Origin of the sequence: Gottfriedia luciferensis, from assembly GCF_001712755.1 — a bacterium.
Taxonomy (GTDB): Bacteria; Bacillota; Bacilli; order Bacillales; family Bacillaceae_G; genus Gottfriedia; species Gottfriedia luciferensis_B.
Genome location: NZ_MDKC01000033.1, coordinates 173,014 through 230,684, shown reverse-complemented (window position 1 = coordinate 230,684; position 57,671 = coordinate 173,014). Strand labels below are relative to the sequence as shown.

General features: G+C 33.3%; 49 protein-coding genes, 1 pseudogene, 1 riboswitch and 2 other annotated features (1 of these 53 running past the window's edge). Of the genes and pseudogenes, 40 read left to right on the top strand and 10 right to left on the bottom strand.

What is annotated here, in order from left to right:
- The first annotated feature begins 193 nt into the window (after positions 1 to 193).
- The 18 genes from BED47_RS17575 to BED47_RS17490 all read left to right on the top strand — a co-directional run bounded on the left by BED47_RS17575 (position 194) and on the right by BED47_RS17490 (position 21,439).
- Positions 194 to 1,306: an ABC transporter substrate-binding protein gene (locus tag BED47_RS17575; protein WP_069034712.1), complete on the top strand. Its 1,113-nt coding sequence runs from the start codon at positions 194 to 196 to the stop codon at positions 1,304 to 1,306.
- On the top strand, positions 1,296 to 2,123 hold the full coding sequence (locus BED47_RS17570; RefSeq protein WP_069034711.1) for an alkaline phosphatase family protein: 828 nt from the start codon (positions 1,296 to 1,298) through the stop codon (positions 2,121 to 2,123). Before BED47_RS17575 ends, BED47_RS17570 begins: the two co-directional genes overlap by 11 nt.
- Positions 2,124 to 2,220: 97 nt before the next feature.
- Entirely contained in the window at positions 2,221 to 3,075 is an 855-nt protein-coding gene (locus tag BED47_RS17565; protein ID WP_084006978.1) for an ABC transporter permease, read from the top strand.
- The gene (locus tag BED47_RS17560; protein WP_069034709.1) at positions 3,072 to 3,941 is read left to right on the top strand and encodes an ABC transporter permease; all 870 of its coding nucleotides are present in this window, start codon (positions 3,072 to 3,074) and stop codon (positions 3,939 to 3,941) included. The genes BED47_RS17565 and BED47_RS17560 overlap by 4 nt, the downstream gene beginning before the upstream one ends.
- Positions 3,938 to 4,951, top strand: coding sequence for an ABC transporter ATP-binding protein (locus tag BED47_RS17555; protein ID WP_069034708.1), 1,014 nt, complete (start codon positions 3,938 to 3,940; stop codon positions 4,949 to 4,951). The genes BED47_RS17560 and BED47_RS17555 overlap by 4 nt, the downstream gene beginning before the upstream one ends.
- A 26-nt stretch (positions 4,952 to 4,977) precedes the next feature.
- Positions 4,978 to 5,763 (top strand): DeoR/GlpR family DNA-binding transcription regulator, encoded by a 786-nt coding sequence (locus tag BED47_RS17550; protein WP_069034707.1) that lies wholly within the window; start codon positions 4,978 to 4,980, stop codon positions 5,761 to 5,763.
- A 162-nt stretch (positions 5,764 to 5,925) separates the two neighbouring features.
- Positions 5,926 to 6,798: a Cof-type HAD-IIB family hydrolase gene (locus BED47_RS17545; protein ID WP_069034706.1), complete on the top strand. Its 873-nt coding sequence runs from the start codon at positions 5,926 to 5,928 to the stop codon at positions 6,796 to 6,798.
- A gap of 182 nt (positions 6,799 to 6,980) precedes the next feature.
- Positions 6,981 to 7,496, top strand: a complete 516-nt coding sequence (locus BED47_RS17540; protein ID WP_069034705.1) for a DUF84 family protein — start codon at positions 6,981 to 6,983, stop codon at positions 7,494 to 7,496.
- 69 nt (positions 7,497 to 7,565) lie between these two features.
- Positions 7,566 to 7,883, top strand: a complete 318-nt coding sequence (locus tag BED47_RS17535) for a thioredoxin family protein (RefSeq protein ID WP_069034704.1) — start codon at positions 7,566 to 7,568, stop codon at positions 7,881 to 7,883.
- A 17-nt stretch (positions 7,884 to 7,900) separates the two neighbouring features.
- The gene (locus BED47_RS17530; RefSeq protein WP_286143805.1) at positions 7,901 to 8,698 is read left to right on the top strand and encodes a DUF1444 family protein; all 798 of its coding nucleotides are present in this window, start codon (positions 7,901 to 7,903) and stop codon (positions 8,696 to 8,698) included.
- 14 nt (positions 8,699 to 8,712) lie between these two features.
- Positions 8,713 to 9,318, top strand: coding sequence for a YtpR family tRNA-binding protein (gene ytpR, locus BED47_RS17525; RefSeq protein WP_069034703.1), 606 nt, complete (start codon positions 8,713 to 8,715; stop codon positions 9,316 to 9,318).
- Positions 9,319 to 9,538: 220 nt separating this feature from the next.
- The gene (locus BED47_RS17520) at positions 9,539 to 12,808 is read left to right on the top strand and encodes a DNA translocase FtsK (protein ID WP_069034702.1); all 3,270 of its coding nucleotides are present in this window, start codon (positions 9,539 to 9,541) and stop codon (positions 12,806 to 12,808) included.
- A gap of 98 nt (positions 12,809 to 12,906) precedes the next feature.
- Entirely contained in the window at positions 12,907 to 14,022 is a 1,116-nt protein-coding gene (locus tag BED47_RS17515; protein ID WP_069034701.1) for a nicotinate phosphoribosyltransferase, read from the top strand.
- Between the two features lie 302 nt (positions 14,023 to 14,324).
- Positions 14,325 to 15,617, top strand: a complete 1,293-nt coding sequence (murC, locus tag BED47_RS17510) for a UDP-N-acetylmuramate--L-alanine ligase (RefSeq protein ID WP_056473375.1) — start codon at positions 14,325 to 14,327, stop codon at positions 15,615 to 15,617.
- Between the two features lie 150 nt (positions 15,618 to 15,767).
- The gene (gene solA / locus BED47_RS17505) at positions 15,768 to 16,907 is read left to right on the top strand and encodes an N-methyl-L-tryptophan oxidase (RefSeq protein ID WP_084006971.1); all 1,140 of its coding nucleotides are present in this window, start codon (positions 15,768 to 15,770) and stop codon (positions 16,905 to 16,907) included.
- Positions 16,908 to 17,157: 250 nt separating this feature from the next.
- Positions 17,158 to 18,525 carry an MFS transporter gene (locus BED47_RS17500; protein WP_254664612.1) on the top strand — a complete coding sequence of 456 codons (1,368 nt, stop codon included), beginning with the start codon at positions 17,158 to 17,160 and terminating at the stop codon, positions 18,523 to 18,525.
- Positions 18,526 to 18,561: 36 nt separating this feature from the next.
- A complete protein-coding gene (gene hutH / locus BED47_RS17495; RefSeq protein WP_139116369.1) occupies positions 18,562 to 20,103 on the top strand; it encodes a histidine ammonia-lyase in 1,542 nt (513 codons plus the stop codon).
- A 124-nt stretch (positions 20,104 to 20,227) separates the two neighbouring features.
- Positions 20,228 to 21,439, top strand: coding sequence for a helix-turn-helix domain-containing protein (locus BED47_RS17490; protein ID WP_069034699.1), 1,212 nt, complete (start codon positions 20,228 to 20,230; stop codon positions 21,437 to 21,439).
- A gap of 56 nt (positions 21,440 to 21,495) precedes the next feature.
- Here the strand turns inward: BED47_RS17490 and BED47_RS17485 are convergent, their stop codons facing one another.
- Positions 21,496 to 22,269: an SDR family NAD(P)-dependent oxidoreductase gene (locus tag BED47_RS17485; protein WP_069034698.1), complete on the bottom strand. Its 774-nt coding sequence runs from the start codon at positions 22,267 to 22,269 to the stop codon at positions 21,496 to 21,498.
- Between the two features lie 130 nt (positions 22,270 to 22,399).
- Between BED47_RS17485 and BED47_RS17480 the strand changes: the two genes are divergently transcribed.
- On the top strand, positions 22,400 to 22,774 hold the full coding sequence (locus BED47_RS17480; RefSeq protein ID WP_069034697.1) for a MerR family transcriptional regulator: 375 nt from the start codon (positions 22,400 to 22,402) through the stop codon (positions 22,772 to 22,774).
- A gap of 48 nt (positions 22,775 to 22,822) precedes the next feature.
- Here BED47_RS17480 and BED47_RS24445 read toward each other — a convergent pair whose 3' ends face one another.
- From BED47_RS24445 to BED47_RS17465, 3 genes are all read right to left on the bottom strand, one after another.
- A complete protein-coding gene (locus BED47_RS24445; RefSeq protein WP_069034696.1) occupies positions 22,823 to 23,314 on the bottom strand; it encodes a WGxxGxxG family protein in 492 nt (163 codons plus the stop codon).
- Positions 23,315 to 23,386: 72 nt separating this feature from the next.
- On the bottom strand, positions 23,387 to 24,157 hold the full coding sequence (locus BED47_RS17470; RefSeq protein ID WP_069034695.1) for a cytochrome c oxidase assembly protein: 771 nt from the start codon (positions 24,155 to 24,157) through the stop codon (positions 23,387 to 23,389).
- On the bottom strand, positions 24,147 to 24,611 hold the full coding sequence (locus BED47_RS17465; protein WP_069034694.1) for a DUF2243 domain-containing protein: 465 nt from the start codon (positions 24,609 to 24,611) through the stop codon (positions 24,147 to 24,149). Before BED47_RS17465 ends, BED47_RS17470 begins: the two co-directional genes overlap by 11 nt.
- Positions 24,612 to 24,755: 144 nt before the next feature.
- On the opposite strand from BED47_RS17465, the gene BED47_RS17460 reads away from it, so the two are divergent.
- Positions 24,756 to 25,991 carry an MFS transporter gene (locus tag BED47_RS17460; RefSeq protein ID WP_069034693.1) on the top strand — a complete coding sequence of 412 codons (1,236 nt, stop codon included), beginning with the start codon at positions 24,756 to 24,758 and terminating at the stop codon, positions 25,989 to 25,991.
- A 254-nt stretch (positions 25,992 to 26,245) separates the two neighbouring features.
- On the opposite strand, the gene BED47_RS17455 is transcribed toward BED47_RS17460, so the two are convergent.
- A complete protein-coding gene (locus BED47_RS17455; protein WP_175403517.1) occupies positions 26,246 to 27,100 on the bottom strand; it encodes an MBL fold metallo-hydrolase in 855 nt (284 codons plus the stop codon).
- 156 nt (positions 27,101 to 27,256) lie between these two features.
- On the opposite strand from BED47_RS17455, the gene BED47_RS17450 reads away from it, so the two are divergent.
- From BED47_RS17450 to ligD (BED47_RS17440), 3 genes are read left to right on the top strand one after another with little or no spacing between them, the layout of a single operon-like run.
- A complete protein-coding gene (locus tag BED47_RS17450) occupies positions 27,257 to 28,093 on the top strand; it encodes a non-homologous end joining protein Ku (RefSeq protein WP_069034692.1) in 837 nt (278 codons plus the stop codon).
- A 13-nt stretch (positions 28,094 to 28,106) separates the two neighbouring features.
- The gene (gene ligD, locus BED47_RS17445) at positions 28,107 to 29,051 is read left to right on the top strand and encodes a non-homologous end-joining DNA ligase (protein WP_069034691.1); all 945 of its coding nucleotides are present in this window, start codon (positions 28,107 to 28,109) and stop codon (positions 29,049 to 29,051) included.
- Between the two features lie 12 nt (positions 29,052 to 29,063).
- The gene (ligD, locus tag BED47_RS17440; protein ID WP_069034690.1) at positions 29,064 to 30,308 is read left to right on the top strand and encodes a DNA ligase D; all 1,245 of its coding nucleotides are present in this window, start codon (positions 29,064 to 29,066) and stop codon (positions 30,306 to 30,308) included.
- Positions 30,309 to 30,347: 39 nt separating this feature from the next.
- Here ligD (BED47_RS17440) and BED47_RS17435 read toward each other — a convergent pair whose 3' ends face one another.
- Entirely contained in the window at positions 30,348 to 32,003 is a 1,656-nt protein-coding gene (locus BED47_RS17435; RefSeq protein ID WP_069034784.1) for a ribonuclease J, read from the bottom strand.
- A gap of 172 nt (positions 32,004 to 32,175) precedes the next feature.
- Entirely contained in the window at positions 32,176 to 32,382 is a 207-nt protein-coding gene (locus tag BED47_RS17430; RefSeq protein WP_069034689.1) for a hypothetical protein, read from the bottom strand.
- A 156-nt stretch (positions 32,383 to 32,538) separates the two neighbouring features.
- On the opposite strand from BED47_RS17430, the gene BED47_RS17425 reads away from it, so the two are divergent.
- From BED47_RS17425 to BED47_RS24440, 9 genes are all read left to right on the top strand, one after another.
- A complete protein-coding gene (locus tag BED47_RS17425; RefSeq protein WP_069034688.1) occupies positions 32,539 to 32,727 on the top strand; it encodes a hypothetical protein in 189 nt (62 codons plus the stop codon).
- 170 nt (positions 32,728 to 32,897) lie between these two features.
- A complete protein-coding gene (locus BED47_RS17420) occupies positions 32,898 to 37,193 on the top strand; it encodes a S8 family serine peptidase (protein WP_175403516.1) in 4,296 nt (1,431 codons plus the stop codon).
- Between the two features lie 171 nt (positions 37,194 to 37,364).
- Positions 37,365 to 37,997: a DUF6944 family repetitive protein gene (locus tag BED47_RS17415; RefSeq protein WP_069034686.1), complete on the top strand. Its 633-nt coding sequence runs from the start codon at positions 37,365 to 37,367 to the stop codon at positions 37,995 to 37,997.
- A gap of 277 nt (positions 37,998 to 38,274) precedes the next feature.
- Complete coding sequence (locus BED47_RS17410) at positions 38,275 to 38,994, top strand: sigma-70 family RNA polymerase sigma factor (protein WP_069034685.1); 720 nt, start codon at positions 38,275 to 38,277, stop codon at positions 38,992 to 38,994.
- A gap of 30 nt (positions 38,995 to 39,024) precedes the next feature.
- Positions 39,025 to 39,609, top strand: coding sequence for an ATP-dependent Clp endopeptidase proteolytic subunit ClpP (clpP, locus tag BED47_RS17405; protein ID WP_069034684.1), 585 nt, complete (start codon positions 39,025 to 39,027; stop codon positions 39,607 to 39,609).
- A 247-nt stretch (positions 39,610 to 39,856) separates the two neighbouring features.
- Positions 39,857 to 40,348: a quercetin 2,3-dioxygenase gene (locus BED47_RS17400; RefSeq protein ID WP_069034683.1), complete on the top strand. Its 492-nt coding sequence runs from the start codon at positions 39,857 to 39,859 to the stop codon at positions 40,346 to 40,348.
- A gap of 141 nt (positions 40,349 to 40,489) precedes the next feature.
- Positions 40,490 to 41,041 (top strand): NADPH-dependent FMN reductase, encoded by a 552-nt coding sequence (locus tag BED47_RS17395; RefSeq protein WP_069034682.1) that lies wholly within the window; start codon positions 40,490 to 40,492, stop codon positions 41,039 to 41,041.
- Positions 41,042 to 41,337: 296 nt separating this feature from the next.
- Entirely contained in the window at positions 41,338 to 42,057 is a 720-nt protein-coding gene (locus tag BED47_RS17390) for a nucleotidyltransferase domain-containing protein (protein ID WP_069034681.1), read from the top strand.
- A 554-nt stretch (positions 42,058 to 42,611) separates the two neighbouring features.
- Positions 42,612 to 46,154: a S8 family serine peptidase gene (locus BED47_RS24440; RefSeq protein ID WP_069034679.1), complete on the top strand. Its 3,543-nt coding sequence runs from the start codon at positions 42,612 to 42,614 to the stop codon at positions 46,152 to 46,154.
- A 73-nt stretch (positions 46,155 to 46,227) separates the two neighbouring features.
- Here BED47_RS24440 and BED47_RS17375 read toward each other — a convergent pair whose 3' ends face one another.
- On the bottom strand, positions 46,228 to 47,349 hold the full coding sequence (locus tag BED47_RS17375; RefSeq protein ID WP_069034678.1) for a GerAB/ArcD/ProY family transporter: 1,122 nt from the start codon (positions 47,347 to 47,349) through the stop codon (positions 46,228 to 46,230).
- A 176-nt stretch (positions 47,350 to 47,525) separates the two neighbouring features.
- Here BED47_RS17375 and BED47_RS17370 point away from each other — a divergent pair, with 176 nt between their 5' ends.
- The 4 genes and pseudogenes from BED47_RS17370 to BED47_RS17355 all read left to right on the top strand — a co-directional run.
- Entirely contained in the window at positions 47,526 to 47,981 is a 456-nt protein-coding gene (locus BED47_RS17370; RefSeq protein WP_069034677.1) for a GNAT family N-acetyltransferase, read from the top strand.
- A 172-nt stretch (positions 47,982 to 48,153) separates the two neighbouring features.
- Complete coding sequence (locus BED47_RS17365; RefSeq protein ID WP_175403515.1) at positions 48,154 to 49,137, top strand: ketoacyl-ACP synthase III; 984 nt, start codon at positions 48,154 to 48,156, stop codon at positions 49,135 to 49,137.
- A 619-nt stretch (positions 49,138 to 49,756) separates the two neighbouring features.
- The gene (locus tag BED47_RS17360) at positions 49,757 to 50,719 is read left to right on the top strand and encodes an NAD(P)H-dependent glycerol-3-phosphate dehydrogenase (RefSeq protein ID WP_069034676.1); all 963 of its coding nucleotides are present in this window, start codon (positions 49,757 to 49,759) and stop codon (positions 50,717 to 50,719) included.
- A 166-nt stretch (positions 50,720 to 50,885) separates the two neighbouring features.
- A riboswitch (purine riboswitch) is annotated at positions 50,886 to 50,989 on the top strand.
- A gap of 272 nt (positions 50,990 to 51,261) precedes the next feature.
- Positions 51,262 to 52,020 (top strand): annotated as a pseudogene (locus BED47_RS17355) (5'-methylthioadenosine/S-adenosylhomocysteine nucleosidase); the annotation flags it as partial.
- A gap of 107 nt (positions 52,021 to 52,127) precedes the next feature.
- On the opposite strand, the gene BED47_RS17350 reads toward BED47_RS17355, so the two are convergent.
- A complete protein-coding gene (locus tag BED47_RS17350) occupies positions 52,128 to 52,706 on the bottom strand; it encodes a metalloregulator ArsR/SmtB family transcription factor (RefSeq protein ID WP_069034675.1) in 579 nt (192 codons plus the stop codon).
- Positions 52,707 to 53,116: 410 nt separating this feature from the next.
- On the opposite strand from BED47_RS17350, the gene BED47_RS17345 reads away from it, so the two are divergent.
- The 3 genes from BED47_RS17345 to BED47_RS17335 all read left to right on the top strand — a co-directional run bounded on the left by BED47_RS17345 (position 53,117) and on the right by BED47_RS17335 (position 56,243).
- Positions 53,117 to 54,394 carry an MDR family MFS transporter gene (locus BED47_RS17345; protein WP_069034674.1) on the top strand — a complete coding sequence of 426 codons (1,278 nt, stop codon included), beginning with the start codon at positions 53,117 to 53,119 and terminating at the stop codon, positions 54,392 to 54,394.
- A gap of 121 nt (positions 54,395 to 54,515) precedes the next feature.
- Positions 54,516 to 55,217 (top strand): hypothetical protein, encoded by a 702-nt coding sequence (locus BED47_RS17340; protein WP_069034673.1) that lies wholly within the window; start codon positions 54,516 to 54,518, stop codon positions 55,215 to 55,217.
- A 504-nt stretch (positions 55,218 to 55,721) separates the two neighbouring features.
- On the top strand, positions 55,722 to 56,243 hold the full coding sequence (locus tag BED47_RS17335) for a GNAT family N-acetyltransferase (protein WP_069034672.1): 522 nt from the start codon (positions 55,722 to 55,724) through the stop codon (positions 56,241 to 56,243).
- A 139-nt stretch (positions 56,244 to 56,382) separates the two neighbouring features.
- Here the strand turns inward: BED47_RS17335 and BED47_RS17330 are convergent, their stop codons facing one another.
- Positions 56,383 to 56,868 carry a GNAT family N-acetyltransferase gene (locus BED47_RS17330; RefSeq protein ID WP_069034671.1) on the bottom strand — a complete coding sequence of 162 codons (486 nt, stop codon included), beginning with the start codon at positions 56,866 to 56,868 and terminating at the stop codon, positions 56,383 to 56,385.
- Positions 56,869 to 57,058: 190 nt separating this feature from the next.
- Positions 57,059 to 57,290: a binding site (T-box leader), on the top strand.
- Positions 57,291 to 57,336: 46 nt separating this feature from the next.
- Positions 57,337 to 57,563 (top strand) — a binding site (T-box leader).
- 59 nt (positions 57,564 to 57,622) lie between these two features.
- Between BED47_RS17330 and BED47_RS17325 the strand changes: the two genes are divergently transcribed.
- Positions 57,623 to 57,671, top strand: the 5' portion of a protein-coding gene (locus tag BED47_RS17325) for an amino acid permease (protein WP_069034670.1). It continues 1,277 nt past the right edge of the window; 49 of the gene's 1,326 nt are visible here — the first part of the coding sequence; it begins with the start codon at positions 57,623 to 57,625; its stop codon lies off the right edge, out of view.

Below are 57,671 nucleotides of genomic sequence, written 5' to 3'. Positions count from 1 at the left end.
TTGCCTTCCCAAATCCCTACACTTCACATCTTTTCTTATCTATTACCTAGAACCTTAACTCTACTTTCAATTAATGTTATTAATAAATTCTTAACATACAGTTAATGTGGGTTTTACGATGTTGTTTTATGATAAAACCGTAATAACCAGTAACAAACATTAAACAAACCACATTAATGTGAGGAGATCTAAAATGAAAACTGAATTTAAAAAGAAAAGTTACAAGGCAGTGCAGGTTGTCGTTTTGGGTATGACAGTTCTAGGACTAACAGCATGCGGAAAAGCCGTAGAAACGAAAAGTGAATCTGTATTAAATCCAAATTCATTAACACTTGAAGAAATTCAAACAAAAGCAAAAAAAGAAGGTGAAATAAATAGTGTAGGTATGCCAGATTCATGGGCTAACTGGGTTGAAACTTGGAATGAAGTTAATAAAAATTATAATTTGAAACACACTGACACAGATTTGTCTAGTGCGGAAGAGATTGCAAAAATGGAATCTGAAAAAGAGAATGCTACTGCTGACATTGGGGATGTTGGAATGTCTTTTGGTCCAATCGCTGAACAAAAGAAGTTAACTATTCCATACAAAACATCTTACTGGAACGAGATTCCTGATTGGGCAAAGGATGACAATGGTGACTGGGTAGTCGGATACCAAGGAACTATTTCTTTTCTGACAAATAAAGAACTAGTAAAAACACCTCCTAAATCTTGGGACGATATTTTAAAGGGAAATTATAAAGTAACAGTTGGAGATGTTCAACGTGGTACACAAAACCAAATGGCCGTACTTGCTGCTGCTATTGCATACGGTGGAGATGAAAAAAATATCCAACCAGGGATCGCCTTTTTTAAAAAGCTTGCTAAGCAAGGGAGATTAAGCTTAACAGATGCTAAACCAGCAAATATCGAAAAAGGAGAGGTTGAAGTAGCACTTGTTTGGGACTTTAATGCGCTTGGTTATGCTGAAGCAATTAAGCGTAGTCAATTTGATGTATCTATCCCAAGTGATGGATCTGTTGTTAGTGGATACTCAACTATTATCAATAAATATGCTAAACATCCTTATGCTGCTATGGCTACAAGGGAATATATTCTAAGCGATGAAGGACAAATAAACTTAGCAAAAGGATTTGCTCGACCAATTCGTAATGTTGAACTTCCAAAGGATGTAGCTGAAAAGATGGTTCCAAAAGAGGAATACAAAAATGCAAAGCCAATTAGAGATTTTAAGGCTTGGGAAGAAACTGCAAAAACTTTACCTCAAAAATGGCAAGAAGAGGTGTTAGTAAATGTCAAATAAAGTTATAGCTATCGTTGTTGATGGAATGAGATATGACAAAGCATGCGAAGCGCTTGGATATGTTCAGCATTTAGTGGAATTAAATCAAGCAGCACTATACAAGATGAAATCGGAGCTTCCGAGTCTTTCTCGCCCATTATATGAGGTGTTATTAACTGGAACACCTTCATCTGTAAATGGAATTACATCTAATCAAGCAGTTCGTTTATCGAATGAAAAAAGTATCTTTCATCTTACAAAGGAAAATGGTTTAAGAAATGGAGCGGTTTCGTATTACTGGGTAAGCGAGCTATATAATCGAGCACCATTTAATTTTATTGAAGATCGAGAACAAGATGATCTTTCTAAAGCGATTCAATACGGAAAATTCTATTGGGATGATGACTATCCAGACAGTCACGTGTTTATGGATGCAGAAGCTTTACGTAGAAAATATGATCCACACTTTATATACATTCACCCTTTAGGTGTAGATGTTAAAGGAGAACTATTTGGTTCAGAATCGAAAGAATATCGTGAACAAATTTTAAAAGTAGGCAGTTTGTTAGCTCAACTACTTCCAATTTGGATGTCAGAAGGTTATCACATTTTAATTACTTCTGATCATGGGATGAGCGAAACTGGTAATCATGGAGGAATAACACCGGGGGAACGAGATGTACCACTGTTTATCATCAGTCCAAAAGTTGAGCCTGGTGTTTATAACGAAGTAATCCCTCAGTTGGCTTTTGCTCCACTTGTTTGTAAGCTCTTAAAAATAGAGCCATCAAATAAGATGATTTCATATCAGTTACCTGGATATAAAGAAATTAATTGACGTTTTAATGATATGAAGATTTTTATGGAAGGGGAATTGGTTTAGTGAAAATTTTACCAATTCTCTAATGTATAAAGAATTTAGGGAGCGAGAAGCTTTGCAAAAAATAAAAAATCATAAGATTTACTTACTAGCTCTTTTATTGCCATTTGTATTGTTTGTAATAGGATTTGAATTAGGGCCAATGATGGCAATGTTTAAGAATAGTTTTTACGCAGATGACGGAATCCATCTAACTATGAATCAATATATAACTATATTTAAAAGTAAGTTTTACTTACAAGCTATCAAAAATAGTATAGTTATTTCAATTATTTCGGCAGTGATTTCGATCCTAATAGCTGTTGTCACAGCTTATTCCTTTACAAAGTTTTCACGTAAAATACAAAATCGTCTATTAATGATTGCTAATGTGACTTCAAATTTTGAAGGAATCCCTCTTTCTTTCTCATATATTATTTTACTTGGAAACAATGGATTATTTACTTTGCTTTTTGCAAAACTCGGTTGGAATATATTTGCGGATTTTAATTTATATTCTTGGACCGGACTGATCCTTGTTTATATTTATTTTCAGATTCCATTAGCGATTTTGTTGATATACCCTTCTTTTCAAGGAATAAAGCAACAATGGAAGGAAGCTTCTGCATTATTAGGAGGATCAACAATATCATTTTGGCTAAGAATTGGAATTCCAGTACTATTACCAAGTATAGTAGGCACATTTAGTATTTTATTTGCTAACGCTATGGGTGCTTATGCAACAGCCTACGCATTAGTTGGTAGCAATTATAATTTATTGTCATTACAAATAGCCTCGTTAGTCTCAAGTGACGTTACATTAAAACCACAATTAGGTAGCGCACTAGGAGTCCTTTTAGCAACGACCATGATTGGAGCGATGTGGATTAATGAAAGAATGATGCGCCGCATTAGGAGGGATTTACGATGAAATTACAAACAACATTTTTTAAAGTAATAGTTGGATTACTTGTAATCTATTTATTAATTCCAATAGTCGGTACATTTTTATTTTCAATTGCAACTAAATGGGATCATTCAATCTTACCTGAGAGCTATACATTAAATTGGTATATTGAATTATTTCAAGATGGACGATTTTTTGAGGCCTTTCAACGAACATTATTTTTAATTATCATAACTGTCACTTTAAGTGTTTCAATCATGATTCCAACAATCTTTATTATAACTGTATATTTTAATAAATTTGAAGGAATTCTCCAAGCAATTGCGATGCTTCCGTATGGTATCCCACCTATTGTAGGAGCAGTTGGGCTAATTAAGCTTTATTCTAATGGACCATTTCAAATTGCTGGTACTCCATGGATACTAGTTGGAGCTTACTTTATAACCATTCTACCTTTTATGTATCAAGGTATTCGTAATAGTCTTAGAACAATAAATGCCATTCAACTTGTAGATGCAGCTGAATTACTTGGTGCAACTAAATTTCAAGCGTTTAGAACGGTTGTGCTTCCGAATATTATATCTGGAATATTAGTATCAAGTTTATTGTCCGTAGCTCTTTTATTTAGTGAGTTTGCATTTGCAAATTTACTAGTAGGTGGAAGATTTGAAACCCTTCAAATCTATCTTGCCGATAAACTAAATAGTAGTGGTCATTTAACAAGTGCCATAGTTATTACTTATTATTTGGTGATTTTACTTTTAACTGGAACAGTCTTAAAACTCACGTTTAAAACTAAAAAAAATCCTGCCGTGTTAAATAAGAGGCGGTCTATTTTTAAAAAACAAGGTTATATAAAAAATACTGCAATAGAAGGTGAAGTTAAATGAGCTATGTAAATATTGATCAAGTGACTAAAAAATATCAAAATCAAGTCGTCTTAAATAATATTTCATTAACATTAAATAAAGGAGAATTCGTAACGCTTTTAGGTCAAAGTGGATGCGGGAAAAGTACTTTATTACGTTCTATTGCAGGACTTGAAGACGTCGATATAGGAAATATATTAATAGATGGGAAGAACATAACTAATTTATCTCCGCGCCAACGCGAGGTAGGTATGGTATTTCAGTCATATGCACTTTTTCCAAATATGACAGTATTTGAAAATATTGCATATGGTCTAAAAATGAAAAAAGCAAAAAACATACATGTAAGAGTAAAAAAGATGATAGAAATAGTTGATTTAATAGGAAAAGAAGGATCTTACCCTCACCACTTATCAGGAGGGCAACAACAAAGAGTTGCTTTAGCTCGAGCGCTTGTCATGGAACCAAAAGTACTATTATTAGATGAACCGTTAAGTGCATTAGATGCAAAAATTCGAAAAAGCTTACAAAAGGAATTAAAAAGAATACAGCAAGAACTAAATATTACGACTATTTTTGTTACACATGACCAAGAAGAAGCAATGACAATGTCGGATCGAATTTTTGTTATGAATAATGGAAATGTAGTACAAGAAGGTACACCTACCGAGATCTATACAACACCAGTAAATAAATTCGTAGCAAAATTCATCGGAAATTATAATGTTTATAAGATGGAAGCTTTCCATAAACTTGTATGTAGTAATGAATTAATTGGAAATGATGTAGCAATTCGACCTGAAGTATTAAAATTAGTGGCTGTAGGAAATGACAGCATGGATTTACAACAAAACTGGGGAATAAAGGGGATTATTTCAGATGTTACTATGACTGGTAATGTCTTAAGGTACGAAGTTGAAACCGAAGAATCTGCATTTCTTGTAGACAACCTTAACCACCGAGGTGAAATGTTCCAGCAAGGAGAACATGTGAACATTATTGTACCTAAAAAAGAATGCGTTATCTTATAAATTTTTAAAGTTTCTGGAGGATTAAAATGTCTGTTTTACCTGAGGAAAGAAAAAACGAGATTTTAAAAGAACTTAATAAAAAAGGAAAAGTTAAAGTTATCGATTTAGTTGAACAATTTAATGTATCAGAAGAAACCATTCGTCGAGATTTAATGATATTAGAGGAAAAAGGTCTTTTAAAAAAGGTGTATGGTGGAGCAATTAAAACAGTATACCAAAATGAGGAACCTCCTTTTATGCAGCGTACGACTGTGAATCAGGAAGCAAAAGTAAAAATTGGTAAAAAGGCCATGGACCAAATTTCCAATGGAGATGTCATTGCGATTGATGTAGGCACAACAATGCTTGAATTTGCTCAGTGTATTGAAAATAAAAAAGACATTACTATATTGACTAATTCATTACCGGTATCTTCCCTGTTAACAGAATCATTAAATCAAAATAAGTTTACCGGACAAATATTATTACTAGGTGGAATAGTTGATCCAAAACAACAGTCAATGAGTGGGAGTATAACAGAACAATTACTAAGTCAATTTAATGTTGATAAGGCATTTATTTCAGCGGGTGGTGTCTCAGCTCAAAATGGAGTTAGCAACTATCATTTCCATGAAACTTTAGTTTCTCGAAAAATGGTGGAAGTGTCGAAGCAAGTGATTTTATTAACAGATTACTCGAAAATTGGTGTAGATACATTTTGTAAAGTTTGTTCTCTTGAAAAGGTTGATGCAATAGTATGTGACCATTCATTTCCAGAAGAATGGAAAGAGCATTCAATATTAAAAGAAATCGAATGGATTCAAGCAAATTAAAAAAGACGGACTATATTCATTGAATTCTTTTTTGTTAAGTAGACAATAACATAATGAATGAATCGTTATTGTCCTTCTTAAGCTTGCCATTTTGGTAATGACCGATTACTGAACACTATAAAACTAGATGAAAAGCATAATAAATTAAAGGGGATATAATCAATGAGTTTCATTGCAATAGATTTAGATGGAACACTATTAAATAATGAGAATGAAATTAGTGAAGAAAATATTAATGCAATTAAATTTGCAGGGGAAAATGGAATTGAAATCGTTATTTCAACTGGTCGAGCTCATTTTGATGCCAAAAAAATTTGTGAAAGATTCAGGATATCGCCATATGTGATCGGAACAAATGGGGCAACAATCCATTCAAAATACGGAGAATGTATCTCATCAATTACAATCTCAAAAACGAATGTTGAACAGATATTAAGGTGGCTTGATGAACGAAATTATTATTTTGAAGTTTTTACAGATAAAAGCATTTATGCTCTTAAAGAAAGAAGAGAAATTTTTCAAAATGAGATTAATAGCCTTAAAAGAGTTGAGTTAGATGAAGATATGAAAGAATTAGTTAATGTTGCGGAAAGACAATTCGATCAGTTTGGGTATGTATTAGTTGATCATTGTCAAGAAATCATACAACGAAATGAAGAAGTTAATAATATTTTAGTATGTACGTTTGATATGAAAAAATTAGAAGAGGCTAGAAATCAATTTAATAAGCGTATTGATTTGATGGTTGTTTCATCAGCGGAGCATAATATTGAGATTACGAATCGCTCTGCATCAAAAGGATTAGCATTAGAAAAGTTAGTTTTTTTAATGAGTGGCTCTTTAGAACAGTCCATGGCTATTGGCGACAGTAATAATGATATTTCGATGCTTGAAAAAGTTGGATATAGTGTTGCAATGGGGAATGCAAAAGAAGATATTAAATCAATTTGTACAACTTCTACTCTAAATAATGATGAAAATGGCGTTGCCCATGCTATTTATCGATATATTGATACTTTTGTAGCCAAAAGATAAAGATTGGAAGGGGTTTTATGTTTCTATGCTATCATAGCAGAAAAATGTTTGCCCAAAATGAGGTAATAATTGAATGATTCAATAGATTGTAAAGATGCTTTCATTTTGAAAGTGTCTTTTTTATTGTATATTAAAATTATATTTAACTAAAAAGCATAAGAGCGGTGAATGGAGTTAAGACAATGAAAATAATTATTGGTTCTTTAAATCCCACAAAAGTAGGAGCTGTTAAAAAAGTTTTTAATCAGTATAAAGTTGAGGGACTAAATGTTCCATCAAATGTTTCGAATCAACCTTTGACTGATCAAGAAACTATGCAAGGTGCTATAAATAGAGCATATAATGCTAGAATCGCAGGTGAGTCGGAAATCGGTATTGGATTAGAAGGTGGAGTCATTATAGAAAACGATCGGCTTTTTCTTTGTAACTGGGGAGCACTTGTGTATGAAAATGAGGTAATACTAGCAAGCGGAGCAAAAATTTTATTACCTAGCGAATTTATTAATGAGCTAAGAAATGGAACTGAGCTTTCAGTATTAATGGAACAATATACGAATGAAAAAGATATACGAAGTAAAGAAGGGGCAGTAGGGGTATTTACAAATGGTCGAATTACTAGGACAGAAATCTTTGAACATATTTGTGAATTACTATTTGGACAATATGAATTCAAGAAACGAAAAGAAGAAAACAATTGAGGTCGTCCTTTTTGCATATCGATAAAAATAAGATAAAATAAAAGAAAACGAATAAGCGAGGGAAAAAGAATGGAAAAAATTACATCAGTTGAACAATTCGAACAAGCGAAACAAGGAGAAAAAGTGGTTTTCCAATTTTCAGCAGATTGGTGTCCAGATTGCAGATTTTTAGATATGTTCTTCCAAGAAATAATTGATGAAAATAAAGATTTTACCTTTTATTATGTAGATCGTGACCAATTTATTGAGTTATGCCAAAATCTAGATATATTTGGCATACCAAGCTTTGTAGCGTTTAATAATGGTGAAGAAATTGGTCGTTATGTAAATAAGGATCGTAAAACAAAAGAACAAGTAGAAGAGTTTCTTGAAGGATTAAGAGGCTAATAAGGTAGGTAAAACAATTGGCTAAAAAAACAACACTAGACTTAAAAAAAATGATAGAAAATCGCCTTGGAAATGAAGATTGGCGTTTTATCTATGATCGTGAAAAAGAAGACCTTCGAATTGAAGGGATTGAAAGTAATAAAGGGATGAGTGTCTCTTTAAATAGTGCAGTAGCAAAGTTTGAGGCTGAAGGTGAAGAGGCATTTAACGAATTAATTTATTATATAAAAGAAGCACTTTCTGCAATGCACTCTGAAACTGTATTTCTTGAAGAACAAATTCGTCCAGTTATTCGAGCTACATCGTTTCCGACTGAAAAGGAAGAAGGAAATTTATTTGTAACTGATGAGCATACTGCAGAAACTAGAATTTACTATGCTATTGATTCAGAAAAAACGTATCAACTTATCGATGAAAGATTATTAGTAAAGTCAGGTTATACAAAAGAGCAACTTCATTCTATTGCTTTATTTAATTTAAGAAAAATGCCTGTTCAAGTAAAAGAAGATATTGTTGCAGAAAATACTTTTTATTTTGTACGTACAAATGATGGATACGATGCGAGTAGAGTACTAAACAGTACTTTTATAAAAGAAATTCAATCAAAAGTAAAAGGTGAATTATTAGTAGGAATTCCTCATGGAGATGTACTAATCCTTGCTGACATTCGAAATAACATAGGTTATGATATAATGGCGCAAATGAATATGAGTTTCTTTGCAAGTGGGAAAATACCAATTACATCATTGTCATTTGCTTACGAAAATGAGAAGCTAATGCCAGTATTTATTTTAGGGAAACAAAAGAAGCAATAGAGAGGAAGAAATAAGTGAATATTTTTTATAACAAAGAAGGAATCGGCGATACGCTATTAATTACATTAAAACAAATTCCATCAGAAGATCGTAAAGTTGAACGAAAAGGGAATATAGCACGCGTATATAGTGCAGTTACGAATGAAACAGTTGCTATTAATGTGTTTGATGCATCTACTTATGTAGATGTTCAAGAAAATGGTATCGTTACGATTACCGAACATATTGTTAATTCGGTTAATGAATTACTTGCAAAAGAAGGGTTTGAAGATACTTTAGTATTAGACCTTTCACCTAAATTCGTTATTGGATATGTAATCGAAAAAGAAAAACATCCAAATGCTGATAAATTAAATATTTGCAAAGTTGACGTTGGAACAGATACATTACAAATTGTTTGTGGTGCTCCGAATGTTGAACAAGGACAAAAGGTAGTTGTTGCAAAAGTTGGTGCAGTAATGCCATCAGGATTAGTCATTAAGGATGCTAATTTACGTGGAGTGGATTCATTTGGTATGATTTGCTCTGCACGTGAACTTGATTTACCTGATGCTCCACAAGAAAAAGGAATCTTAGTTCTTGAAGCTGATGCTGAAGTTGGAAAAGCTTTTTTTAACTAAATAATATATATTTTCGTATAAATACTAGGCCATGAATTGGTCTAGTATTTTTTCTGTTTTTCAATAAAAGAATTATTATTTTAATATTAATTTGATTAAATTATATATTTGATATCGAAATATGATTGAACTAGCGCAATTTGTAATAATAATGTGTTTTTTGTCATTATGTCACATGTTAAAATAAAAGGTATGAAAAGAAATAGAGAGAGTGAGAAAAATGAAAAAATGGTTAAAAAGCCTTTTTAAGGCGAATAGCCTTAATGAGATTGAAGAAGAGTTTGAAGAAGGGTTTGAAGAAAAGCCTGTTGAGGAGAAAGTATATCAATCACACTCTATCGAAAAAAAGAGAAACGCTTTACAAGAGCGTCCAAAATTTAGATTTCCAATTGAATTAGATGAAGAATTACCATCACCAAAGCCGATAAAGGAAACAAAAATTGAAGAACCAGTTATTAAACAAGAAAAAAATGCTGATATTTGGCAGAAGTCACCAAACAATTTAAATAAAGAATATAAACCTACATATAATCAGAGTACTAATTTTGTTAGAAATACTTTTCAAAATAATCATTTTGATAAAAGTAATTTATCTAGTCGACTTGAAAAAAATCAAGTCACAAAAAGTGAAGAAGAACCAGCAAAAGTAGAAAAAGAAGAAAAGGTCGATATTGTATTTCGTCCAAAAAGAAAAACACCATTTCGACCTAGTGAATATATTTCACCAATTTATGGTTATCAAAAGCCTCCAATAAAAGAAGAAAATGCTACTGATTCTATCCTTTCTTCAACAAATGAAGAAATGAGAGTTGAAGCTTCTCAAATTAATAATGTACTTGAAAAAGTTGAAACCAACTCTTTCGAAATTGGAAGTTTCGGCAATCAAAATCAAGAAATAATTGAAGGATTAAATCTAGTAGAAAATGAAAAACTTCAAACTGAAGCTATTCAAATTGAGAATGAAGAGCTACAAGCTAAATATTATCAAAATGTAGAAGATACGTTGAATGTTGAAGAAGTACAATTTGAAACTCATGAAATTGAAGTTAAAGAGAAGAATGAAGATTTAAAACCTAAAGCTCTTCAAGTAGAAGCTGAAGAGAAGAATGAAGTTGTACAGCTTGAGGCTCACCAAATTGAAGCAGAAACTGAGGAGAAAGATGAAGAAGAAAAGTTTGAAATCCATCAAATTGAAGCAGAAGCTAAAGTGATGGATGAAGAAGTACAGCTTGAAACCCTAAAAATTAAAGCGGAAGATGAAGTTGAGAGTGAAGAAGTACAACATGAAGTAAATATTTATAGATTAGATCTTGTCTCCATTAAAGAAGAAAAAGAAAACGATGACCATGCTCATATTAAACTAAATGTTGAAGATATCATTGAAAAAAATGAGTCGAATGAGCACAAAGCTGAGACTTTGGTTCAATTAGATGAAAACGAAGACAAAGGGATTGAACTCGTTCAAAATAATGAAGAGTATGAAGTAGAATCGGAATTAACAGTCGAGCTAGATGGTGTTATAGAAGAGATTAAAGAAGAAGTAGTACAGCATGAAAGTTCTACGGTAGAATCCAAAGTAGAAGAATCCGCTGAAATTAATCAAAATTCTGTTGCAAATTCTAATGAACAGACTGAAATTGAAGCCGATAAAGAGGAATCTGAACCTAAACCAATGGAGAAACGTCAGAAAAAACGTCATTTTCCTTTTAATGTAATGATGCTTAGAAGTGATGTAGAGGCATCAAGAAAAGCAAATATAATGAGACAACTTCGTGAATTACAAAATGAATCTGCTGCAACAGTAGAAAAGGTAAATGAAGAAGTTGAGATAAAACAAAATGAACAGTTGATCGAGAATGCTAGTTTATCTGAACAAAGTGAAATTTTATCTTCAGAAAAAGTTCAACCAAGTGAAATAATTGCCGAAGCAATCACATATGAAAATCCTCCTGAAGGAATTCAAGATCAGCCAGTTCTTGAAACTGTAGAAAGTATAACAGAAACGGATATAACGATAGAGACTAAAAATGAGATTGTTCAGACTGATGAGCCTCAAAGTTTAGATGAACAACCACCAGTACTTTATGAATTACCAGAATTAGATTTATTAGTTGAACCCCCAATTGAACAATTTAATGATGGGGATTGGGTTGAAGATCAAAAGCAACTACTACAAGAAACATTACATAATTTTAATGTAGGAGCTAGAGTAATTGCCGCAACCCAAGGTCCAACAGTAACTCGTTTCGAAGTACAGCCCGAGCCTGGCGTGAAAGTAAATAAGATAACGAACTTACAAGATGATATTAAATTAAGCTTAGCAGCTAGAGATATTCGAATTGAAGCTCCGATTCCTGGTCGAAGTGCAATAGGCATAGAAGTACCAAATAAAGAAAGTAAGCCTGTTTACTTAAGAGAATTAGTTAGCCAGGATAAATTTTTGCAAAGCGAGTCACCTTTAACTGTTGCTCTTGGACTGGATATAGGTGGAGATCCTGTCTATGCAGATATTTCAAAAATGCCACACGGGTTAATTGCTGGGGCAACAGGATCTGGTAAGAGTGTATGTATTAATTCGATTTTAGTTAGCATTTTATATAAAGCGAAACCTCATGAAGTGAAATTAATATTAATCGATCCTAAGATGGTTGAGCTTGCACCGTACAATCATATTCCACATCTTATTTCGCCGGTCATTACTGACGCTAGAGCCGCGACTGCTGCTTTAAAGTGGGCATGTGATGAGATGGATCGACGTTATGATTTATTTGCTCATGCTGGGGCAAGAGATATTAAGCGATTCAATGATTTAGCGAAGAAAAAAGGTGCTTATAATGACGAGTTACCATACTTAGTCATTATTATTGATGAATTAGCGGATTTAATGATGGTATCTCCTGGGGATGTAGAAACTTATATTTGTCGTATTGCTCAAAAAGCGAGAGCATGCGGAATCCATTTATTAGTTGCAACACAAAGACCTTCAGTTGATGTCATTACCGGTATTATTAAATCAAACATACCGACACGGATTGCGTTTACAGTCTCTTCACAAGTAGATTCTAGAACAATTATTGATATTGGCGGAGCTGAAAAGTTACTTGGACGAGGAGATATGTTATTCTTAGATAATGGAAAATCTCAAGCAATTCGATTACAAGGCGTTTATGTTTCGGATGATGAAATCGAACATGTTGTAGAGATTGTTAAAGACCAACAAAAACCGAATTACTTATTTAATCAAGAGGAACTTGTAGCAAAAGCGGATGCACAGGATGTTGATGATGAACTTTTTCAAGAAGCAGTGGAGTTTGTCATTGATCAAAAAGGTGCTTCTGTTTCAATGTTACAAAGACGTTTTCGAATTGGATACAACCGTGCAGCTAGATTAATTGACCTAATGTTTGATCACGGGATCGTATCGAATCAAAATGGAAGTAAACCTCGTGATGTACTGATTACATCATTAGAGGAGTTTCGTTCTGAGTGATAAATTAAAAATTCGATAAAAATTAAGTAACGAATGTTAAAGTTTTTTTAACCCATACTAGAAAAAAAAGAACGATACTTTTCAGCAGGTGAAGATTCATGGAAAAAGAATTAGATTTAAAATTACAAGGTAAAATAAGCCGATTAACGAACCAAACATTTAAATTTGATGAGAGAATCGGAGAGGGCTGGTTTTCAGCTGTATATTTTTTAAAAACTAGAGAAATTATTCGAAAAAAGAAGCCAGATACTGAAGTAACAATGCAATTTTTCCAAAGAGAAAGTGCAGTATTATGTGGCACGGATGAAGCAATTGCGATTTTACAAACTTTTGCAGATCATCCAGAAAATCTTATTGTTCATTCTTTAAAGGATGGAGATATGATTGAACCATTTGAAACGGTCTTAACAATTAAAGGTAAATATGCTGATTTTGGCTATTTAGAGGGAATTATTGACGGTATTTTAGCTAGACGTACTTCTGTTGCTACAAATGTATACAATGTAAAACATTCTGCAAAATCCGCAGGCATTAAAAAGCCTGTTATTTTCATGGGAGATCGTGATGATCATTTCACGACCCAAGCAGGTGACGGTTATGCTGCATTTATTGGTGGTGCAACTGCACAAGCAACCCATGCAATGAATGAGTGGTGGGGCAATGAAGGTATGGGTACAATGCCTCATGCACTAATTCAAATGTATAATGGTGATGTAGTAGAGGCTGCCCGTGCATACACAGAAGTTTATCCACAAGATGATTTAATTGTCTTAGTAGATTATAATAATGATGTTATAAATGACGCTTTAAAGGTTGCACGAGAATATGGTAGCAAATTAAAGGCTGTACGTGTAGATACATCAAAAACAATGATTGATCAGTATTTTATTTGTAATCCTGAATTATTAGGAAGTTTTGACCCTAGGGGTGTAAATCCTCCGTTAATTTTTGCTTTACGAAATGCACTAGATCAAGAAGGGTATCAGCATGTGCAAATTGTAGTAAGCGGTGGATTTACTGTAGAAAGAATCTTAGCTTTTGAGAAACAAGGTGTACCAGTAGATTTATATGGTGTAGGCGGAAGTTTATTAAAAGTTAATATAGGCTTTACAGGTGATAATGTCGAGTTAAATGGTATACAACAAGCGAAAGCTGGAAGAAAGCTTCGTGAAAATTCTCGATTAGAAAGAGTAGAAATGCGCCCTAGACTATAAAGGGACAAAAAAATCAATTTAAGATTGATAGTATTTTAAGATAAACAGATGACTTAAAGTATTTACTTTTCCATCTATTTCCTCATAGTGCGACTTAAAATAAATAGTCCTATGGGAGTTAAAGTGATATAATACTAATTGCGTAAAAATTTAAGTTAGTTATCATTAAAAAAATAACTAGACTCGGCAAAGTAACAATGCATCAAATTTATAAAATATTGATGCCATTTCTTTTATTCACACATATACTGTCTAAGAGATAGGCCGTTGTATTAGTGATCGATTTTGGAGGTTCTTTTAATATGACAGTTTACCATTTTGTAGGGATTAAAGGTACTGGAATGAGTGCTTTGGCACAAATTTTACATGATTCTGGTTTGACCGTACAGGGATCAGATTATGAAAAGCACTTTTTCACTGAAAATGAATTACGAAAAAAAAATATTACGATTTTACCATTTGATAAAGCAAATATTCAAGAAGGCCAATTCGTTATAGCAGGTAATGCATTTCCTGATACTCATGAAGAAATTGCAGCTGCTATTGAAAAAGGAATACCGATGGCACGCTATCATAAATTCCTAGGGGAATATATGAATAAATTTACTAGCGTAGCAATTACTGGAGCACATGGTAAAACCTCAACGACAGGTTTATTAGCCCATGTAGTTTCTGGTGCGCGTCCAACTTCTTTTTTAATTGGAGATGGTACTGGTAAAGGTGAAAAAGACAGCGAGTATTTCGTGTTTGAAGCTTGTGAATACCGTCGTCATTTCCTTTCATACTTTCCAGACTATTGCATCATGACTAATATTGATTTTGATCATCCGGATTATTATAAGAGTGTAGATGATGTATTCGATGCTTTCCAACAAATGGCTGATCAAGTAAAGAAAGGTATTATTGCATGTGGAGATGACGAACATCTTCAACGAATTTATGCAAAAGTGCCTGTAATGTATTATGGATTTAACGAGGACAATGATTTCCAAGCTCGTAATATCGAAAAACATACAAATGGTACAACATTTGATGTATTCGTCCGTAATACGTATTACGCTACTTTTGATATTACTGGATATGGTGATCATAGTATTTTAAATGCTTTAGCAGTAATTGCGCTTTGCCATTATGAAGAAATCGATGTTAATATTATTAAAGCTCGTTTATTAACATACGGTGGCGTTAAGCGTCGTTTCAGTGAAAAACGCTTCGGAGATCAAATGTTAATTGATGATTATGCTCATCATCCAACTGAGATCCAAGCGACGATTCAAGCAGCACGTCAAAAATATCCTGACCGTGAAATCGTAGCAGTGTTCCAACCGCATACATTTACACGCACAAGTAAATTTTTAGATGAATTTGCTGGTACATTAGAAAAAGCAGATAAAGTTTACTTATGTGATATTTTTGGTTCTGCACGAGAAGATAAAGGTACTTTAACAATTGAAGACCTTTCTTGTAAAATTGCAGGTGCTGAATTATTGACTGATGACAATATCAGCAATTTACAAAACCATAAAAATAGTGTATTAATTTTTATGGGTGCTGGTGATATTCAAAAATACCAAGCAGCATACGAAAAACTATAAAAACTATAAAACCCGTTTATGAATGATCATAAACGGGTTTTTTGTTATTTTGAAAAAGTTTGTTTTACAAAAAATGATAATATTAAGAAGGTAATTTGTAAAAACAAAAAGAATATGTCATACGAATGAACAGGGTAAGGAGTGAAATGATTGAATAATCACTATGATGTAATTATTGTTGGAGCCGGTTCTATGGGAATGGCAGCAGGATACTATTTATCAAAAGGAAATCAGAAAATTATATTAATAGATTCTTTTGATCCACCACATAGCCTTGGTAGCCATCATGGCGATACTAGAATCATTCGTCATGCATATGGAGAAAGTAGAGAATACGTGCCACTAGCATTGAGAGCACAAAAGTTATGGGAAGAACTAGAACAATTATCTGGAAAACATTTATTCTCGAGAACAGGCGTTTTATGTGCTGGTGCACCCGGATCGACTTTTACGAATGAAGTAATAAATAGTGCAAAAGAATTTTCGTTGCCGCTTGAAATAATGGATAGTAATGAGATCAATGCAAGGTGGCCCGGATTCCGTTTACCGAAAGGATTTATAGGTTGTTTAGAAACGACTTCTGGAATACTTTTTAGCGAAGAATGTGTTCGAGCGTATAAAGAACTATATATAGAGAAAGGAAATAGTCTTCATACAAACTCGCCGGTTATAGATATTGAAGTAGATACTCATAAGACAATGGTGCGTACAGAGAATGCTGTATACACAGCAGATAAACTTGTAGTATGTGCAGGTGCTTGGTCTGGTAAAATTCTTGAAAAGACTGGTATTGATATACCTGTAAAACCTACTCGTAAAACAGTTGCTTGGTTTGATTGTGATCATCAACTATATGATTCTAGTTTGCTACCAGCATTTACGATTGATCTAATTGATCGTCATTATTACGGCTTTCCAAGTATTCATAATAGCGGACTAAAAATTGGTCGACATGATGGGGGGCAAATTGTAGACCCGGATCAATTTAATCGAGAATTTGGAGAGTTCATTGAAGATGAAACGGATCTGAGAAATTTCTTAAGCGAATATATGCCACTTGCAAATGGTAGATTAGTAAAAGGGAAAACATGCTTATATACAATGACTCCAGACGAGCACTTCATTATTGACCAGCATCCAGAATACAATAATCTAATCATTGCCACAGGTTTCTCAGGCCATGGCTTTAAGTTTGCAAGCGTTGTAGGCGAGATAATTGCTGACCTAGTAACAAAACAGAAATCTGCTTTTGATTTGAGCATGTTTTCATTAAACCGTTTTATAAAGTAAGAGATAGCGAATACGCTATCTCTTATTTTATTGAAGAAAAATAAATCATCTCCTGACCAAATATTTCAGCAATATTGTGCTAATAATCCGAAACTTTATCCAGAGATAATTTGATAAGTAATATTTATAATTTATTAAAAATACTGAAAAATTTGAAAGCGCTTTAGGCATGTTAAGTAAGTAGTTATTTTATTACTTACTATTTTTTACAAATTATATTATCTGAAAAATCAAAAAAGGGGGTATTCTTTTGAAAGAAAAAAAATTTATGATGGACGATGCACCGCTTAATAAATTCCATATTCGTATTACGGCACTTACTTTGGGATCGAATTTTTCGGATGGCTATGCTTTAGGAATTATAGGTATGGCACTTTCGCTACTAGGTCCACAGATGAAATTAAATTCTGTTTGGGAAGGATTAATCGGTAGTTCTGCATTAATCGGGCTATTTTTCGGTAGTTTGTTTCTTGGCGGATTATCAGATCGCATTGGTAGGCAGAAAATCTATTTAGCAAACTTTGTTATAATTACAATCGCATCTGCTTTACAGTTTTTTGTTCACGATCCATATACACTTTTTGCATTAAGGATTTTAATCGGTGTTGCACTTGGAGGAGATTATGCCGTAGGATCTACTTTACTAGCTGAGTTTGCACCAAGAAAGTATAGAGGTATGTTATTATCTTCATTAAACGTTTTATGGACTGTTGGATATGTAGCTTCAAATCTAGTTGGTTATTATTTAGAAAAAACAGGCCCAGACGCATGGCGTTGGATGCTAGTGAGTGCAGCCATTCCTGGTCTAGTTGTCTTGCTTTTACGTTTTGGAACACCAGAGTCTCCACGTTGGTTATTAAAGATGGGCCGTGTTGAAGAAGCACGTGCTATTGTAAGAAAGTATATTGGCGAAAATGCTGTAATGGATGAATCAGTGGATGCTAATTCTAAACATGCATACAAGGTTACAGATTTATTCAATAAGCAGCTTTGGAAACGTACGACATTCGGATCACTTTTTTATATGTGTCAGGTCGTTCCATATTTCGCAATCTATACATTCCTACCAACTATTTTAACTAAATTGGGATTTGAAGAAACATTTGGTGTTGATATGGTTCTAAACTTGTTCCTTCTAGTAGGAGCGTTAGCTGGTGTATGGTGTACTGAAAAGTTAACTCGTAGAGGGTTTACAATTAATACATTTATTATTTTAACGATTTCATTATTCGCATTAACAGTCTTACCTCCAGGTCTACATACAATTGCTATTATTGTGTTTGCAATCTTTACATTTGTAATGTCAGCAGCTTCTAATTTAACATTAGTTTATCCTGCTGAACTATTTCCTACCGAGGTACGCGGAACCGGAGTTGGCTTGACAACAGCAGTTAGTCGAATTGGTTCAGCTGTTGGTACATTCCTATTACCGATAAGTGTTAGTTCAATGGGAATGGCACCTTCTATGATAGGAATGTCTATTATTCTATTCATTGGTACAATTGTTTCGATCGCCTGGGCTCCGGAAACAAAATCACTTTCATTAAATGAAGCTAGTAATCCATTACTTGAAGGCGATTTAGTTGAATCAAATAAACAATCAGTTTCAAGTCACTAAACTTAAGATATATAAAGTAAGAAGGTGTTTGATGACATGCATCCAAAAAATATTAAAGAGGTTATTCTTGGAGAACATGAGTTATCAATTAATGAAGTAATTGCTGTTGCAAGATATGGTGCAAAAGTATCATTTACAGAAAACTATTATCTTAGAATCAATAAATCTCGTAATCTAATTGAAAAGTTCCTTGAAGAAGAAAGAGCGGTTTATGGGGTAACTACAGGATTTGGAAGCAATGTAACCGAAGTGATTTCAAAGGAAGATGCTCATACTCTTCAACGAAATATTGTCCGTTCTCATGCTGTTACTGTAGGTGAACCACTTGAAAAAGAAGTGGTAAGAGCCATTCAATTAATGGTTTTAAATAATATAGGTCAAGGTTATTCAGGCGTTAGAATAGAAGTGTTAGAGCTAATTGCAGCCATACTTAATCATGATATATTGCCATTTGTTCCAGGCGATGGATCTGTTGCATATTTATCGCCTGAGGCTCATATGGCGCTAGTGTTAATGGGCGAGGGAAAAGCTTGGTATAAGGATGAGTTATTAAGCGGCCATGAGGCGTTGGAGCGGGCTGGTCTAAAACCAGTAACCTTCGAATGTAAAGAAGGTCTTGCACTATTAAGCGGTACTACATCAGCCACAGCATTTGCTGTACTCTCGATATATAATGCAATTCAGGCCGTTAAAACAGCGGATGTTACTGGTGCTATGTCACTAGAAGCATTGAAGGGAACGATAAAAGCTTTAGATCCTCGACTGCACTCGGTAAAAAAACATTTGGAACAAGCAAAGACAGCTCGAATCGTTTCAAAAATACTAGATGGAAGCGAGATTGCCAAACAATATAAAGACTATCGATTACAAGATGCACTTAGTCTTAGATGCATACCGCAAGTTCATGGGGCAGTAAAGAAGGTCTTAAAAAATGCATTGGAAAATATTCATAATGAAATGATGTCTTCAAGTGATAATCCGATTATTTGGCCGGAGGAAGAAGACGGTCTTGCATTAATGGGTGGGAATTTTGATGCTTCCTATGTGGGAATTGATGCAGACACGATTTGTATAGGTATGGCAAACTTAGCAAAAATAACAGAACGTCGTATTGATCGATTAGTAAATTATCATGTAAGTGAGCTTCCTAGTTTCTTAGTTGTCAATCCTGGTTTAAATAGCGGTTATATGATTCCTCAATATACCGCAGCTGGATTGCTTAATGAAATAAGGGTTCTGTCGCATCCGGCAACGATTGATAATACATCTACATGTGCAAATCAAGAGGATGTTGTTAGCTTTGCTTATTTCGCTGCTAGGAAAGCCTATCAGATTTCAAAAAAACTTGAACATATTTTAGCAATCGAACTAATGGTTGCCACTCAAGCACTAGAATTCCATGATACACTAAAACCGTCACCGGTAACGGCAAGTGTATATGAGTTAATTAGAAATCAAGTTCCAGCAGTTGAAGAAGATCGCTATTTTTATCATGATATTGAAACAATTCGTAATCAAATTCATGATGGAGAGATTGTTGAACTTGTTGAAGAGAAAATAGGGGTCATGGAATTATGAAATTTTTAAAGGAGCAGTTATACTCTAAGAGTACGACAGCTTCTTTTTTTATGGCTCAACCATTTGATACTTACCACCAAACGTTCAACTAAGAAAAATCATAAGCTAAAAAGGAGAAATTAAGATGAATCGAGATGCTACTCAATCAGCTTTTTCAAATTTGTTACTTTCTGGTACGCTCGTCCATATAGGAACTTTTGATGAGGTTCAAAAAAGATGTGGCATTAATACTTATCCAAATATTGTAATGGTCATTTCGATTGATCGCTATCCTGATTTAGCAGTAGAAAACCCAAAGCAGTGGAAACAAGAAATTGGCCATAAACTAATCAATCAAATTGATCAGACGATCGGAGTTTCTTATTTGTGGAACTGGGTAGAAGAAGGTGTGCTTGCTCTTCTAATTGAGCTAGATGATGAAGATAGTGAAATCGAGTTCAATAAAAAGATCTATAGAATGGCAGAAGAAATTCAAAATTCATTGGATAGGGTTCAGATTACAGTTTCAATTGGAATTGGTAAAAAATATAGTGATCCTTATTTGTTATACCACTCTTTTGAAGAGGCTAGAAAGTCAATGTCAGGTCGGTTTTTTCAAGGAAACAAACTGATATTTCATAGTGGTATTAAACCGGTGGAAGAAAATACACTAAGAGCATTATCAACTGAAGATCGCATTGAATTATTAGCACTTGTACGAATAGGTGATGAAGTAGGTGTAGTCGATCAATTAAAAAGTTTCCTTGAAAAGGTAGCAAATGCATGCCGATTAAATGAAGACGTATTTAAAACTGAAGTAGTCGATTTAATTATGTTAATTTCTAGGGTTGTAGTAGAGTCAGGCGTGAATGCAACACTCATCATGTCAAAAAATGCTCAAATGATCCAGGAATTATATCATATTATTCGCTATGATAAATTTGTAAAAAAGGTTTGCGAATATGCTTACTGGCTAACAATTCAAATAACCAATTCATTTAATAATCAGATGACTCCTGTTATTCGTAAAGCAACTAAGTATATACGAGAAAATCATCAAACTAGTATTACATTGGAAGAAATTGCTCAATATTGTTGCGTAAGTAAATATCATTTCAGTCACTTATTCAAAAAAGAAATTGGCACAAGTGTGATTGATTTTTTAAATAGAATAAGAATTGAAAAATCAATGTTTTATTTAGAAATGACTGATTTAACTATGCAAGAAATTGCTACACGAATTGGTTTTCAAGATTCGAATTACTTTAGTCGTATATTTAAAAAATATATAAAAAGTAGCCCTTCTGAATATAGGGCTACTAAATATCCACATTTAAATTTAGTGTTAGAAAATTAAAATTAGGATGCAGTGTTTAAGGTTAAGTAGAAGGTTCTAAAGACTCTTCTTTACCCTTAATCCTGCCTTTCTAATCTTGTTGCATAAGGATAAAGTGGATCTAATAATTGGAATTCATAAGTAATTCCATCGACTTTTCCTACCACTTTTTCACTGTCATAAAGCTCCAACATGAAACCGGCCATTTCTTTTGCAGTATGATATTTTGGTAGAACGCCTTCAAATTTAATGTTTTCTTCTAAATCATAGGATACTTTTGCGAATTCAGTTTCAGTTGCAGCTGGTGCTAATACTTTAGCTTGCATCTTTGCACCTTTTTCTTTTAATTCATGAGCCAGCCCTTCTGTAAAGGCACTTACATAGAATTTAGTCGCACAATATGTGATGGCATTACCAATAATTGTATACCCTCCACCAGATGAAACATTGATAACTTGTGTACCCTCGACTGTTGAATAATCGCGTACGTATAGTGAAGTTAAAATCGTTAAAGCTTCAATATTCAAGTTAAGCATAGTTTCAATCTTTTCTAAATTTTGCTCACCAACTGAAGCGAAATTACCAAAACCTGCATTATTAATCCAAGTTTCAATATCATATTCTTTCAGTCCTTCATATAAATTAAAAGCATTTTTAACAACAGATAAATCAGCCGTTTTTATGACCACATCAAGATCTGAATTCAATTTAGCGATATCTGATTTTAATTTTTCAAGTTCTTCCGTTCTACGAGCAACAATAATTAGGTTTTTTCCACGTGCGGCAAACGCAAGAGCTGATTCATAACCAATTCCTGAACTAGCACCTGTAATGACAGTATATTTTTTCATCTAAATTCCTCCCGATAATTTGGTTTATACTAAAATTAAATTAATTGTGTATCAGTTACGGATTTATTATACTGGTTAGAGTAAACTCTAAGTCAAACAGTTTTTATTTTTGACTCAAACTGGAGGTCTTATGTATTCAATTGGTGAAGTCGCTCAGATGTTAGGGATAAGCACACATACATTACGTTATTATGAAAAAGAACAGATCATTCTTCCTGATCGAAATGAAAATGGTGAAAGGCTTTATTCTGAATCACACATTCAGTGGTTAAGATTTGTCCTAAAGCTAAAAGAAACACAAATGCCAGTTAATAAGATTAAGGAGTATGCACATCTATATACAGAAGGTGAGCATACATCATTAGCTAGATTAGATCTTTTAGTCGAGCATAAGCAGTCTATTGAACATCAGCTAAAAACATTAGAAGAAACGAATAAAATGTTAGAGCAAAAAATCAGTTTTTATAAAGAAGTAATTCATAATAAAAACATCGTCAAACAATAAAACCTTATTGGATACCCCAATAAGGTTTTATTGTGTAAACAAAATCCTTTATTCAACTCGTTCCTTTTTTCTTAGACCCGCAAATCCTAATAATCCAAGTAGTCCAAGCCAGCCATAATTGAAATGATTATTATTTGCATTGTCAGTAGTATTTAATGTGTTAGTAACTGGTGTAGGCGTTACATTATTTACATTTCGTCGATAATAATTTCCGTCATTACTAACTGGATTATTTACCCCATTATTGTTAGTTAACATGTCATTTGTTGTATTTTTTATATTATTTTTTGTATTATAATATCCTTCTTTAACGGTATTCTTCGTATCATAATAGCCTTCTTTTACCGTATTTTTTGTATTATTTACAACATGGTTTGGATCATTAAAATTATTGTTAAAATCTCTTTTGATATGTTTACCGTTATGATCATAGCTTGGTTCTAATTGAGTAGCATCAGGTCCTGGTGAAGCAGCATGAACATTGGCTGAAATGATAAATGATAATGAAACTGTGCATAATGTAAGACAAATTTTATTCATCTTTAACCCTCCTTCTTTATGCAATAATATTTTGTGCATCTTTAGGAGGAATATATGTGGCAAAAAAGTCCATTAAATTGTTCTAGGCTTCTTAAGAGTTGCAGAATTATACCAGAAATAACAAAGCACGGTAATCAATAATAAATCAACAAAGTCCCCTCCATAATACATTAAGACCGCACCATTTTGAACATCATTAAAACTGAAACTGTCTAATGGATTTGAAAAAAGAAACTTCGATAAAATATCATGACCTGCTAATGCAAGTATCATAATTGATGAGCGAAACAAAAAACTGTATTTATGTGAGATCGGTTCAATGGCAATGATTGAAATTGTAAAGAAATACCCAGCAAAAAACAAATGGATATGTACTACAATTAACAAAAAGATATTCTCATGAATTAAGTTAAATACTGTGGAAGTATACAATACCCAAAGTCCTCCAATATTTATAAGGATTGTGGTAATAGGATGAGTTAAAAGTCGAACAGGAGCACATTTTAAAAGACGTGTCACACGCCTTGCATGCTGTGTTTTTAATGATGTTAATAATAATGTAATCGGTCTAGATAAAGCGATGAAAAATGGAGCGAGCATTCCTAGTAACAAATGCATAATCATATGAAAAACAAAAAGATGGTGACTAAGTTTTGCAATTGGTCCAACAACGGAAACTAATATACAAACAAAACCAGTTACCCATAATATAGAGCGTGATTTTGGCCATGGCTTTTTTTTTTGATTTATCGCAGCAACCAAATATCCGATAATTAAAAGTAAAATGAATAAAATAATGAATAGATCAAACGAATTGAAGTAATTTATAAAATTATCCCTCAAATTGACCACCTTTATTTCGAGTTTTAAAAATTAGAATGCAACCTATTAATGTCATAATAGAAGCAGTAATATTCCAAGTTACATCATAGGGCATAATATCGACGTTATATCTAATTTGATGAAGCTTCAACCATTTATGTTGAACAGTTCCATCATAAAGTTGAAACAAACCTGCTCCGAGTAAAACTCCGCCGATCCATCTTTTAATATAAAGTGATTTTTTTCTCCTTAAATTCGCAAACATAAATAAAGAGCCAATCGTTGCGAACCAACTAAAAGCATGAAAAAGACCATCAGAGATAAGCCCCAAACTTGTTGTAGACTTATCGTAAAAATGATGCCAATGAAGAAGTTGATGAAAAACTACTTCGTCAAAAAATGCCACCAATCCTAGGCCAAATAAAATTCCAGACCATAAATTTAAATAATTAGTTGAATTCTCTAAAGTAGTCATAAAGACTCATCCTTTCGAAAATGGTATATTCTTCATTTTGCCCCCAATTTGCTTAATTAGTAAAAATTACAATTCAACCAACAACGATACTTGGGAAATATAAGGATTGTGATTGTTTTTAGTTACACAAAACGCGGAGGTTATATGGATAAAAAACAAAAGCGGAGTTTATGGGCGCTATCTACAGTACCTCTTGTAATGACTTTAGGTAATTCAATGTTGATTCCCGTACTTCCAAAATTAGAACAACAATTAAATATATCTGGCCTTAAAGTTTCAATGATTATTACGGTTTATTCAGTTTTTGCAATCATTCTTATTCCTATAGCAGGTTATTTGTCTGATTTATATGGAAGGAAAAAAGTAATCATTCCAAGTTTAATTATTGCGGGAATTGGAGGAGCCTTAGCCGGCTTTGTTTGTTGGAAATTAGAAAATCCTTACGCGTGGTTAATTGTTGGGAGAATCATTCAGGGGATTGGTTCTGCTGGGGCAATGCCTGTTGTTATTCCGTGTGTGGGAGATATGTTTAAGGATGAAAATGAGGTTAGTAAAGGATTAGGCTTAGTTGAGACATCGAATACTTTTGGAAAAGTACTAAGTCCAATACTTGGCTCAGCATTAGCAGCGATTGTTTGGTATTTACCATTTTTATCAATACCGATCCTTTGTTTACTATCAATTATTTTAATTTTAGTTTTTGTAAAACCTCCAAAACAACCGATGAGATCAAAAAGAAAAGATAAAAGAAAGGAAAAGTTTAAACTGTTTATCAGATCAATTCGGAAAATATTTCGAAATAATGGCAAATGGCTTTATACCATATTCATATTAGGTGCCATTATCATGTTCATTTTATTTGGTATGCTTTTTTATTTATCAAAAATATTAGAAAAGCGTTATCACATAATTGGAATATGGAAAGGTTGTGTGTTAGCGATTCCGCTCGCTGCTTTATCCTACACATCTTATAAGACAGGTAAAAAGATTGGAAATCAAAAAGGTGCGATGAAAAAATGCATTGTTATCGGCTTTATCTTAATAAGTATTTCTTTTGTCATACCGATTATCAATAAAGATATTTATATGATTATCACGAGTTTATTGATAAGTGGAATTGGAATTGGAATGTCTTTACCAAGCTTAGATGCATTAATAACCGAGGGGATTGAGAAGGAACAAAGAGGGACTATTACTTCTCTTTATAGTTCTTTACGATTTGTGGGGGTAGCGGCAGGACCTCCTGTTTTTGCCTATTTGATGAGTAAACCAGACAATTATATGTTGTATCTTTCCATTATCTTAGCGATATTTGGACTTATTTTGTCCATCAAATATATCAAGCCTAACCAAAATACAGATACAGCTAAATCCAATTAAAACACATCTAAATAATAGAGGAATTTTGAAATGAATTTTAAAAATATTGTAACAATGGAGCGGTAAAGCCGGACAAACTAGCTCCTTGATGTGGAGATTTAAACTTAAATGAACCTCCTAAAGGTTTTCCTGACCCAGAATTTCCTGATATGCAAAATGAACATAGCTGGTTTATATGATTTAAATAATTAAATTTAAAAAACTCCTTACAAAAGTAGGGAGTTTTATTTTTACCTCTTTGCAACAATCTATTTTTAAACATATCGTCCATAATCAGGTTTGGCGATTGTGTTGAAGTTTTTAACTAAGTAATCTAATTGTTCATTTAAATCGTCTTCTAGGAATGGAAAGCCGTGACCTGTTATTGCTCTTTTAGGGTGTAGAGCCTGCAGTTTTTTTACGGAATTCAAAGCAGCGGTCCAATCTGTCGTTAAATATCTAGGAGGACCATTTATTTCTCTTTGTTGAGTTAGAACGCTGTAAATAGAGTCTTGTTTAACATTAACAAAGGCGTCTCCAGCAATTAGTAATTGATCATCTTCTCTAAAAAGTGAAATATGTCCAGGTGAATGACCCGGCGTGTGAATCCATTGCCAATTTTGCATTTCAGGTACAGAACCATCTGCTGGGAGCACATGAATATATTCTCCTAAATTAATTCCTTCGTTTGGAAACAATGGAGATAACTTTGCAATTAATCCACCTTCAACTGTTCCATCTGGTTCAGGGTAATTCTTTTCACCTGTTAAATATGGTAACTCTTTTTCATGCGCATAGACAGGGATATTGAATTCTTTTATTAAGTCAAAGATTGCCCCGATATGATCAAAATGTCCATGAGTAAGTATGATTGCTTTTAATTTGTGTTTTTCACCAAATCGTTTTTCAGCTAAATCCATAATATGATCAAAAGATTTTGGCATACCGGCATCAATTAATACCCACTCATTTGATAAATTAGGATTACCGAAAAAGCAAAAATTCACAATTTGATTTGTTTCATAGTATAAATCATTCGCTAATTCTAACCCATTTCCACTTGATATAGATGTGATAGGCATATAATGAAATTCCTTATTCATTTTTTGTAGGTCGTTTGATTTATTCATAAAATCCTCCATTTTAAGACATATATGTTGATTAACTTTTTTAGTCTTCTTTTATAGGTGTTTTTTATTCTGATGGAGATAACTAGAAAAGCATATTGAATTAAACCCTTTCATTTAACAAAAGCTAATCATAAAAATAAAAAAGGTAGTGAAGATATGCATACAGTTTGGAAAGGTACAATCAGCATGGGATTAGTTACGATCCCAGTAAAGTTGTTTTCAGCAGTTGAGGATAAGGATATAAAGTTTCGTCAATATCATAAGGATTGTAAAACACCGATTTCCTATAAAAAAGTTGCTAGTTGTGACGATGAAGTTACTCCTGAAGAAATTATTAAAGTCTTTGAAACACCAAATGGTAGAGTTGTGGAAATAACAGAAGAGGAAATGAATAAATTAAAAGAAGAATTTGAACTAAAAACTGTATCAATTATTGATTTCGTCAAACTTTCAGAAATTGATCCGGTGTATTTTGATCGAACATATTATATTGGTCCAGATTCTGGTGGTACAAAGGCTTATGCTTTACTTTCGGAAATATTGAAGAAAAGTAAGAAAATCGGTCTCGCTAAAATTACAATTCGTAGCAAACAGCATTTAGCTGCTATTCGGCCATATAAAAACGCGATTATTCTTGAAACATTACATTTTCCAGATGAGATTAGAGCAATTGAAAATCTTCCAGGTGGTGTTCCTGAAAAGGCTGGATTGGCGGAGCGTGAATTACAGGCTGGCATGATGCTAGTTGAACAATTAACAACAGAGTTTAATCCAGAAAACTATACCGATACATATCGTACAGCTTTAGAACAATTAATTTCGGAAAAAGTTAATAAAAATGATTATATCGCGACAGGGCAGGAGAAACCAGCAGAGCAAAAAAATGTTGTTGATTTAATGTCTGCATTACAAGCGAGTATTGATCGAACAAAAGGACAAGCAACACCTCCGAAAAAGCCTAAAACAAAAGCGCCTAAAAAAGCAACGAGTTAAATAGGAGGCAGTAATGGAGCTAAATCCAATTTTTCCTTTTGAGCCTATTTCTTCAGATATTGTACCAAATGGTCCTGAGTGGATTTCGCAAATAAAATGGGACGGTGTTAGAATTCTAACTTATTTTGATGGGAAAGAAGTTAAATTATTTAACCGCAAATTAAATGATCGTACAACTATTTTTCCAGAGCTAACGGATATAAAATCCTATTGTACTGCTCAATCAATCATTTTAGATGGAGAGGTCATCGCACTCGATCAAAATGGCAATCCATCGTTTCATGAGGTAATGCGAAGAGATGGAATTAGACGCATGGATCGGATTGATTCAGCTATAGGAGCTGTACCTATTTTTTATATGATTTTTGATATTCTTTTTTACAATGGAGAATGGGTTACGCAATTATCTCTTGAGCAGAGACAAAATATATTATTAGAAGCGATCCAACCTAATAAACAAATTCAGTTAGTTCCAAATAATACTGATGGGGTTGCCTTATTTGAAGTTGCGAAACAACATAATTTAGAAGGTATCGTATGTAAGAATTTAAATAGTAAATACTTGATCAATGGAAAGCACAATGCGTGGCAAAAAATAAAAAATTATAAGGACGTTATTGCAGTAATCGGTGGGGTAACGTATCGCTCTGGTATTGTTAATTCTATTTTAGTAGGACTATATGACGAAAATAGTGAACTCGTGTTTATTGGACATGTAGGAACAGGGAAATTAACGAAATCAGAATGGAAAGACCTTACTACAGTCATTAATACGATAAAAATAGAAAACAATCCATTCAGCAGCCAACCAAAAAGAATAAAGGAAATACAATGGATTCAACCATTGTTAACTGTTAAAGTTCAATTTATTGAATGGACTGAAGGTCATTCATTAAGGCAACCAAGTATCCAAGCTTTTATCGAAAAAGATCCTAAAGAATGCACTCTTACAGATTAGGGGAAGTAAGATATGAATCATTACTTTTTTCAAAAACGGAATAAAAACTATACAGGCTTTTTCTTTATTTTAGGTTTCAATTTAAAAGAGGAGAGCTTTTTAGTGGGCCTTAAAAAAGAAAATGATATTTTGCAAATGGGGTTCTTCTCAAATGGACTTAGCAGGGAAGAGAAGGGAATTTTGATTAAAGCAATCGAAGCAAATAAAAAAACCAAAAAGGGTAATATAAAATTTGTTGATCCTGGGATCTGTGTTGAACTTGAGTTTCAAAGTATAGAGAACAACCAAATAACAAATGCAAAATTTATATCATTTCAATTAAAGCATGCATGGAATGAATGTACTTTGGATGGTTTACTATTGGGTAATCTTAATTTGGAGGAAGAATTAACACTTACCAGTCCTGAAAAAGTAATATGGAAAGATCCATATATAAATAAAGAGAGCTTTGTTTCGTATTTAGCTCAAATATCCACATATATTCTTCCATTTTTAAAAAATCGTTTATTAACAACAATTCGTTTTCCGAATGGAATAGACGGTGAATCTTTTTTTCAAAAGAACCGTCCAGATTATGCTCCGAGTTTTATTAAAACTGAAGAGCATGAGGGGAATAATTTTATTATCTGTAATGATGTATCAACATTGCTATGGTTAGGAAATCAATTAGCTATCGAATACCATATCCCTTTTCAAACATATGAAGCAAACAATCCGATTGAAATAGTATTTGATTTGGATCCACCTAATGCAGATGCATTTCCTTTAGCTATAAAAGCCGCGTTGGAAATGAAATTAATCTTTGATTCTTTTCAAATAAAGAGCTACCCAAAAGTATCTGGAAGTAAAGGTATTCAAATCCATATTCCGATCAAAGAAGATTCTCTTACCTATGATGAAACAAGAGTCTTTACATCTTTTATTGCACATTATTTAATTGAAAAATTTCCAGATGATTTTACGATTGAACGTTTAAAGAAAAATCGAGGCAATCGTCTTTATATTGACTATATACAGCACGCAAAAGGAAAAACAATTATTTGCCCATACTCTACAAGAGGAAAGGAAAAACCAACCGTTGCAACCCCTCTTTTTTGGGATGAGGTAAATGATGAATTAAAAATTGAAACTTTTACAATTCCTTTCGTAATAAACCGGTTAGAAAATAGTTCATGTCCAATGCAAACCTATTTTGAACAAGAAAACAGTTCTTTAGTGGATTTAATTTTTAAAATTAAAGAAAATCATTCAAAGTAAAAACTCCCTAATTAGTTTGAATAGGGAGTTTTTTGTTTTTTATATTTCAATGATTATTGGTAAAATCATTGGTTTTCTCTTCGTTTTTGTAAATAAAAATTGTCCTAGAGACTTCTTAATATTTTGCTTCATAACTCCCCATTGGAGCTTGTTTTCATCAAGTAATTCATTTACTGAAGATATAACTAATTGGTTTACTTCCTTCAGTAAACTTTCAGAGTCACGCGCATAGACAAATCCTCTTGATATTGTATCAGGTCCAGAGATAATCTTCTTTTCCGTTTTGCTAATGGTGATGACGATTACAAGCATTCCATCTTCAGCAAGTTGTTTTCGATCTCTAAGGACAATGTTACCGACATCTCCTATGCCCATTCCATCTACATATATATTTCCTGCTGGAACTCTTCGGCTTTGAATCGCTTCTGATTGTAGAATATCGACAACATCACCGTTTTTAATAATAAAAATATTATTTCGTTTGACACCAACAGATTCAGCAAGAGAACGATGATGATGAAGCATTCTATACTCACCATGAATCGGAATAAAATATTTTGGCTTCATTAAAGTAAGCATGAGCTTTAGTTCCTCTTGATAAGCATGACCAGAAACATGCATCCCGGTCGAGCTTCCTGAACCATAAATAACATTTGCTCCGAGATTGTAAAAATTATCGATAATTTTAGAAACGCCGCGCTCATTACCAGGAATTGGTGAAGCAGCTAAAATCACAGTATCACCCGGATAAATGTCAACGCCTCTAAAGCTAGAACTAGCTAGACGAGCAAGGGCTGCAAGGGGTTCACCTTGACTACCTGTGCATAAAATTGTAATTGCTTCTGGTGCGAAATTATTAATTTCATCTTTATCAATCAACATACCTTCAGGAATTGATAAGTACCCTTGCTCCATCGCAACTTGAACTACATTCACCATGCTTCTACCTAGTAGGGCTAATTTCCGATTAGTGATAATTGAAGCATCAACAATTTGTTGCACACGATGTACATTCGAAGCAAAAGTTGAAATAATCACTCTTTGTTTTGCCTTCATAAAAGCATCTACAATATGCTCTCCAACTATCCGTTCCGATGGTGTTGAACCTGGCCGTTCAGCGTTCGTACTTTCTGATAAAAGTAATAAAACACCTTTACTACCTATTTCGGCCATTTTATGAATATCCGGATATTGATTGTTAACAGGAGTTAAATCAAATTTAAAATCTCCAGTATGTACTACCGTTCCTTCAGGCGTTTCAAATACGATGCCTAAGCAATCAGGAATACTATGATTTGTTTTAAAAAATGAAATCGAAAAATGTTCAAATTTAATAACTGCATCAGAATCTATTAAAATTAGTTCAGTTTCTCCTAATAATCCATGCTCTGTTAATTTAAGCTCAATTAATCCAAGCGTTAATCTCGTTGCATAGACTGGAATATTCAATTGTTTCAAAAGATACGGAATTCCACCAATATGGTCTTCATGGCCATGCGTAACAAATAAACCTTTAATCTTTTCTTGATTTTCTTTTAGATAAGTAATATCTGGAATGATCAAGTCAACGCCTAATAAACTCTCGTCCGGAAACTTCGAACCACAGTCTATTAGAATAATTTCTTTTAAGTATTGAATAGCATACATATTTTTTCCAATTTCATTAATTCCACCTAGGGCAAAAACCGATAGCATACTTTTTGTTGGACTCAAAATCCTATTCCTCCTAGTACATTGAAAAGTATAAACATTTTCCTTAAAGAAATTGCCATATATTTCTTAGTATGTACGTAGGAGTTAAATTCATTCAAGTGACTATTTTGGGTAAAAAAATGAGCCGGTGTATCAAACCGGACTCATTTTTCTATTACTCTTCAAAATAATTTTTAAATGGTTTTTTAGGTGTATGTGTTTCATTACGATAATAAGGATTATCTACAGTAGAATCTTTAGGATCCAAATTTGTTTTAATTACTAAAGACGGTCCTGTTGTACCATGCTCAGCAATAATCCGATCGTTTAATTCATTAAAATCAGGAAGTTTCTTATTCCCTGGTTGTAATGGTTCAGACATAAAACCACCTCCTCACAATAGGATGGTTTCTCTAAGGAAAATTATGTATTTGGATAAGAAAAAACAAAGGACTTAAATAAGTATCAAAGGATGTGTGTTTTTTGCAATGTTTAGACTGATAAAAGAGTTAGGTCAAATAAAAAGGTGGAATTATGAATGACAGTAATAGAGAAATTAGCAAGTTCTTTAGGTCGTAGAAATGGGGAGTCTAATATTCAATTAGCGATTAAAGTTGTGGATCAAAATGATGAAAATATTGTAAAAGGGCTAAATCGGACATGTAATACCGAACCTCAAAAACTAATTTTAATAAATATGTCTTACAGAAAAAAGCAAACAGATTAGTGTAGTATTGATCGTTTGCTTTTTTTATTTGAATTTCCGCCACTTTTTTATCTTTTTTTGTAGGAAATATTCGAATTATAAAAAAAATTGTGTTTGATAAAATTTATGAAAAATAAAATCCTGTCAAATCTCACTATAATGAAACTATCAAGAGAGAGAGGAAGATGGGGATGAAAAAGAAAATGAAGAAAAATGTTACGACCTTGGCAATATCAACAGGTCTTGTAACTAGCGTGTTTAATCCGATTTCAATTACACACAATGTTCATGCACAACAAGTATCAAAGGTGGAACAAGTTTTATCAGCACTAACACCAGCTCAACGCGAGGCGATTAAACAATTAAAAATTAGTGACAAAGAAGGACTTCAAGTTTCTCCAGATTTAGATTTAACAAGTGATGCGCCAACTTCTGTCATTGTTGAATTTAAGGACAAGCCTGCACAAACAGCAGTGATGGTAGCAGAAACTCAAGGAACAACTGTTTCTGAAGCGGAGGCACAAGCAAAAGTAGATGCTTCACACGAAACGTTTGATAAAGATTTAAAGGGGATTTTTAGTAAAGAGTTAAAAGAAAAGAAAAACCCATACAAAATAAAACGTTCATATAAGAAAGCATTTAATGGAGTTTCAATGACTCTCCCTGCTAATAAAGTAAAATCACTACTTAAATCGAATGCTGTTCAAGCAGTATGGAGTGATTTACAAGTTCAGCTAGATGATCCATCAACTAAAGTACAAGATTCTGGGGAGCAAGGTCCAACTCATAACATGGTAACATTCCCTGGAATAGAAAAACTTCATCAAGAAGGATATACAGGAAAAGGTGTAAAAATTGGTATTCTTGATACTGGGATTGATTACAATCACCCAGATTTAAAAGGCGCTTTTAAAGGCGGTTATGATTTCGTTGATAATGATAATGATCCAATGGAGACAACATATGCAGATTGGAAAAAGTCCGGAATGCCTGAAACGAATGGCGAGACTTATTACACTGAGCATGGAACACATGTAGCTGGAATTATTGCTGGTCAAGGTAAAAACAACGCAGATTACGCAGTAACAGGAGTTGCTCCTGACGCTGATATTTATGCTTACCGTGTTTTAGGGGCATATGGATCTGGTTCAACTTCAGCGATTTTAGCTGGTATTGATAGAGCTGTTACAGATGGTATGGACATCATCAGTATGTCACTTGGAGCAAACTACAACGATCCATTATTTCCTACAGCGATTGCAGTAAATAATGCCGTACTTTCTGGGGTAACAGCAGTAGTTGCAGCGGGAAATTCTGGAAACAAGATGTACTCACTAGGTGCACCTGGTAATGCTCCTTTGGCAATAACAGTTGGAGCAAGTGATACTTCAGCAACGATTCCAAATTATACAGCGACAGCAAAATCAACAACTGGAGATTTGCCAGCTAATCTGAAATTGGCTGCTCAAGGTCTTTCTGATAATATAGCAGATTTCCAAGGAAAAACATATCAAATAGTTAATGTTGGTACTGGGGCGGAAACTGCCTATTATAAAAGAGATGCAAATGGAAATTATACAATACCAGTCGATGTTACTGGAAAGATTGTACTTGCTCAACGAGGTACTCTAGGTATAGAAGAAATTGTTAAAAGAGCTAAATCACATGGAGCTAAGGCTGTAGTTTTAATTAATACTTCTGGAGATACATTGCAAGATGTTTTCTTAGGTAACGTATATGGGTATATACCAACCTTTTTAATAAATAGCGCACAAGGTATGAATATTAGTATAAAAATACCTTTAAATGAAGCCAATAAAGGTAAGACATTGGATTTTACATTTGGTGATATGAGCCAAACTGTAACGACAGGTAATAAATTAGCAGATTTTAGCTCTAGAGGTCCATCACGTGTGCTATATGATATTAAACCAGAAGTAACAGCACCAGGTGTTTCTGTATTCTCAACTGTACCTTCATATATGCATAAAGATGATAATGGAAATCCATTACCTGATTATAAATATGCTTATGAACGCTTATCTGGTACATCGATGGCAACACCTAACGTTTCAGGAGTAGCAGCACTATTAAAACAAGCTCACCCAGACATGACACCAGCAGATATTAAGGCATCTCTTATGAATTCAGCTGATCCGTTAAATGATAAATATAGTGTTTACGAAGTAGGGGCAGGCCTTGTAAATCCATACAAAGCTGTTCATGCACAAACAGAAATTCAAGTGAAAGATCAGACAAAAACGTTAAGTAGTAATGCTAAAAATACTGATGATTCAATTACGCTTGCTAGTAAAGGAATCAAAACAATTAAAAATATTACTGGTGCATTAAGCTTTGGCGAACAAGCTGTTGAAGGCACGGATTTTTCAGATTCACGTTCAATGACGATATTTAATAAGAGCTCTGAAGATAAAACATTTGATGTAAAGGTTCAATTCCAAACATTGGATGCACGATTCACTAATGATTCTAGAGCGGATCAAGATGCTGCTGCAAACGGTGTTACATTAGATGTGAAATCATCTGTCAAAGTAAAACGATATAGCAGTACGAATATGGATGCTACAATTAATGTTCCTAAAACTGCGAAGCTTGGAACATATGAAGGTTATGTAGTCTATACAAATCAAACAAATCCTAATGAAACATATAAAATTCCGTTTGCTATTCATACAGTAAAAGAGGGAATTGACTATGTTACTGGTAATCCAGCAGCCTTTACATTACCATATGAAGCAGGAAGTAATGCAACAAAATGGTCAGTTGGCGTTAACTTTAAACTAAATTCTCATATGCGTACATTTGATTTCTTCTTAGTTGATCCAAAAACAAACGAAGAAATCGGTTATCTTGGTACAGCAGATGGAATGGGTGCAGATGAGAATACTGAGTATTATTTCAGAGGTGTGTTAAACAATGGGCAATATAGTCCTTTAACAGGAGATCCAGACAACCCTGTTGGATTTGGTTTTGATGAAGTTACACCAGGTCTATGGAAAATTAGAATGGTTGGTACAAATGATAATGGTGAAACCTTCACTAAAGACGCTCCAATTTTCTATGGTGAAAAAGAGCCTAAAGTTACGATGAACTATGAAGCTGGTCAAATTGTAGAAACTGCTAATGCATCTGATAAAACTGTTACAGTATCAGGTAATGCATTTGATAAAAATATAGCTGAAATGCAAGCAGCTGGTATTACTGCTTCGCAAGGCGAAAATAAAATGTATTATTATAATCCAAATAACTCCGCTGAAATTAATATTCCAGTAGACGAAAATGGAAACTTTAATTCTACTATACCATTGGCTACAGCTGGTCCAAATACTTTACCAATTACTGAGTATGATTTCTATGACAGAGATAAATCAACTGTAGAAAATTATGGAAGCTTTAAAGACGTATACTTTATTAAAAAAGGAACTGCTTATACTACAGCAATTTCTGATAAACAACGAATCAACATGGGAGATTCTACAACAGTAACATTCTCAACTAAAAATATAGCAACTCCAGTTAAAAAAGCTGAATACTCATTCTTATATCCAGCTAAGTTCTTAGACGTTACGAATGTAAAGCCACATGGAACATATGATGGAAAATTAGATGTTAAATATACAAATACAACTTTTAATAAAACTTACAATGTAATGACGATTACAGCAACAGCAACTGGTGACTTAGCAACAACGGGGATTGCTGGAGATACTTCTTTAGTAGACTTGACTTTCAAAGCAAAAGACCAATACTACAAAGGAGCAATGCAGTTAGAAGATCCAACTGGTACATCTAGATTCTTTAAAGCTGTTTATACAAATGTTGATAATAGTACAGTTACGACTCAAGGCATTCAACCTTATTTCTATGTGACTCCTACTTATTCTCTAATGAGAGGCGCGGTTCAAGCAGAAGGATTAGCTTCAGGATTTGATAATTTAGGGAATGCAATAATGAATACGAAGATTGATTATAATAAAGCAGGTTCAAAAATTAGTGTAAAAGATTCAGATGGTAAAGAATATGGAGTATCTGATCCTTTAGGTTATAGTGTAACTGCTCCACAAGGTTTTACATCTAGATTACCAATTACGGACAAGCCTTTCACTTTATCAATTGACGTACCTGGACATTTCACATTCAAAAAAGATTTTACAGTTGGTATAAAAGAAGACGGTAAAGTGACAGCTGGATCTAAACCGGTTGATTATAGCTATATCCCAGGTGGAGATGTAAATAAAGATAATGTCATTGATGTAAAAGATGCTCTTTACATTCAAACTTATTGGGGAACTAATAAGCGTGATGCGGATATCAACTATGATGGTGTAGTTGATGAGAAAGATATGCAGTATGTAATAGATAACTACTCAATGCAAAATCCATGGGACGACAACTCACCTAAGGCAGTTAAAAAGTATAAAGGTAAATCTTTAGATGATGTTTTAACTGATCTTGGTTTAGAGTAATTGAATAAAAGTTTTATAGTAAAATCGGTGACGACAATATGTCGTTACCGATTTTTTTTTATTCCAGTTTAGAGAGGAAATTTTAAATTAAAACTATACTAATAGGCACACAATCAGACCTTCATTCATAATACTACGTTAAAGGTTCCTTTTAGCAGGTTGGTGGTTGAATTGGGAGGAGAGTCAAAAGCATTAGTAGGATCTGTCATCGTATCAATTGGAACAATAACAGCTGCAATTGGTTCAACCCCATCTAACTACATAAAAAGTAGTATTCGTGATGACCTAAGTCTAATAGGTAATGTTTTGCAGGCTACAGGAAATGGTATTGATGCTGAAGCAGAGGGGACCGTACTTAGGGCAGTTGGTAAAGAAATAACAGCAAGTGGGAATATTACGGTTACTTCAGGGCTGGTTTTTGACATTTCAAAAGAAGCATCCTACAAATTATTCGTTGCAGGAAACTTGTTACAAGCTTTAGGGTTAGGGGTTAATGTTGGAGAAGCAATCGAAACTACTCCTTTCCCAGGACAATCTGAAAACATTGTAGGTGGACTAACACAAATTATAGGAAACACCATGCAAGCAATAGGGTGGTCAGCAGCATTACAAGAAATTATAGCAAATGAAAATAAGCAAAAAGAGTTTGGCTTTTATGGGGATTACTTCAAAAAAAGTAATACAATATCGGAATCTGAAACATTGGTTGCAACAGGAAGCTGGATTCAAGCAATTGGATCTGTTATTTCAGTAATTGGAGTAATAAAAGAAGAAATCGGAGCAAACTCAGTGGAAAGAGAGTAGGACTGAAGTCTCTCATAAATAGGTTAGCCTAAAGTTTTAACTTAAATTTAAATTTAGACAGAAGCGGAGATAAGTGGTTTCTGCTTTTTTGTGTTGTTAGAAAACGTCCTAATTATGTTAAAATGCATTAAAAGTTGAAAAATAAAATAACATAGAAGAGTTTTAATTTCTATTACATAAATTAAAATAAATAAAAAAAAATTTTTTAACCCCCGTATCTTTTTATACTCTTATTCCGTTTATAGGTTAGAGAGTGTTAATAAAGGAGTGAACATAAATGTCTAGTAAGTTTAGTCTTCACAGCATAGAAAAGGAAGAACAGGATGAAGCAACTGACGAATTTTATTGGCAGAAGTACTATCCTAAATTGCAACGCTATTGTCGGTTTCTAGCCCAAAATGAATGGGATGGTGACGATATTGCACAGGAAGCATTTTTTAAAGCAGTAAAATATTATCATAAAGAAAAAATGAATTCGGCTTTATTAAATAAAATAGCTTACAACCATTGGATTGATACTTTACGAAAAAGAAAAGAAGAAACGATAACTCCTGATTTTGAACTTTCTAAATATGTAGCTAGTCATCCGATTGATCATAAAATGAATAGTGTGGAGCTCTTACTTAAACATTTTACTCCAAAACAAGCGGTTATCTTTTTTCTAAAAGAAGCATTTCAATATAAATCCAGGGAAATAGCAGACATTTTAGGAACGACTGAAATAGCCATAAAATCTAGCCTGCATCGAGCAAAAAAGCGTCTAGATAAAACAAACAAAGAGGAACAATCCCTTTCTATTGAATATTTTTGGAATGAGGAAGAACGGATGAAGCTTGAAGAAATTTTTCATTTAGCTTTAGAAGTTCAAGACCCTGCTGTTTTAATTCAAGCGCTTCCTTCCTTTGATCGTATTATTGAAAATCCTAAAATGATATTCGGTAATTTCCAATCATCCCGTACTCAAACTCCTTCAAGCACTCTCTGCATGGCTGCATAGCCAATTAACGCTTTTAAGGAGGATTTTTAAATGACGACAGTTCCTTATGTAATTGAACAATCTAATCGTGGTGAACGTTCATATGATATTTATTCCCGTTTGTTAAAAGATCGAATTATTATTATCGGTGATGAAATAAATGATCACGTAGCAAATAGTGTAGTTGCACAATTGTTATTTTTAGCTGCAGATGCACCTGATAAAGAAATTTCACTTTATATAAATAGCCCTGGTGGGTCGACTTCAGCAGGATTTGCGATTTATGATACGATGCAATATATAAAGCCTGATGTTAGAACAATTTGTACGGGAATGGCAGCGTCCTTTGGTGCGATGCTTTTGCTGGCGGGAACAAAAGGGAAACGTTTTGCACTGCCGAACAGTGAAATTATGATTCATCAACCATTAGGAGGAGCAAGGGGCCAGGCAACAGAAATCGAAATATCTGCTCGAAGAATCTTAAAATTACGTGAGCATATTAATCAAATAATCTCTGACCGAACAGGACAGTCAGTCGAGAAAGTAGCAAAGGATACAGATCGAGATTATTTTATGAGTGCAGAAGAAGCGAAAGAATATGGAATCATTGATGAGATTCTGTATCCTAATAATTAAATATTATTTCTAATGAAAAAGGTTAGCGATGCTAGCCTTTTTTGCATGCTTAAAAACTTTATCATATAAAATTGTTTGTTCAATAAAAGAGGACTGTAAGACAAGGTTAAGTGCTAATAATTTAAATTTATTATTCTCTCAAAAAGAATGTATAAGCTAATTTTCTATGAATAGCATTAGTTAGTAGGTTAATAGTTCAATCTAAAAACTAAATTCAATTATGTAAATCTCAATGAAGGAGATCAAAATGACATTCGAACAAAAACGTATAGCAGGTTTTATGCACCGAGGTATTACAGAAGAGAACACTTACTTCTTTTTAAATGATTTTACTTCCATATTAGTAAGTGGGGAAGACACAAACGGGGCTTTTTGTGTCTTGCATTGCAATGGTAAAAAAGACGGTGGACCTCCTCTGCACGTACATGAATTAGAAGATGAAACATTTTATGTCTTAGAAGGGGAAATTACTTTTTTTATTGGGGATCAAACAATTTTAGCAAAGGCTGGAGATTATGTATTTGCTCCTCGAGGAATTCCCCACACATTTAAAGTATGTTCTGAAGAAACACAATTCATTGTTACTGCTTATCCATCAGGTTTTGACCAATTTGTTAAAGAACTATCTGAACCATTTTATAAAGGATTCAAAAAACCTGAAGATCCTCCTTCAGCTAAAAAAATTCAGAAGCTGATAGAGGTGTCAAAAAAATATAAAATTTCTTACCCAACTATCTAATTTAATTTCATGATACTAAATTTGGTCGAAATTTAAGTTTTTTTGGATAAAAACTTATTGAATTAAATAAAGGTAAATTATGGGAAGTCTAGAATGTGTTAAGTTGAAAGAAATCAGAGGGAATTTAAGGAGGAAGAACGAATGCCAAACGAAAATTCAAATATCGGGATTATCCTAGGAAGCACTCGCAAAGGTCGAGTAAGCCCACAAGTAGGAGAGTGGGTAAAAGGGATCGCGGACAAACGTGGAGATGCGAATTATGAAATTGTAGATATTGCTGATTACCAATTACCGTTTTTTGGAACAACTGATGGAACTGAGCCTGGAATTGCAGCTTGGAATGGAAAACTTGCTAGCTTAGATGGATTTGTATTTATAGTATCTGAATATAATCACAGTATATCAGGTGCGTTAAAAAATGCACTTGATTTAGCTCGTGAAGCTTGGAACAACAAAGCAGCAGGAATCGTAAGTTATGGTTCAACTGGTGGTGCGCGTGCAGCAGAACACTTACGCGGAATCTGTGGTGAGTTATTAATTGCTGATGTGAAAGTTCATCCAACATTGTCTATATTCACAGATTTTGAGAACTTCTCTACCTTTAAACCTGCGGATCTACATCTAAATAATGTTAATTTAATGCTTGACCAGGTTGTTGCTTGGAGTGGGGCATTGAAGGTTTTAAGAAAATAAAAAAAGTTTTTAATCTGAAAATCGATTAAAAAACGTTTATAGTATTTAATACTTAGCTACCAAAAAGTACTTATAGCAGTAGACAAAAAGTTTGATTTTAGTAGGTTAAGAGCAATTCCTGATTTTCCAGGAGGTGTTCTTTTTTTTTTGCTAAATTTGACGGATTTCTCAGTTTGTCACAAGGGATTTTTTTGATAACTTGATTGGGAAGCGATTAACAACAACATCAAAAAATTGTCCTTTGAAATATCGAGTATACTTAAATTAGACATTGTTTAAAAATGGGGTGATGAATAATGAGTTTTTTAAATAAGTTAGACCATATTGAAGCGGCAAAACATTTTATTCATAAGTATTTTCCAAACTGTCAGGGGGCATTATTAGCGGGTAGCGTAGTTCGAGGTGAGGCAACCGAAACATCGGATCTTGATATCGTTATTTTTGATGCAAGCCTTAACTCTTCATATAGAGAGTCGTTAAAAGAACTCGGATGGGACATAGAAGTTTTTGTACACAACCTAACTTCCTATAAACATTTTTTTGAAAGTGATTACAAGAGAGCTAGGCCTTCACTACCAAGGATGGTTTCTGAGGGATTCATTTTAAAAGATGAAGGAATAATTGAGGAGATAAAAAAAGAAGCAAATGAATTATTAGATAAAGGACCAGAAAGATGGACAGTGGAAACGATCAAGATAAAGCGATATTTTATTACGGATGCACTAAATGATTTTATAGGTTCCTCTAATAGAGCAGAAGATTTATTTATAGCTAATACAATAGCCGAACTAGTAAGTGAATTCGTTTTAAGAACAAATTGTAAATGGATTGGTTCTTCAAAATGGCTTGTTCGCTCGTTAAGAAATTATAATGAGGATTTCGCGAACTGTTTTGTAGAAGCTTTTGATTCGTTTTATACGACTGGTGAAAAGGACCGAATAATCAAATTAGTTGATGAAGTTTTGCACCCTTTTGGAGGAAAGCTGTTTGAAGGTTTTTCTTTAGGAAAAATGTAAGTTTCTTAATTTAATCGTAAGTTAGTTAAGGAAAAGGAGTCCTATTTGTGGCTCTTTTTTATTTTGGAAAAATTTAAAAGCCAAAGAGTACCTATTTTAATAATCGCGTTCCTACTTATGTTAAAAATTCAAAATTTTTCGACATTTATACCACTTTTGATAGGTCATTTATCCTGTTTTTTTCGTCAAGGTTATAGAATTTTTGCTAAAAAAATACGTTTTGTATTTAATTTTCCCCAATTTTCAGTTTTATTTTCCAGACCAATATATAAAAAATCCGACAAAAAAATATAATTTATTCCATGATATAACATATTTTTATATCTATTAGACATTGTTGCATGTGAATTTGATAAAAAAGTTTGTTAATGAAATAAGTTGAATTCCCCCAATACACGTTCACTGGGGTTGGATGTAAAATTTGAATGTATTTAATTAACAACCACGAAAATCAGATGAATAGGAAAACTTAAGTTTGTTATTATATTTAACTATTACTCTATCGATCCAAGGTGGATTTAAGTAAATACGAATAAAATTGTAGGAGTGTTGTTATGAAAAACGGAAAATTTAAAGCGTTTAAAGTTATGTCTACAACTGCTTTAGTATCATTACTTTTTACTTCATTGGCTTTTGCGGATAACGATAACATTACATCTCAAACTGATTCAACTGATGTTAGTTTTGAACATGGAACATTTTCTAAGGATAATTTAGATTTATCTCAAGAAAACTCATTATATAAAGAAGGCAACAGTCAAGAAGCTACAAATCAAGATGTTGCAAATACGTTTAAACCAGATGATGAAGTGCATTTAATTGTTGAGGTAGATGAGCCAGCTGATAGCGAGCAAGCGACACCTGAGCATAAAAAAGCAATGTTTAAACAAAAACAAGACAATGTAATTGATGAAATCTCAAAAGAAAAAAATTCTAATTCAAATGCTGCTTTTAAAGTAAAGCACCGTTACTTTGAAGGTTTTAATGGGTTTAGTATTGAAACAGAATATAAAAATTTAAAAGATATCCAATCGATTCCTGGTGTTAAGCATGTTCAAGTAGCTAGAACATTCCACGAAACGATGGCAGCAAGTAAAGAATTAGTACAAGCTCAAAAGGTATGGGAGCAATATGGTTATAAGGGAGAAGGCCTAGTAGTAGGTGTTGTAGATTCTGGTATTGATTGGAAACATAAAGATATGACACTATCAGATGATGCTAAAGCAAAAGAAAAATGGACGAAGGATAAATTCGATCAGTTTGCAGGAACAACAGATGTAAATGAAACTTGGTATTCAGATAAAGTACCATCTGGCTATGACTGGGCAGACAATGATACGGATGTTATTCCTGGGCCAAAAGGTAGTTCGCATGGTACACACGTTTCTGGAACAATTGGAGCAAACGGTGATGATTCTAAAGGTGGAGTTGCTGGTATCGCACCAGGCGTACAGTTATTAGCAGAAAAAGTATTCTCTGATAATGGTGGCGGTGCTTATGAAGATGATATTATTGCAGGAATCGAGCATGCTGTTACAATGGGTGCAGATGTAATTAACATGAGCTTAGGTAGCGATGCAGGCTATGTAGATGAAAATTATGATCCAATTCAAAAAGCAATCAGAAATGCGACAGAAAAAGGTACATTAGTTGTAGTAGCAGCTGGAAATTCAGCATTCAGTTCACAAGCTCTTTTAACGCCTGCAACAGTAAAACCATTTGCAGAAAATCCTGATATTGGAACAGTAGGATCACCAGGAGTGAGTCCATTCGCAGTATCGGTTGCTTCCTATGAAAATAGTAAAATTCATATGAATGCAATTTCGGATGGAAGTCTAGCGGTACCTTTCAAAGATCATTCTCAATATGGACAAGCATTTAATGTATCTAATAATCTATTGCCGAATACAAATTATGATTTGGTATATGTAAATGAAGGAAAAACAGCGGCTGATTATCCAAAAGGAAAAACGAATTACATTGCCGTAGTTAAACTTTTAAATTCATATAGTACTGTCTCGAGTATTCAATTTGCTGCAAAAGCTGCAGGAGCAAAGGCGATCATTATGATACCATCTTCAAACACGCCTGATTATGCAACTCTACCAGTAACTGGTTCTGCAACACCGACTGCTTCAACAGGTAAATCGATCGGTCAAGCATTATTAGATAAAATGAGTAAAATGCCTACTGGTCAATATTTAAGTATGAAAAATATCGGCGATTATTGGGTAGATAATCCTGCTAAAGATACGATGTCTTATTTCTCATCAATGGGTACAACTCCAACATTAGATTTTAAACCTGAAATTTCGGCTCCAGGTGGAAATATTTATTCAACAATACCTGGAAATCGTTATCAAGTAATGAGTGGTACATCGATGGCGACGCCACATGTTGCAGGTGGTTCAGCTTTAGTATTACAATCACTTTATGAAAAAGGGCTACAACACTCAGAAGATACAGTTTTAAAAGCGAAAGTTGCATTAATGAATACATCTAAGGTCATTATGGATCCAAGAACAAATAATGAAGCTCCATATTCACCACGTATTCAAGGGTCTGGTTTAATGCAAATTCAAAATGCCATTAATACACCAGTTGTTGTGACGAATCGAAACGCTCCTTTGGAACAAGCTGGTTCAGTAGCATTAAAAGAAATCGGACAAAATACAAGCTTTAAGTTAAACGTAGATGCTTTTGATGCACCTAAAGGGAAAAATAATAGTGCGGATATTGAATACAATGTATATGTTGATTTATTAAAAGATAAGACAGAAACAAAGCAATTTGATTTTGATCATGATGGCCAATTAGATTCAAAAGATTATTTAACCTTATCAAGTGAACAAATTAAAGGAGCAAAGATCACTGTTAATGATAATATCGTAACAGATAAAACAGGGTCTACATTGAAAATCAAACCAGGTCAATCAAAAATGTTAACTGTTAATATATCATTACCGGATTCATTAAAGAAAAACAGTTTTGTTGAAGGATATGTTCGTCTTGTACCAGTGGCAAAAGACCAAGATAAAGCTGTACCGTTAACTATGCCTTATATGGGCTTCTATGGAAAATGGGATGAGCCACGAAACATTGATGCTCCAGCTTGGGAAAAGGATTCATTTGCAGGTCATACGGCACTTTGGAATGATACTACAGAGGGAGGCGCACCATTAGGATACAATGGGAAAGGCTTTGACCTTAACCATATTGCATTCTCTCCAAACTATATTGATAAGGGTATCTTTGGAGGAATGGCGGTTTTACGTAACCTAGAAAAAGCCGAGGTCTCTATTGAAGATTCTGCTGGAAAACAACTTAAATATCTAGGTGACTATAGTGAATACACAGGTACTGGTGAGCCTTGGAGATTTAATAAAAATATAATGTTTAATGCGGATTACGGATATAGTTTATATCAATGGGATATGAAAGACGCATCAGGGAATTTTGTTCCCGATGGTACTTACTATTACGTAATTAAAACAACATTAGCATATCCAAACGCTAGACCACAAACGGTTAAAATGCCGATGATCGTAGACTCAGTTGCACCAAAAATTTCTGATATTAAAGTAACACCAAACAACGGTAAATATGATATTACATTTAATGCGACTGATAATGCAACTGACTTTAACTTTGCTGATGTTTATGTAAATGGAACATTTTATGAACTTAGACCGGGCGTAACGAAACTAACGGTTAATACAGAACCAAAAGGTATGGTAATCAGATCTCTTGATTATGCTGGAAACAATGCTTGGACAACATGGGGCGATCAAAGTTATAATAAACAAACTATGGCAATGGTAACTTGGGGTATTTCTCCATCTACAGGTGTAAGTGCATCTAAGCCTGCGAGAATTTCTCTATATGGTTATAACAGAGTAGACTGGACAATTAATATTAAAGATGCTAAAGGAAATCTTGTAGATTCATCTACATTCGAAAATGAGCATACTTTTAGTACACAATGGGCACCAGAAAAAGATCTTCCAAGTGGCACATATACGGTTACAGTAGATGTTGTTACGAAAGATGGCTTTAAAGTAACAACAACGCCTAAAACTATTACGGTTACTCAATAATACTAAATTACCAAAATAAAAAACAAAGGCTCAGTGAAAACTGAAGCCTTTTGTTTTGTCTTTTTAATTTTCGTTAATTGTAATTCAAGTCGTCTTTATTACTTTTTAGTTTACCTTGAATTAGGACAACAAGTAATAAACTAACCGGAATAATAATTTGAAGTGGAATGTGAAGCAAGTAGGGTACTAAATGGATCCCTTCTAAATGGTGCTCAAGAAAACTAGAAGCGACCCATAGGGAAGTAAGAACGGTAATCATACCAATAGGATAGACTAGTTGGTCACTTTTCTTTATATTAAATAAATCTGCTGCTCCAGATACCGCACAATAAAAGTAAATTGTAATTTTTACAAAGGCATTGCATACTGAAATTACTACTATGAAAGTATCCAATCTTTGAATGAAATCGGCAATATTAATATAACTAACTGATGTTAGAAGTGGATAGGTTGTTCTTTCAATAACGGAAGGGCCTAGTATTGCAGTATTTAAAACTGCAAATAAAGTTAATACAAGACCCGAAAATAGTAAAGCTGGTATTCCTACTTTTATTGCTAAATTTTGTTTAGTTAAATGGGGCATAATCATTGTAAATGTAACGATTTCACCAAAGGGAATAGTTAAAGAAATTGGGAAAGCCGCTTTTAATACTGGTGTCCATCCATTTTCTAAAACAGGTCTTAAATTATCAATTTTTATTAATTTTGAAATGATTTCAAATCCTATAAATATAACAGTAAGAAACATGATCATGACAAAAATAAATTCACACGAACGAGCGAATGTTTCTAGTCCTTTAGAAATAGCATACATGATTAATAACACCATGATTAATCCAATAGAAATTAGAGAAGAAGCATTATATAAAGTGATTGTTAATAAATCCTCAAAATCACGTAAAGCACGTGCAGCAATATAAATAAAATATAAGATATATAGTAATGCAAGTATTTTCCCTACATATTTCCCTAAAATAATTTGAATATATTTTGTTAAGGGAAGTTCAGGAAATAATGAATATAACTTAATATACACAGCAAAAATTATACAAGCTGAGATGAGTCCGATCAATAAACTAATCCATCCATCTTGTTTAGCTCTAGCAAATATTTCAAGTGGTGGAGAAGCACCGACCCCAAACATAAAAATCATACAAAAGAATTGAAAACCACTTATATTTAATTTACGATTCATTTGAATTCCTTCTTTTGACTTCTAATTTTTCTTCTAGATGTTTATTTTTTCCATAAAATTCTATTTTATTTAAGAGTTAATAAGTTATTTTTTTTTGACTAAAAAACTAGCTAGAAGTTTATCAAAATTTAGTATAATAATAGCAATTATAAATAAGGAAATGAGGATGTCATTACGTGGATATTAAGGTTGATGATTTAACTGGAAATGAAGTTGCTATGTTAATTAGTGAGCATCTACAAGGTATGACACAGCATTCTCCACTTGAAAGCATACATGCTTTAAATCTTGAAGGATTAAAGAAACCGGAAATTACATTCTGGAGTGTATGGGAACATAGTGAATTAGTTGGATGTGGGGCTCTAAAAGAACTTGATCCTTTGCATGGAGAAGTAAAATCAATGAGAACTTCTTCAGCTCATTTAAGAAAAGGAGTGGCAAGGCGCATGCTCCAACACATCATCGAAGAGGCGAAAAATAGAGGCTACAAGAGAATAAGTTTGGAAACAGGTTCAATGGAAGCATTCGATCCAGCAAAAAAACTATATGAACTCTTTGGATTTAAGTATTGTAAGCCTTTTGCTGATTATAAAGAAGACCCTAACAGTGTTTTTATGACATTAGAATTGTAATATTTTTTAAGTAAAGTTGCTGTTGTAGCAACTTTATTTAGTTTAATCCTCAACTAATTAGCCCTCTAAATTAAAAGAATGAAAAAATTTTAAAATAAAATTAGTACCTAGTATTAATATCTGGTGATATAATATTGGAAAGATATTAAAAAATATGACTGAGGTGACCATAATGCAAAATTCGAAAGCACGTATCACTGCAATAGGTTCATATGTACCAGAAAAAGTATTAACAAATAAGGATTTAGAAAAAATAGTTGAAACAAATGATGAATGGATTGTAAAGCGAACTGGCATAAAAGAGAGAAGAATTGCAAATGAAAATGAATTTACAAGTGACATAAGCTTTAAGGCAGTAAAAGACTTGATGGAAAAATACAATAAGTCTGTTGAAGATGTTGATATGATTATCGTTTGTACGTTAACTCCAGACTACAAAACACCAAGTGTTGCTTCAATTATCCAAGCAAAGCTTGGAATAAAAAATGCTGGGGCAATTGATTTAAATGCAGCTTGCGCAGGTTTTACTTACGGTTTGTATATGGCAAATGGATTAATTACATCCGGATTAAATCGAAAAATTCTAGTAGTCGGAGCTGAAACTTTATCTAAAATAACCGATTATGAAGATCGCACTACTTGCATTTTATTTGGTGATGGCGCTGGTGCAGCTTTAGTAGAGTATGATGAAGAACAACCTAGCTTTATTTCCTCTTACCTAGGATCAGAAGGCGAAAAAGGCAAACATTTATATTGTACAAATTTATCAAATCAAATGTTTGGCGAAGAGCTAATTAATAATAATAATATCATTCAAAATGGACGCGAAGTATACAAATGGGCAGTTACGACAGTACCAAAAGGAATGCAAGCTGTACTAAACAATGGATCCACTTTATTAAATGAAGTCGATTGGTTTGTTCCACATAGTGCAAATTTAAGAATGATTGAATCAATCTGCGAAAGAAGTGAATTTCCAATCGATAAAACATTAAATAGCTTAGTAGATTGCGGAAATACATCATCAGCAACGATTCCATTATCTTTAGTTAAGGGCGTTAAGGAAGGAAAACTTAAACATGGAGATAAAGTTTTACTGTATGGATTTGGTGGTGGATTAACTCATGCAGGATTACTTATTAATTGGACTTTGTAATAGAGCTTTTAAGCAAAAACTCATTTATACCGAGAAGATGAATATAAGTTCCTCAGGAAGGAGCCATGAGTTAGTAAAACAGCAAAAAGAAGTAAATAGGTTACTCATGAGTGGTTCATGAGTAAGTAAAACAGCAAAAAGAAGTAAATAGGTTACTCATGAGTGGTTCATGAGTAAGTAAAACAGCAAAAAGAAGCAAAAAGGTTACTCATGGGTGGTTCATGAGTAAGTAAAACAGCAGAAAGAAGCAAAAAGGTTACTCATGGGTGGTTCATGAGTAAGTAAAACAGCAAAAAGAAGCAAATAGGTTACTCATGAGTGGTTCATGAGTAAGTAAAACAGCAAAAAGAAGCAAATAGGTTACTCATGAGTGGTTCATGAGTAAGTCAAACAGCAAAAAGAAGTAAATAGGTTACTCATGAGTGGTTCATGAGTAAGTAAAACAGCAAAAAGAATCAAAAAGGTTCCTCATAACAGGCACCAGTAACAACCAACTTTAATTAAGAGACTAATTTTTCAGCAATCCGAAGAAGTCTAATAGGTTACCTAATTAGACTTCTTCTCCGTTTTTTGTTTAGTCCTTTTACTCGATAATAAATTTTGGAAGGAAGAGTAATGTATGAATGTATCTGTCTTAGGCTGCGGTAGGTGGGGAACTTTTTTAGCTTGGTATGCTAATCGAGTTGACCATAATGTCATGCTATGGGGAAGAGAAAACTCTAGAAATTTTAATGGCTTAAATCTGACAAGAAAAAATGACTATTTAAGCCTACCAGATGGAATTGAGTTAACGAGCTCTTTAGAAGGTGCATTATCCTTTGCCGAAGTCATTATTATCTCAATTAGTGCCCAGGAGCTAAGAACATTTGCAAACCGCTTAAGTCAATATGATGAAATACATGGTAAAACTTTTATCCTCTGTATGAAGGGCATAGAATCTACTACTGGAAAAAGGCTAACACAAGTCTTTCGTGAAGAGGTTGGGAAAAATAGCAATGTAGCTGTTTGGGTAGGACCTGGCCATGTACAGGATTTTATAAGAAATATACCAAATTGTATGGTTATTGGTTCGGAGAATATTGAAGTAACAAAACAGATTGCTAAAGCATTTAACAGCGAGTTAATCCGATTTTATTACGGCCAAGATTTAATTGGTAATGAAATTGGAGCTGCAACAAAAAATGTGATGGGAATAGCTGCAGGAATGCTAGATGGATTGAAATATAGTAGTTTAAAAGGCTCATTGATGGCTAGAGGTACTAGGGAAATTTCTCGTTTAATAAGAGCCATGGGGGGAAATGATTTAACAATTTACGGTTTAAGTCATTTAGGAGACTATGAGGCGACACTCTTTTCAGCGCATAGTCATAATCGAAAGTTTGGACAGGCATTTGTTGAAGGTAAACCGTTCGATAAATTAGCGGAAGGGGTTTCTACAATTAAGGCTTTAAAGGAACTTTCTGAACAGTATAATGTTGAGCTACCGATTTGTAACGCATTGTTTGAAATTCTGTATGAACATAAAAATGCGAAAGACACTTTAGAGGAGCTAATTTTAAGACCAATAAAATTCGAATTCTAAAAAATGAAATTTCATTTCGGTTTTTTTAGAAAAAAATAACATAACCATTGTTTTATATAAGTTAAATCTAATATTCCTTTTAAAATACGAACATTATTGTTTATTTTATAAAAAAAGTTCATGTTTTGTATTGAAAATATATTTCAAGTTTGATATATTAGCAGTGTAATCATTCATAAACATTACTCGTATATGCTCAGTAATATGGTCTGAGCGTTTCTACCTGGTTCCCAATGAAAGAACTAGACTACGGGTTAAAGTATACTTGGTTTTATTTTTTGTAACCAATCATGATGGGTAGCATTAAATTTTATTTATTGCTGATCTATACTTTAACTTTCGTGGTCTAGAAGGTAGAGATTGTTCTACTTTTTAGACCATTTTTTTTGACTAAAACATCGAGTGTGATCACCATCAAGGGGGAAAAGACATTGTTAAAAAAATACGGTGTATTAGGAATCATTTCTACACTATTAATCTCTGTATCTGTAGGTTATAACTTTAAATCGAACACTGCAGAAGCAAAAACTAAACATCTTAAACCAATTATTATTGAAGGACCGATGCCAATTGAGGCTGAAAAGTTTGCAAGTCAGCTAAAAAATGTAAAAATTGAAAAATCAGGTAGTTTTGTATTTTACAAAGGTACTTTAGATAATTATCCAGTTATTGTAGCAAAAACAGGTAAAGGTATGGAAAACACTGCTGCTGCTACAGCGATTGCAATTGAAAAATATAAACCAATCGCAATTATTAACCAAGGAACATCTGGTGGTCATGACCCAAATTTAAATGTTTTTGATATCGTATTAGGTAAAAATACAACGAATATTGGTTCTTTAAAAACAGAAACGAAAGACGAAAATCAAGGAATTGATGCTACTCAATGGAAACCAATGGACTTAATGGCTTCAGAAGGTAGTGCAGGTGAAGATCCAAATGCTGAAAAACCACGTTTTTATGAAGGAAATAAAGATTTATTAGCAGCTGCAAATGCAGTGAAAAATAAATATACGAAAGGTAAGGTTGTAGAAGGTACAATCGGATCTGCAGACGTTTGGAACAATGAAGTTGATCGCATTAAATGGTTCCATACTAAATACGGAACTTCAGTAGAAGAAATGGAAGGCGCAGCTGCAGCTCAAATCTCTCAAGCATATAATGTAGCTTTCTTAGGAATTCGCGTATTATCAAACAATAAAACAAATGGCGGTAAATATGATCCAACTACAGCTGATGCTTGTCAGGGGTATGTAATGGAAGTAGTTAAGAAATATATTTCTACAAATCCAAGTAAATAATTATTTAGAAAAAGAGATATTTTAAAATATCTCTTTTTCTTTTTTTATGCTCTTTTCATAGATTTTTTTATCCTTAAATGCTACTTTCTCTCTTCTTTTTTACCGAATTATTTTAACCACCATAATTCAACTGGATTTAATTCATACTGATTATTTTCGCGATACATATATTGACACATAATGAGCTCTCGTCTCAATGTAGCGTAATCTTCATGAAATTCCTTTAAATATTCATTAATTTCTTTTTCTTGATAAACTCTACCAAATTCTAGGCCTTTAATCATATGCGCTAAAGCGACAAGCTTTTTCTTTCGCTGAGCAGGATATATTTTAAGTTTGCCTTCCTTAGTAAAGAAATTATTGATAATGCTTGAACGTTCACTTTCAGTAACTGACATTTCCATATTGGCATCTCCTCCTGTTCCTACTGTAAAAATTGCTTTGGCATTCATTTCTAAAATTTTAGTATTTAGAGAGAAATAGATTGTATTTTTATCTCGGCGCTCTTTAATCAGACCAACTTCTCTAAGCTTTGACATATGATGGGTAATTGTTGGTGGCTTAAGACTTAATTTATTGGCAATTTCTTGCCCACTTAAATGACCTTGCTGAAGTAAAGCAATAATGCGTACACGAGTAAGATCACCTAAAGCTTTATGGAAATCTACAATTTTACTTAATTGCACTTAATATACACCTACTTTTATAATTGTCTAATTAGATAATAGTCTAATTAGTTTCGTATTTCAATAAGTAGTTTTATTCGACTTTAAATTTAGTTATTTTTTACTAAAATGTATACTTAAATTAGATACGAAATTTAGTTGGGAAACTATCTTATATGAACTATGAGTATTACCAAATAATACTCATAAAGTTTTTAAAACCAGTCAATTTTGTTTGCTTTAGGAATTCCAATTTTTCTCATTTATATAGGGAGAAAGTATTAGAGTTGCATATTGGCATAATCGGAAATAACTGCTATGCTAATTGAGTGAAAAATTTAAAAAGGGGGAATTTTCATGCAAATAATGAATGTATCTAGTACAAGTTTAAAACGAAGGGGATTCAATAGATAAAGAGAGGTTGTAAGAGCATGGGGATACTTAATTTTCACAAAAATATAAAAATTCGATTACTTGAATCGTTCTTAAGTTCGTCAATTGGAAGTATGATTTTTCCTTTTATGGCGATTTATTTATCTAAGCATTTTGGGGTAAAACAAGCAGGATTACTTTTGCTTGTAAATGTATTTATAGGAATTATTATGAACTTTTTTGGGGGATATTTTTCGGATCAGTTTGGCCGAAAAAAAACGATGGTGTTTGCAGAAACTATTCGGTTACTTGCATTTATTACGATGATGCTTTGTAATTCACCTTGGTTTTCATCACCTCTTATTACATTCTTTATGATGACTTTGAATAGTATTTGTTGGGGACTAGCAGGGCCAGCTAACCAGGCAATGTTAATAGATGTGAGTAAGCCAGAAGAACGAAAGCTTATGTACTCAATCATGTACTGGTCGAACAATTTATCAATTGCGATTGGTGGTATGCTTGGAGGATTTTTATTTAAATCACATTTATTTGAATTATTATTAGCACTATCAGTTGCGTCACTTGTTACATGGGTCTTAATTACGTTCTTTGTTGAAGAAAGCTTAGTTACTGAAAAGACGGAAACAAAGACGATTGCTCATCACGCTCAAAAAATGATTTCAAATTATCGTGACGTTTTTCAAGATAAGCTCTTTATTCTTTATGTACTGGCAGGTTTGCTAGTGCTTTCAATGGAATTTCAATTAACAAATTATATAAGTATACGATTAGCGAATAATTTCCACACACAACATTTATTTAATTGGACATTTGGTGGAATCGAGATGAATGGTTTTCTGCGTACAGAAAATACGATATTAGTAGTCGTAATGGCTCTTTTCGCTTCTAAAATAGTAGGGAAATTGGATGATCGAAAAACGTTAATTTGGAGTTGTATTGCATTTGTTGGCGGATATGCAGTGATTTCATATAGTAACTCTATTTGGCTATTATTTATAGCAATGTTCATCGCAACAGTTGCGGAAGTATTAAGAGTACCAGTTCAACAAAACTATATGGCTAACTTACCAGCTGATGAAACAAGGAGTTCCTATATGGCGGTTGCAGGTTTAACATTTAATTTAGCGATGTTTATTTGCTCGATAACTGTTTCACTAAGTGCATACTTATCAAATTTCGCGACATCGTTCTTTTTAACAAGTTTAGGTGTAATCGGTATTCTAATATTTGTTCGAATTACCCCTGCATTAGAAAGAAGAATTAAAGGTGAAATAGTGCAGGAACAGGCAAATACAGCTGGAATAAATTCTTAATTTACAGAGAGTTGCTTTATGCGGCTCTCTTTTTTTTGTATAGAAGGTGAATAGGTAAATCCTTCAGTTTAAGGTTATTTTTTCCATATTAGGACAATTTAATGGTAAAGGTGGTGTTTCGATGAACCGAGGTTTAATCATTGTTTTAATCAGTACTTTTACATTTTTTACTTGTTCATCCGTAAGTGCGCGACAAGCGGAACGAGTAGTGATGAATGGGATCCCAAGTGATGTGTGGCAGGAAAATATCTATTTAATCGCTGACCGAATAGATGGGAAAGAATACCGAAATTTTGACGTTCAAATTGGAAATGAAGGATTTTTATATCACTTTCCAACATGGAAAAGTGGGAAGTATGGAACGAAAATGTTTAGTGAAGATTTAAATAAAGATAAACAAAATGAAGTTATTATCGTATTGGATAATTTCAATGATCCGATTCATTTATTGCAAATTAGTACTAACGAAGACCAAAGTGAAGAATATAAGGAAGTGCCAATTGAATCAGTGCCTGAAGCCGTTAAACGTCTTGTAGAAATGGAGAAAAAAGGGGATATAGTAACCATAACAACTAAACAAAAAACTTATAAAGTTAATTTGAAATCGTTAGGGTTTAAAGATACGTCTTCTGACGATAGTGTATATACCCACGTACCAGTAGACTATATTGTTGAGAAGAAAAAACTAGTTGCCGATGCTGTCGTAATGATTTCAAATGATGGCGGAGGAGCGATTGGAAATTTGAAGCTTTTTTATGTTTGGAACGGAAAGAAATATGAGGTTCAGACGATTTCTTTTGAGAAGTATAATCGGAAAAGATAATATGAGCACCTTTGACGGGTGCTTTTTTGCTGTGAAATCGCAAATAAAAATGTGAAAACGCAAATAAAAAACGGGTATCGCAAATAAAAATGTGAAAACGCAAATAAAAAACGGGTATCGTAAATAAAAATGTGAAAACGCAAATAAAAAACGGGTATCGCAAATAAAAATGTGAAAACGCAAATAAAAAACGGGTATCGCAAATAAAAATGTGAAAACGCAAATAAAAAACGGGTATCGCAAATAAAAATGTGAAAACGCAATTAAAAAACGGGTATCGCAAATAAAAATGTGAAAACGCAATTAAAAACTGAGAATCACTAATAAAATTGGCAAAATTGCAATTAAAATCCAGAAACAGACTTATAAATAGCTATATTAATATATTTGATGAGGAAATTGCTAAGTTATCTGTCTTTAAGGGATAAATCAGTATCAATTGAAGGACTTTTCGTCATGTTGAAGGTATATATATTTTTAAAAGAGTGGTGAGAGGTGGAAGATTTGATTATAAGGAAAGCTACAATGTCAGATGCAAAAGGAATCGCTAAGGTTCACGTTGATAGTTGGAAAACTACTTATCGAAATATAATTCCTAACGAGTTTTTAGAGAAGTTATCATATGAACAAAGAGAAAAATTGTGGAATCATAATCTTTCAAAAGAGGGGGATTATATAGTTGTTGCTGAAAATGATGACGGGGAAATTATAGGTTTTGCGGATTGTGGAAAAAGAGAGAGGAATCAAGTCAATCAGTCTGGTGACTTAACATCTATTTATCTTCTTGAGGAATATCAAGGTAAAGGAGTAGGAAAGCAATTAATGAAATTATTATTCCTTCAGTTTCAAAAGTGGGGGTATAATCGGGTTTTCGTTGAAGTTTTAGAAGAAAATAAAACGCGCTTTTTCTATGAATACTATGGTGCTGAGCTATTGAAAACTGATAAAATTACATTTTCGGGTACTGAACTAAATTTACTAATTTATGAGTGGGAAAATGTAAACGAGGTTTTATCTAAATTGTAGGATGGTATTGTAATTACAACGACAAAAAAACTACCAACATTTAATTATGAAATGTTGGTAGTTTTTATTGTATTATCCTGCATATTGTTTTAATAGTCATGATGATCAATTTTTTAGATGCGATAAATTGAAAGCCTTATTACAGTTTTTTAATCATGTTATACCATTTTACTCCACCATGTGTTGAGCTAGAAATACCGAAATTGATGAAGCCATGGTTTTCGTAAAATTGAATTAATTTTTCTTTACATGTAAGAGTTATTGAATCACGCTTATTTTCTTTTGAAACTTTTTCGATATGAGAAAGCAATTTTGATGCGATCCCTTTATTTTGGTTTTGTGGAGCAACTGCTATGCCTAATATACTTTGATGGCCACCAGTAGGAGGATTTTGTTTAATTTCGCTAAATAAATCATCTGTAATGAAAGTCTCATTGATAACCGGACCGTTTACTAAACCAACTAATTTACCATCTTCCTCAGCTACAAAAAAACTATCAGGAATTAATTTAATGCGTTTTTCGAATGCCTGTTTTGTTGCTGCCTCTTCTTTTGAAAAACAAAGATGCTCAATGTTTACCAGTTCAGTTAAATCTTCCAATCTTACATTTCGTATGTTTAGCATGATTAGATCCCCTCCATTTTTCTTAATTATATTATATTAATTTCATAGCTTTCAAACTATTTAAACTAGCATTTTTGGATAGTGGTTGAACAAAATGAAATAAAAAGATGTTGACAGAATTATGAAATAACCCCTATAATACAAAACATATTAAAAAAAGAATCAAGCTACTAATATTAGATTAATATAGTTTTAAGCAATGAAGGGAATTTAAGTAGTACTTATCTCAATGTAATAGAGAGCTGATGGTTGGTGGAAATCAGTACAAAGATAAGGATGAATTTCGGTCCTGGAGCTATTTTTTTCGAAGTAAAGTTTTATCTTTACTGAGGGAAAAACGGTCAAATTTGATCGTTATCAAATTTTTAAGAGGCAGAATACTTCTGCAACTAGGGTGGTACCGCGAATAATTCGTCCCTACTGATACAAGTCAGTAGGGACTTTTTTATTAGTTTAAAATTGAATAGAGAAAATGCAATGAAGGGAATACAGTAATGTTTGTTTCACTGTTTAAGAGAGCTGGTGGATGGTGTGAATCAGTACAAAAACAAGCATGAATTACAATCCTAGAGCATCTTTTTCGAAGTAAAGGTCGACATTTACTTTGAAAAAGACGGTCATCGATCGTTAAATAAAACAAGTGGCAGATTTAATTCTGCAATTAGGGTGGTACCACGGTGAAAATCGTCCCTGTCGTTAGTGGCAGGGGCGATTTTTTTTTATAAAATTACAAGTTAGAAAGAGGAGATAGAAAATGGAGTTACAAAAAAATTTACTACCAAGACATATCCGTTTCATGGCAC

Coding starts and splice junctions, on each gene's coding strand:
- BED47_RS24440 (WP_069034679.1), top strand. CDS start 42,612: ATGAAAAACGGAAAATTTAAAGCGTTTAAAGTTATGTCTACAACTGCT.
- BED47_RS17515 (WP_069034701.1), top strand. CDS start 12,907: ATGGAAAAAGAATTAGATTTAAAATTACAAGGTAAAATAAGCCGATTA.
- BED47_RS17570 (WP_069034711.1), top strand. CDS start 1,296: ATGTCAAATAAAGTTATAGCTATCGTTGTTGATGGAATGAGATATGAC.
- BED47_RS17465 (WP_069034694.1), bottom strand. CDS start 24,611: ATGACTACTTTAGAGAATTCAACTAATTATTTAAATTTATGGTCTGGA.
- BED47_RS17410 (WP_069034685.1), top strand. CDS start 38,275: ATGTCTAGTAAGTTTAGTCTTCACAGCATAGAAAAGGAAGAACAGGAT.
- BED47_RS17365 (WP_175403515.1), top strand. CDS start 48,154: ATGCAAAATTCGAAAGCACGTATCACTGCAATAGGTTCATATGTACCA.
- BED47_RS24445 (WP_069034696.1), bottom strand. CDS start 23,314: ATGAATAAAATTTGTCTTACATTATGCACAGTTTCATTATCATTTATC.
- murC (WP_056473375.1), top strand. CDS start 14,325: ATGACAGTTTACCATTTTGTAGGGATTAAAGGTACTGGAATGAGTGCT.
- ligD (WP_069034690.1), top strand. CDS start 29,064: ATGAATCATTACTTTTTTCAAAAACGGAATAAAAACTATACAGGCTTT.
- BED47_RS17540 (WP_069034705.1), top strand. CDS start 6,981: ATGAAAATAATTATTGGTTCTTTAAATCCCACAAAAGTAGGAGCTGTT.
- BED47_RS17555 (WP_069034708.1), top strand. CDS start 3,938: ATGAGCTATGTAAATATTGATCAAGTGACTAAAAAATATCAAAATCAA.
- BED47_RS17560 (WP_069034709.1), top strand. CDS start 3,072: ATGAAATTACAAACAACATTTTTTAAAGTAATAGTTGGATTACTTGTA.
- BED47_RS17435 (WP_069034784.1), bottom strand. CDS start 32,003: ATGCTATCGGTTTTTGCCCTAGGTGGAATTAATGAAATTGGAAAAAAT.
- BED47_RS17545 (WP_069034706.1), top strand. CDS start 5,926: ATGAGTTTCATTGCAATAGATTTAGATGGAACACTATTAAATAATGAG.
- BED47_RS17330 (WP_069034671.1), bottom strand. CDS start 56,868: ATGCTAAACATACGAAATGTAAGATTGGAAGATTTAACTGAACTGGTA.
- BED47_RS17395 (WP_069034682.1), top strand. CDS start 40,490: ATGCCAAACGAAAATTCAAATATCGGGATTATCCTAGGAAGCACTCGC.
- BED47_RS17575 (WP_069034712.1), top strand. CDS start 194: ATGAAAACTGAATTTAAAAAGAAAAGTTACAAGGCAGTGCAGGTTGTC.
- BED47_RS17425 (WP_069034688.1), top strand. CDS start 32,539: ATGACAGTAATAGAGAAATTAGCAAGTTCTTTAGGTCGTAGAAATGGG.
- BED47_RS17455 (WP_175403517.1), bottom strand. CDS start 27,100: ATGAATAAATCAAACGACCTACAAAAAATGAATAAGGAATTTCATTAT.
- hutH (WP_139116369.1), top strand. CDS start 18,562: ATGCATCCAAAAAATATTAAAGAGGTTATTCTTGGAGAACATGAGTTA.
- BED47_RS17480 (WP_069034697.1), top strand. CDS start 22,400: ATGTATTCAATTGGTGAAGTCGCTCAGATGTTAGGGATAAGCACACAT.
- BED47_RS17490 (WP_069034699.1), top strand. CDS start 20,228: ATGAATCGAGATGCTACTCAATCAGCTTTTTCAAATTTGTTACTTTCT.
- BED47_RS17430 (WP_069034689.1), bottom strand. CDS start 32,382: ATGTCTGAACCATTACAACCAGGGAATAAGAAACTTCCTGATTTTAAT.
- ligD (WP_069034691.1), top strand. CDS start 28,107: ATGGAGCTAAATCCAATTTTTCCTTTTGAGCCTATTTCTTCAGATATT.
- BED47_RS17550 (WP_069034707.1), top strand. CDS start 4,978: ATGTCTGTTTTACCTGAGGAAAGAAAAAACGAGATTTTAAAAGAACTT.
- BED47_RS17400 (WP_069034683.1), top strand. CDS start 39,857: ATGACATTCGAACAAAAACGTATAGCAGGTTTTATGCACCGAGGTATT.
- BED47_RS17450 (WP_069034692.1), top strand. CDS start 27,257: ATGCATACAGTTTGGAAAGGTACAATCAGCATGGGATTAGTTACGATC.
- BED47_RS17535 (WP_069034704.1), top strand. CDS start 7,566: ATGGAAAAAATTACATCAGTTGAACAATTCGAACAAGCGAAACAAGGA.
- BED47_RS17360 (WP_069034676.1), top strand. CDS start 49,757: ATGAATGTATCTGTCTTAGGCTGCGGTAGGTGGGGAACTTTTTTAGCT.
- BED47_RS17345 (WP_069034674.1), top strand. CDS start 53,117: ATGGGGATACTTAATTTTCACAAAAATATAAAAATTCGATTACTTGAA.
- clpP (WP_069034684.1), top strand. CDS start 39,025: ATGACGACAGTTCCTTATGTAATTGAACAATCTAATCGTGGTGAACGT.
- BED47_RS17460 (WP_069034693.1), top strand. CDS start 24,756: ATGGATAAAAAACAAAAGCGGAGTTTATGGGCGCTATCTACAGTACCT.
- BED47_RS17520 (WP_069034702.1), top strand. CDS start 9,539: ATGAAAAAATGGTTAAAAAGCCTTTTTAAGGCGAATAGCCTTAATGAG.
- BED47_RS17390 (WP_069034681.1), top strand. CDS start 41,338: ATGAGTTTTTTAAATAAGTTAGACCATATTGAAGCGGCAAAACATTTT.
- BED47_RS17485 (WP_069034698.1), bottom strand. CDS start 22,269: ATGAAAAAATATACTGTCATTACAGGTGCTAGTTCAGGAATTGGTTAT.
- BED47_RS17340 (WP_069034673.1), top strand. CDS start 54,516: ATGAACCGAGGTTTAATCATTGTTTTAATCAGTACTTTTACATTTTTT.
- BED47_RS17420 (WP_175403516.1), top strand. CDS start 32,898: ATGAAAAAGAAAATGAAGAAAAATGTTACGACCTTGGCAATATCAACA.
- BED47_RS17375 (WP_069034678.1), bottom strand. CDS start 47,349: ATGAATCGTAAATTAAATATAAGTGGTTTTCAATTCTTTTGTATGATT.